The following is a 55,448-nucleotide window of genomic DNA, read 5'->3' as shown; positions in this document are numbered from 1 at the left end:
CCGGTGCCCCGGACAGCGCCCGGTGGCCGACCAGCGGGCCCACGTTCTCCCGCCACCAGCGGCCGTCCAGGCGTACGGCCCGCGTGCGCACCCGGGAGGCCAGCGCCACCCGCTCCACCGGGTCGAGGCGTTCGCTCTCGGCGCCGCTCTGCGCGGGCTCGACGAGCTTGATGCCGGCCGCCTCGGCGACCAGCTTGCAGGCCGCGTGCGTGGCGTCGGCGTCGGCGGCGGTCGTGCGGCGGCCCGAGCGCTTGCCGATGGAGGCCAGCAGCGTCTGGTCGGCCTGGGCGCGCACCGCCTCACCGGCCTTGATCCCGGCGGCCGTGCGCGTCTCGTGGGTGCGCTCCAACTGCTCGATCCAGCGGTCCAGCGCGGTCAGCAGCCGGTACTGCTGGTCGACCATGCTCTGCCACAGCGCCGGGTCCATCAGCAGGTCCGCCGCGGCCTCCGCGCCGTACAGCGAGCCGTAGTGCACGCTGCCCGGCGGCACCTGCATCCAGAACACGTCGTCGTCGGAGGGCGCCGCGGCCCGCTCCTTTGCCATCGGCGCCTGGAAGAGGACGGACAGGCCACGGCCGACGCCGAGGGCGAGGGCGTACTCCAGCGGGCTCGTCGTCGGCGGAACGTACTGCGGGTTGCCGTACTCGTCGTACGACCAGGTCTGGGTCTGGGCGGGCTGGTACAGCTCGCGCAGGTTGATCCGGTGCACCACGCAGTCCCGGACCGGGCGGGCCACCAGGGTGTGCTCGGGTCCGGCGACCGGGCCGAGCAGCAGCGCGCCCGCCTCCAGCCGTCCGAGGTGGTGCCAGTGGCCCTGCTGGGCGGCGTCCACCGCGAACAGGTCCAGGGCACCGGCCGCGACCAGCCACAGCACCTGCGGACCCTCCAGGTCCACCCGGTTGAAGCCCGCGCAGTCGATGCGCGTGCCCATGGCCCCCAGCGCACCGAGAACGAGGTCGCCTTCGCTGACGGTCGTCATCTCACCGCTCCCTGACCAGCGTGGCGTACGCGCCCCCGTGCGCCACCAGTTCCTCGTGCCGGCCGCGCTCGACGACCGTGCCGTGCTGGAGCACGACGATCTCGTCGCTGTCGCGGACCGTGCTCAACCGGTGCGCGATCACCACGCAGGCGCAGCCGCGCCGCCGCAGGTTGTCCATCACCACCAGCTCGGTCTCCGCGTCCAGCGCGCTGGTCACCTCGTCCAGGACGAGGATGCTCGGGCGGCGCACCAACGCCCGGGCGATCTCCAGGCGCTGCCGCTGCCCGCCGGAGAAGTTACGGCCGTCCTGCTCGACCCTGCTGTGGATACCGCCGGGGCGGCGCAGCACCACGTCGTACAGGGCCGCGTCCTTCAGCGCCTCCACCACGGCCTCGTCCGGGATCGACGGGTCCCACAGGGCCACGTTGTCGCGCACCGAGCCCTCGAAGAGGAACACGTCCTGGTCCACGAAGGAGACGGAGGCGGCGAGCGCGCCGCGCGGGAGGTCCTCCAGGCGGCGGCCGTCGATGCGGATCACGCCGTCCCAGGGGGCGTACAGGCCCGAAATCAGCCGGGAGACCGTGGACTTGCCGCTGCCCGAGCCGCCGACCAGGGCCACCTGCTGCCCGGGGCCGACGGTCAGGTCGAAGCCGGTCAGCAGCGGCTGGTCCAGCGGGCTGTAGCCGAACGTGATGTTCTCCAGCTCGACGTGTCCGTGCAGCCGGCGCGTCGAGTCGCCCGCGCCGGGGCGGGCGTAAAGGGGGTCGGCCTGGAAGTTCTCCACGTCCTTCAGCCGGGCCACGTCGGCCGCGAAGTCCTGGATGCGGCCCGCCACGCCGTTGAGCCGGGTGAGCGGGGCCGTGAAGCGGGTGACGAGGGCCTGGAAGGCGACCAGCAGACCGACCGAGATGTGCCCCTCCACGGCCCGCATGCCGCCGATCCACAGGATCAGTGCGCTGTTGAGCGTGGCGAGTGTCGGCGCGACCACGCCCAGCCAGGCGCTCGGCACCCCGAGCCGCTGCTGCTCCTCCAGCGTGGTGGCGTGCTGCCCGGCCCACTTGCGGAAGTAGCCGTCCTCGCCGCCGGTCGCCTTCATCGTCTCGATCAACTGCAGGCCGCTGTACGACGTGTTGGTCAGCCGCGCGGTGTCCGCGCGGAGCTTTGCCGTACGGGTCGCGCGCAGCCGTATCACCAGCCGCATGGCGACCACGTTCAGCAGGGCCACGCCGATGCCGAGGAAGGTCAGCTGCGGGTCGTAGGTGTACAGCAGCACCGCGTACAGCACGACCACGACCGCGTCGACGCCCGCGGCCGCGAGGTCCCGGGCCAGGGTCTCGGCGACCTGGTCGTTGGACTGCAGGCGCTGCACCAGGTCGGCGGGAGAGCGCTGGGCGAAGAACGTCACCGGCAGCCGCAGCAGATGGCGCAGGAAGCGGGCGCTGGAGAGGGTGGAGGAGATGATCCGGCCGTGCAGCAGGTTGGCCTGCTGGAGCCAGGTCAGCACCAGGGTGAGCAGCACACACACGGCCATCGACGTGAACAGCGTGCCCAGCAGCGAGGTCTGGCCGCCGATGAGGAACATGTCGATGTAGGTACGGCTGAGCGCGGGCAGCGCCGCGCCCACCGCGACCAGCAGCAGGCTGGCCAGCACCGCCGCGGGAAGGGTGCCCGCGGTGCCGCGCAGCCGGGCCGGCATCGCACCGAGCACGCCGGCCTTGCGCCCGCCCCTGGTGAAGCCGTCGCCCGGCTCCATGACCAGGACGACGCCGGTGAAGCTGCCGTCGAACTCCTCCATGGGCACGAACCGGCGCCCCTTGGCGGGGTCGTTGATGTACACCCCGCGCCGGCCGAAGCGGCGGCCCATGCCGTCGTAGACGACGTAGTGGTTGAACTCCCAGAAGAGGACGGCCGGTGCCTGCACCTCGGCGAGGGCGGCCAGGTCCATCTGCATGCCCTTGGCGGTCAGGCCGTAACTGCGGGCCGCCTTCAGCAGGTTGCTGGCGCGCGAGCCGTCGCGGGAGACGCCGCAGGCGATGCGCAGTTCCTCCAGCGGCACATGCCGGCCGTAGTGGCCGAGCACCATCGCCAGGGAGGCGGCGCCGCACTCGACGGCCTCCATCTGGAGAACGGTGGGCGTACGGACCGTGCCGCCACGGGATTTGGGCACGGGACGGCGGGCCGGGGCGGCCCGTCTGCGGCCACGGGTTTCCTGGGCGCCCCCAGTCTGAACGGTCACGGGAGCAGCCAATCGAGGGGGTGCTGGTCGGCCAGCCGGACGGAGCCGGAGGCGAGGGTCATGGAGTCGAGCCGGTACGGCGGCCCGTCGGCCGAGGACCACCGGTAACCGCTCTTGGTGCCGGACGACTTGTCGAGCTCGACCAGGACCGCCACCGGGCGGCCCTGCTTCGTGAACTGCTCGCCCAGCTGGCTGTCCCCGAGGAACGCGGCGATCGACTGGGCGGACTGGGCGGTCCGGTCAACGGACTTCACATGCCCGCGCAGCACGCCGTACTGCTGGGTCGGCACCGACGACACGGTGAGGTCCACGGAGGCGTGCGCCGGGATGGCCGCGGCGTTCTCGGCGGGGACGTACACGGTGGCGTACAGCGGGTCGGAGGCGTGGGCGACCTTCTCGACGGCCGCCACGTCGGCGCCGGTCTGGATGATCTGCCCGATGGTGGCGCCGATCGCGGTGACGCGGCCGGCGGCGACCGTGCGGACCACCGAATCGCCCTTGCTCGTCCGCACGTTGAGCACAGGAGCGTTCGCGGGCAGCCGCTCACCCTGTTTGGCGAGGACGGCCGTCACCTGGCCGGCCACGGGGCTCTGGAGCAGATAACTGCCCTGCCCGTGGGTGAGGATGGCCTGCGCGCTCACCGTGGAGGCGACCGAACCGGTCACCGCCCACACGGAGGCCGCCGCCATCACGACGACGGTGACGGACAGCGCGAGCCACCCCTGCGGGCGCGCCAGACGCACCGGAAGGTCCAGCTCTTCCGGCGACTGGAGCTTGGCGAGGGCCTGTTGGCGGAACTGCACGGAACTTCCCTCACCCGAGGAGAGACGACGTCACGGCGAACTTCCGGGCACCCGAGAGCCCCGGAGCCGAGGGGCGGCTCCGGGACCCAGGTGACACCGAGGTGCGATCAGAGACCGGCAACCGTGGCGGTCAGCGGCGCGGTGTTGATGCCGGCAACGCCGGTGACCGTGCCGACAACCGTGTTGACCAGGCCGTTGACGCCCGGGGCAACCTCGTTCACGGTGGCGAGGGTGCTGTTGAGGGTGTTCACGGACAGACCGCCGGAGACGTTGTCCAGCTCGGCGTCCGAGATCTCGACGGTCTCAACCTGGGGGGTGGAGTTCATGGTGGAACTTCCCTTCGTATTGATATTTCACAAGGGGGAGCGCGGGGGCCCGCAGGACCCCGCGGTGCGATGGATCAAAGCACGCAGGCGGGGCGGGCTTCCAATCAATCAGGCCTCTCACCAGGGCACTTGGTGTACAGACCGGCTCAACCGTGCAGGTCTGCGCACGGCATGTCGGCGACTCCTTCACATGCCCCACGGCATCACCGCGCCCGGCCTCTTGCCCGCGGGGCACCGAATCCGGCAGTTCGCGCCAAAGGCACGACAGGGGGGCGCGTGAATGTGCAGAACTCCTGCTGCCGGTGACTTGCTTGGGCGGCCGATGTGCAGATTCCCTGAAGCCGGGATTCCGGTACGTGAGCGAAACCGAACGTCACTGATCGGTGGCTGAGCGTGTCGGTGCAGAACGGTCAGCCGGTAGTGATCAGCCCAGAATCGCGTACACCGTGCTCGCCCTAGCCGCGAGCGCTCCCGACCCGGCGTCGCTCAGCGTGATGTCCGCGAACGCCATCCGCCGGCCCAGCTTCGTCAGCACCGCTTCGATCAGGACATCCGCACACGTCACCGCCCGCTGGAACGACGTCGACTGCTGAACCGTCGTCATCGGCACGAAGCCGCCCCGCGCGGCCGAGACCGCGATCACCGTCGCCGTGTCCGCCGCCGCCATCAGCGCCTGCCCCGACAAGCCGCCGCCTTCTCGGGCCAACCGGTCCGACCAGGGCAGACGCAGCACCGCGCGGTCGTCTCCCACCGCCTCGACGGACAGCCCGAGATCGAGCACCCAGGGGGCGAAGTTGGCGGAGAGGATCTTGTCGGCCTCGGCGGGGGTCATCGTCATGTCGGGGATTGTTCCCGGCCGCACCGCGCGACACGCGCAGCGTGGCCGATTCACCGCCGCGGCACGCCGGTTGGGCGCCGGCAGATGAACGCACCGCGCGCCCGGTCCGTACGTACGGCCATCCAGGCGCCCCGATCGAGCTGCCCGACAGCGGCAGACCCCCGTACCCAGGAGGTCGAGAAGGTTGAGTCACAAGCGAATGCCCAGGCGTAAGGCCGCGATGGCGGTGGGCGGTGTCGCGGCGCTCGGAGCGGCGGCCCTCCTGCTGCCCAATGCCCACGCGTCCCAGGACCAGGACAGCGCGGCCCCGGACGGTGCCGCCACCGCGAAGACCCTGAAGGCCGCGGACGCCTCGGATCTCGCCGCGCGGCTGCAGAAGAGCCTGGGCGACGCGCTCGCCGGGTCCTACTACGACAGCGGCAGGCAACAGCTGGTCGTCAACGTGGTCAGCGGCGACGACAACGTGGTCGTGCAGGCGAAGAAGGCGGGCGCGGCCGTCCGCCGGGTCGACAACAGCACCGCCGAACTCAAGACCGCCGCACGTACGTTGAAGACACATGCGACCATCCCGGGCACCTCCTGGGCCGTCGACCCGCGCACGGACAAGGTCCTGGTCACCGCCGACAGCACCGTCACCGGCGCGCAGTGGAAGCGACTGCAGTCGACCGTGCGGAGCCTCGGCTCCGGCATGGCCACCCTCAAGAAGTCCTCGGGCACCTTCAAGACCTTCGTCTCGGGCGGCGACGCCATCTTCTCCCAGGTGCAGGGCGGCGGCGTCCGCTGCTCCCTCGGCTTCAACGTCACCGCCTCCGACGGCAGCCCCGCCTTCCTGACGGCCGGTCACTGCGGGGTGGCCGCCAAGCAGTGGTCGGACTCGCAGAACGGTCAGCCGATCGCCACGGTGGACCAGGCGACCTTCCCGGGCAACGACTTCTCGCTGGTGAAGTACGACGACCCCAACACCCAGGCGCCGAGCGAGGTCAACACCGGCAACGGCCAGACCGTGCAGATCACGCAGGCCGCGGACGCCACCGTCGGCGAGACCGTGTTCCGGATGGGCTCCACGACCGGTCTGCACGACGGCCAGGTCACCGGCCTCGACGCCACGGTCAACTTCCAGAGCGAGACCGACCCGAACGGCGTCGACACCGTCAACGGGCTCATCCAGACGAACGTCTGCGCCGAGCCCGGCGACAGCGGCGGCTCGCTGTTCACCCAGGACGGCGGCGCGGTCGGCCTCACCTCCGGCGGCAGCGGCGACTGCACCAGCGGCGGCGAGACCTTCTTCCAGCCGGTCACCGCCGCGCTCCAGGCCACGGGAGCGACCCTCGGCGACGGGGGCAAGGCCGGTAACGGGGGCAGTGGCGCGGGCGATCAGTCGGGGGCCGGCGGCGATCAGTCGGGGGCCGGAGGCGATCAGAGCGGCGCCACCGCCGACCCGTCCGCCACGGCGGCCGACCCGAGCGGCACGGGTGACCCGTCCGGTACAGGCGATCCCTCCGGTACGGGCGATCCGTCCGGCACCGGCGCGGAGGGCGACGGCTCGTCCCTCACCGGCACCAACTGACCGACTGACGAGCACCAACTGACCCGCAGCAACTGACCCGCACTCCCCTGAACCCCCTCCGGCCCTTCCCGCGGTTCCGGCCGGCAGGGGTGGGTCCGGCCCTCCGGCGGGAGGGCCGGACCCCGCCGCGGCCCGAGGCGGTGTCAGTCGTCCCGCGCCCGCAGCAGCAGCACCGCCACGTCGTCCACCCGCTCCCGCCCGGCCACGCTGTGCCGGACCAACTCGTCGGCAAGCCGCTCCAGCGGCCGGTCGCCGAACTCGGCGAGCAGCGCGCCCAGCCCGACCAGCGCGTCCTCGATGTCGACGTCGGGGGACTCCACCAGACCGTCGGTGTAGAGGACGAGAACCGAGCCGGGTGAGAAGGGCACCTCGGTCGTCGGGTACGTCGCCGCCGCGTCGATGCCCAGCAGCGGGCCCCCGGCGAGGTCGAGCACCCGCACCCGCCCGTCGGGCCGTCGCAGCAGCGGCGGCGGATGGCCCGCGCGGGCCATCACGACCCGCCCGCCCGCCGGTTCCAGCCGCAGGTACAGGCAACTGGCGAACAGGTCGGCACCGAGGTCGATCAGCAGCCGGTTGGTGCTGCGCATCACCTCCTGCGGCGGCTGCCCCACCGCGGTGTACGCCCGCACCCCGGTGCGGATCTGCCCCATCAGGCCCGCCGCCGTCACGTTGTGCCCCTGGACGTCCCCGATCACCGCCGCCGCCTGCGGCCGGCTCGGTATCAGGTCGTAGAAGTCGCCGCCGATCTCCATCCCGTACGTCGCCGGGAGATAGCGCGCGGCGGCCGTGATGCCGGGCGGCGGCACCAGCGTGTGCGGCAGGAGCGCTTGCTGGAGTCCGTGCGCCAGGCGGTGCTCGGCGTCGTACAGCAGGGCCCGCTCCAACGCCTGCGCGATCAGCCCGCCCAGGCTGTTCAGCACCGCCCGTTCGTCGGCGGGGAAGACGTGCGGTTCGGCGTACGCCAGCACACACGTGCCCACCGGCCGCCCGGACGCGATCAGCGGCAGATATGCCCAGGCCGCGAAGCCGTCCGGCGTCTCCTGGCGGCCTGGATACAGCCGCTCCAACTGCTCCCGCGAGTCGAAGAACCCGGGCACCCCGCTGGTCAGCGCCTGCGTGCCCGGGGTGCGCTCGCTCAGCGGCAGCCCGTCGAACCGCTCCACGCTGTGCGGATTCGGATATCCGCGGTGCCCCAGCACATGCAGCCGCCCGGCCTGCGAGCCGAGGATCACCAGCGCCTGGCAGCCGACGGCCGGGGCGATCTCGTCCCAGACCAGCTGGACGACGTCCTGCACGCTCACCGCCTCGGTCAGCGCGCCGGCCAGGCTGAGCAGCTGGGAGATGGTCACCAGCCGGGACGGTGCCGGCCCGGTCTGCGGCGCGCCGCTCGTCATGTCCGCCACCGCCCGGGCCCGGCTGATGCGCACGCTCAGTCCGTTCGTGCTCGGGTACAGCCGGAACGAGAGCCACTCGCCGGGCGGGCGCAGCGCCACGAACGACGTCATCTGCTGGCTCATCAGCGCCGCCCGGTAACGGTCCTCGTACAACGGGTCGTTCAGCCATGGCACCGACACCCACGGCAGCGTGCCGAGCAGCTCGCGCAAAGGTCTGCCGAGCAGCTCGGCGGCGGCCGTGTTGGCGAAGGCGATCCGGCCGTGCAGGTCCAGGGACACCAGCCCGTACGGCAGCCGGGACACCATCCGCGCCGCCTCGACGGAGCTCAGCGAGCCCGCCATGCCCGTCATGGGTGTCGCCATGACATCGGGCTCGTGGCGGACGGGCCGGTTCTCCGCGGCGGCCAGCTCCAGGCGCGCCGCCAGCCGGTCGCAGGCGCCGGTGAGCTGGTCGCGCTCCGCGTCGGACAGCTCCGTGGGACGGCCGCCCGGCCAGGTGACGAACACTGCGCCGTACACCCTGGTCTCCGTCGCCACGGGCACCGCGGCGAGTGCGAAACGGTACGGCAGCACGACCGCGATCCGCGGGTAGCGGCGGGCCATCTCCTGCTCGCCGCCCACCCAGATCAGGCGCCGTTCGCGCACCGCGTCCGCGACCGGGAGCGGCGCGCTGAGCCCGACCCGCTCCCAGGGCGCCGCGAACGCCCGGGGCATGCCCGCGTGCACCGCCATCTCCAGGACCGGCTCGTCGCGCCTGAGCAGATAGACCGCGCCGGAGTGCGCGTGCACCTCGTCCATCATCGAGGCCAGCGCGATCGACAGCACAGGCCCGTCGGCCGGTCCCCGGGTGACCGGCATCCCCGGCCCCGACCGCGGCCTCGGCCCGGGCTCCGGCCCGTCGGACACGCCGACCACCTCCTCGTACGGCCGCGCATCGCATCCGGTCGCATTCCGTCGCACCCCGTTGTGTCCAGGGCACAAGGCTCCCTCGTGATGCTGCCGCACGCACGGCGAGCCCATCACCCGGGTACCCCGGGAAATCCGCGGGGCGGCCGAGGGCGCGGCGTGTGGTCACAGAGGCTGCGCAGGCGGCCCATAAGCGCTGTAATGGCGAAGTGGCCAGTGAGGGCGCTGCGGTCAGCCGCACGAGGACGGAGCGTGCCGAAGTCGCCCTGGACATGCTCACCGCGGACCCCGGCGCGCCCGATCGGCTGCGCCGTGTCCTCGAACAGGCGCTCGTCTTCACCGGGGCGGCGTTCGCCGGGGTGTACACGCCCGGCGACGACCCGTCCGTCCTGTGCCTGGCCGAGTCCGTCGGCCTGCCGCGCACCCTGTACGGCGTCCGCGACGGCTACCCGGTCGCGGGCTGCTCCGTGGCCGCCGAGGTCCATCGCACCGGACAGCCCCGCTGGCTCGGCCCGGAGGAGCTGGCCGGCTGCCCCGAGGCGCGGCGCACCCCCTCCCCGGACTTCGCCCTGGCCGCCCTGCCGCTCGGCCCGCCGCACGGAGGCTGTCTGCTCGCCGTCACCGAGCACCCCGGCGGTTTCGGCACCGACGACCGCGCCTGCCTGGAGCTGATCGCCCGCGCGGTCGCCGTGCCCGCCCCGGCAGGCCGGGCCGCCGACACCGGCGAGCTGCCCGTCGACGCGTTCAGCCTGGCGGTGGACAGCGGGCGGGTCGAGGTCGGCGACGGGATCCTGAGGCTGTTCGGCATCGGCCGGGACGCCTTCGACGGCCGGGTGGAGACCCTGCTCGCGCACACCGTGCCCGAGGACCTGCCCGCCCTGATGTCCGTGGTCGAGGCCGACCACATGTCCATCGGCGACCGAGAACTGGAGTTCCGCATCCTCCAGCCCTCGGGCCCGCCCAAGTGGCTCCGGCTCCTGGGCCGGCTGGTGCCCGCCGGCAAGGGCCGCCCGGCCCGGCTCGTCGGCACCGTGCAGGACGCCTCCACGCTGCGCTCCGAGGTCACCGACGTGGCCCGGGTGCAGCGCCTGGCCGCGGCCCTCGCCACCGCCGGCTCCGTCAAGGACGTCGGGAAGGCCGTCGTCGCCGCCCTGCGCAAGCCGCTGCAGGCCGACCGGCTCGCGCTGGCCGAACTGGAGAAGGACCGCCTCGTCGTCACCGTCCTGGACCCGCCCGAACCCGAGGCCTGGCCCGAGCTGTGGCGCACCGAGTGGCGCACCGAGTGGCCCGACGCGCCGGTGCGGGTCATGCCCACCCTCGCCGCCGCACTGCGCGAGGGCCGAGCCCAGATCTGGCCCGCCGGCACCCCGGTGGAACCCGCCCTCGCCGACGTCGGTCCCGGCGGTTTCGCCGTCCTGCCGCTGCCCGCGGGCGGCCGTATGGCCGGCGTCTGCCTGATCGGCTGGGACGAGCCGCACGAGTTCGGCCCCGACGAACGCGCCCTGCTCACCGCCTGCGCCGGCCTTGCCGGGGAGGCCCTGCTGCGCGCCCACGCCTTCGACGCCGAGCACGAACTCGTCGGCATGCTCCAGCGCACCCTGCTGCCGCGCCGCCTGCCCCGGCTGCCCGGCGCGGTCGCCGTCGCCCGCTATCTGCCCACCACCGCCGGCCTGGAGGTCGGCGGCGACTGGTACGACGTGATCCCGCTCGCCGAGAACCACGCCGCTCTCGTCATCGGCGACGTCCAGGGCCACAATGCGGGCGCCGCCACCCTGATGGGCCAGATGCGCACCGCGCTGCGCGCCTACGCCGCCGAGGGGCACCCGCCGGACGTGGTCGTTTCGCACGCCAACCGGCTGCTCGTGGAGATGGAGACCGACCTCTTCGCCACCTGCTGCTACGTCGACGTCGACATGGAGCAGGGCACCGCCTGGTGCGTGCGCGCCGGCCATCTGCCGCCCGTGCTGCGCCACCCGGACGGATCCACCGAGATCGCCGAGGCCGAGGGCGGCCCGCCGCTCGGCGTGCTCGGTCAGGCCGAGTTTCCGATGACCCAGCTGCGGCTCCAGCCCGGCACGCTGGTCGCGCTCACCACCGACGGCCTGGTGGAGTCCCCCGGCACCGACATCGACGAGGGCATGGACCGGCTGACCAGCGAGCTGGCCGCCGCCGACCCCGCCCACCTCGGCCTGGTCGCCGACACCCTGCTGACCGGCGCGCACCGCGGCGACGACGTCGCCCTGCTGCTGATGCGCTACGACGGCATGGCCGTCCGCCCGCTGCGCGAGACCTGGACGGTGTGGCGGGTCCCGCAGGCGGTCGGGCACGCCCGCCGTTTCACCCGGCGCACCCTGCGCGCCTGGGGGGTTTCGCCGGACACCCTCGACACCGCCCTGCTCGTCGTCTCCGAACTGGTCACCAACGCGCTCGTGCACACCGGCGGCCAGGTCCGGCTCGACCTCAGCCTGGTCAACCACCGGCTGCGGCTCGCCGTCGCGGACACCTCACCGCGCAGCCCGGTCAAGCCCACCAGCATCGGCTGGGAGGCCACCGGGGGACGGGGCATCCTCCTGGTGGAGGCGGTCTCGGCGGCCTGGGGAACGGTCCCGGTCAGCGGCGGCAAGCTGGTGTGGGCGGACCTCGTACCCGAGCCCTGAGCGGCCACTCGGGTACGGGTGGGTGCCGTGCCCGGCAGGTCGAAGGGGCCCGCCCGCCTCCCGTACTTAGGGTCGGGTGCCGTGGCGCACACCTTCGATGAACTGGTCGAGAAGCAGCGGGCGGCCGACGCGGCCCACGCGCAGGTCCTGGAGCTGCGGGAGGCGTACGGCCCGCCGGCCGAGCAGGGGATGACCGGTGCTCAGGCGGGCACCTACGAGACCGCCCTGCGCGCCTGGCGCGACCTGGACCGGGACGCGCAGACCGCGGTGAGCGAGTACGCCAGGCAGACGGGACGTCCCCGCGGCGAGGTCGAGGCCGAGGTGCAACGGGCGGCCGGCGCGCCGGAGGACAGGTGAGCGGCGGCGCCCGCCGCGCCGAGCGCCTCGCGGACGCCGTCGACGCCCGCCTGCCCGCCTACGAGGCCGGTCCGCTGCTGCGCAAGGCGTTCCCCGACCACTGGTCCTTCCTGCTCGGCGAACTCGCTCTCTACAGCCTCGTCCTGCTCTTCCTGACCGGGATCTGGCTGACCCTGTTCTTCAGCCCGGAGATGAACGAGGTCGTCTACGACGGCCCCTACGCCCCCCTGCGCGGGGTGCGCATGTCGGCCGCCTTCGACTCCACCCTGCACATCAGCTTCGAGGTGCGCGGCGGTCTCCTGATGCGGCAGGCCCACCACTGGGCGGCGCTCGTCTTCGTCGCCGCGATCGGTGTCCACCTGCTGCGGATCTTCTTCACCGGCGCATTCCGCCGGCCCCGCGAGGTGAACTGGGCGATCGGGCTGACCCTGTTCGTGCTCGCGCTCGCCGAGGGCTTCGCCGGCTACTCGCTCCCCGACGACCTGCTTTCCGGCACCGGGCTGCGCATCGCGCAGGGCATCATGACCTCGCTGCCGGTCGTCGGGACGTACGTCGGCTTCTTCGCCTTCGGCGGAGCGTTCCCCGGCCACCAGATCATCACCCGGCTCTACCCGCTGCACATCCTGCTGCTGCCCGGCGCCCTGATCGCGCTCGTCACCGTGCACCTCACGCTGGTCTTCTACCTCAAGCACACGCAGTGGCGCGGCCCGGGCCGCAGCAACCGCAACGCCCTCGGCAAACCTCTCTTCCCGCAGTTCACCGCGTCCTCCGGCGGGCTGTCCCTCATCGTCTGCGGCGTGCTGGTGCTGCTCGGGGGCCTCGCCCAGATCAACCCGGTCTGGAAGTACGGCCCCTATGATCCCGCCGTGGCCTCCACCGGCGCCCAGCCCGACTGGTACGTGGGCTTCCTGGAGGGCGCGCTGCGGCTGATGCCCCCGTGGGAGACGAACGTCGCCGGGCACACCTTCATGTGGAACGTGCTGCTTCCGGCCGTCGTCCTGCCCGGTCTGCTGTTCGCCGTGCTCTACGCCTACCCGTTCGTGGAGCAGCGCCTGACGGGGGAGGGGCGGCGCGAGCAGCACCTGTGCGACCGGCCGCGCGAACGCCCCGTCCGCTCCGGGCTGGGCGTCGCGGGCATCGTCTTCTACGGCGTGCTGCTGCTGGCCGGCGGCAACGACATCGCCGCCCAGACCTTCCGCATCTCCGTCAACGCGCTCACCTGGGTCCTGCGCGTCACCCTCGTCGCGGCGCCCGTCCTCGCCTTCCTGCTGACCCGCTGGCTGTGTCTGGCCCTGACCGAGGCCGAACGCGAGCGGCTCGAACGAGGCGTGTCCACCGGTGAGATCCGGCAGAGCGTCACCGGCGGCTACGACAGCGCCCACCAGCCCGTCGAGACGTTCCGGCCCGGCGCGCCCCGCAGACCGCTCACCGGTCCACGTACTGGAACACAAAGCCGAACACACCACGCGCCAGAACGCCGCAACCGATGATGAACAGCCACAGCCCGAAGACCACCCCGGTCGCCGTCACCGCGAAACCGAACGCGGTGACGATCGGCCACACGCTGTCGGCCGGGAAGAACGCCACCCGACCGGCCCCGGCCGCCACCTCCACACCAGGGCGGTCCTGGGCGCGCGGGCCCCGGCGCCGGTACTGGATGAGACAGAAGAACGCGACCAGCGACGCCATCCCGAACGCCACGACCAGCGCGGTCGTACCGGTCTCGTCCTTCGACCACACCCCGTACAACGCGGCGGACCCGCCGAAGAACAGCGCCACACCGCCGAACAGCAACGCCTCCGTCCTCACCGCAGCCCCTCCTCCTCGGCCTTCCGCACGGCCTCCGGGTGGTGCAGGTCGAAGGCGGGCGACTCCGAGCGGATCCGGGGCAGCGCCACGAAGTTGTGCCGCGGCGGCGGGCAGGTCGTCGCCCACTCCAGGCCGCGCCCCCACCCCCACGGATCGTCCTCGGTGACCTTCGTGCCCTTCACGGTGGTGCGCCAGACGTTGTACAGGAACGGCAGGGTGGAGACGCCGAGCAGGAACGCCCCCGCCGAGGACAGGGTGTTGAGCAGGGTGAAGCCGTCGTTCGGCAGGTAGTCCGCGTACCGGCGGGGCATCCCGGCCTCGCCCAGCCAGTGCTGCACCAGGAACGTCAGCTGGAACGCCGGGAACAGCAGCCAGAAGTGCAGTTTGCCGAGCCGCTCGTCCAGCATCTTCCCGGTCATCTTCGGCCACCAGAAGTAGAACCCGGCGAACATCGCGAACACCACCGTGCCGAACAGCACGTAGTGCAGGTGCGCCACGATGAAGTACGAGTCGGTGAGGTGGAAGTCCAGCGGCGGCGAGGCGATGAGCACCCCGCTCAGCCCGCCGAGCAGGAACGACACCAGGAAGCCCAGCGACCACAGCATCGGTGTCTCGAACGAGATCGAGCCGTGCCACATCGTGCCGATCCAGGCGAAGAACTTGATGCCCGTGGGCACCGCGATCAGGAACGACATCAGGGAGAAGAACGGCAGCAGCACCGCGCCCGTCGCGAACATGTGGTGCGCCCACACCACCGCCGACAGCATGGTGATCGCGATCGTCGCCCCGATCATCGGCACATAGCCGAACAGCGGCTTGCGGGAGAACACCGGCAGGATCTCCGAGACGACCCCGAAGAACGGCAGCGCCACGATGTACACCTCCGGGTGCCCGAAGAACCAGAACAGGTGCTGCCACAGCAGCGCGCCGCCGTTCGTCGCATCGAAGACGTGGGAGCCGAACTTCCGGTCCGACTCCAGCGCCAGGAGGTCCGCGGCCAGCACCGGGAAGGCGGGCAGCACCAGGATCGAGGTGAACAGGATGTTCCAGGTGAAGATCGGCATCCGGAACATCGTCATTCCCGGGGCGCGCAGGCACAGGATGGTGGTGATGAAGTTGACCGCGCCCAGCGTGGTCGACACACCGGTCACCACCAGGCCCATCACCCACAGGTCGCTGCCCGCGCCGGGGGAGTAGTAGGCGCTGTTGAGCGGCGCGTACCCGAACCAGCCGAACGCCGCGGCGCCGCCCGGCACCAGGAACCCGGACACCACCATCAGCCCGCCGAACAGGTACATCCAGTACGACAGCGCGTTGAGCCGCGGGAAGGCCACGTCCGGCGCGCCGATCTGCAGCGGCATCACGGCGTTGGCGAACCCGGCGAACATCGGCGTCGCGAACAGCAGCATCATGATCGTGCCGTGGACCGTGAAGAACTGGTCGTAGCCCTGCTCGCTCAGGAACTGCAGCCCCGGCCGGGCGAGTTCCGCGCGCATCGCGAGCGCGAGCAGCCCGGCGAGGAGGAAGAAGCAGAACGCCGTGACCATGTAGAGGCGGCCGATCACCTTGTGATCGGTCGTGGAGGCCCAGCGCAACAGGGCCCGGCCGGGCCGCGGTGCGGGGGCCGTGTACCGTGCGGTGATCTCCCTGAAGTCTGGCATTTCCGGTAGTTCGGTCATCCCGGGCGACGCTACCGCACCCGCGGCCGCGGAAGCGGCGCAGACACCTCCCCGCCGCCCTCGGCCGGCCTCGGCGTCGTACAGTCGTCATCCTCGGGGGCCCGGCAAGGTGCGGAGGAGAACACGGCAAGGTGCGGATCCGTTCATGAACCTCCTCGTCACCGGCGCCGCCGGGTTCATCGGCTCCACATACGTGCGCGCGCTCCTCGCCGACGACGCCCCCGACGCGCCCCGCATCACCGTGCTGGACAAGCTCACCTACGCCGGCACGCTCACCAACCTCCCCGCCGGCCATGCCCGGCTCGACTTCGTGCACGGCGACATCACCGATGCCGGACTGGTCGACAAGCTGATGGCGGACGCCGACCAGGTGGTGCACTTCGCCGCAGAGTCGCACGTCGACCGGTCCATCGAGGGCGCGGGCGCGTTCGTGCGCACCAACGTCCTCGGCACCCAGACCCTGCTGGACGCCGCCGTGCGCCACGGGGTCGGCCCGTTCGTGCACATCTCCACCGACGAGGTGTACGGCTCCATCGAGACCGGCTCCTGGCCGGAGACGCACCCGCTGGCCCCCACGTCCCCGTACGCGGCCTCCAAGGCCTCCTCCGACCTGCTCGCCCTCGCCTGCCACCGCACCCACGGCCTGGACGTCCGCGTCACCCGCTGCTCCAACAACTACGGCCCGCACCAGTTCCCCGAGAAGGTGATCCCGCTCTTCGTCACCCGCCTCCTCGACGGCCTCGACGTCCCGCTCTACGGCGACGGGCGCAACATCCGCGACTGGCTGCACGTCGAGGACCACTGCCGGGGTATCGAACTCGTCCGTACGAAGGGCCGCCCCGGCGAGGTCTACAACCTCGGCGGCGGTACCGAGCTGAGCAACAGGGAACTCACCGGCCTCCTCCTCGACGCGTGCGGCGCGGGCTGGGACCGGGTGACGTACGTCCCCGACCGCAAGGGCCACGACCTGCGCTACTCGGTCGATTGGAGCAAGGCCCGCGACGAACTCGGCTATCGCCCGCGGCGCGACTTCGCCGCCGGGCTCGCCGGGACGGTCGCCTGGTACCGCGAGAACCGAGCCTGGTGGGAGCCGCTGAAGCAGCGCGGTGCGTGATCACCGGCCCCCACCCTCCGGACTCCGTCAGGCGTGGGTCTTGGCCAGCAGCTCCAGGATCTCCTCGGTCGTGCCGCTCTCGCCGAGGCGCGGGAAGATCCGCTCGACGCTGCCCGCGTGTGCCGCGGGGTCGCTGTCGGCCATGGCGTCCGTGGCCAGGGTGACGTGGTAGCCGTGGGCGTACGCGTCCCGGGCGGTGGACTCGACGCCGATGCTGGTGGCGATGCCGGTCAGCACGATCTGGGTGATGCCGCGGCGGCGCAGCTGGACGTCCAGGTCGGTGCCGTACAGGGCGCTCCAGTTGTGCTTGGTGACCCGGATGTCGCCGGGGTGCCCGGAGAGTTCGTCCACGATCACATCCCAGCCCTCGGGGAAGGCGAGACCGCGCGCCTGGCGCTCGGTCCGGCCGGGGACGACGTCCGCCCAGTCGGGCGCGAAGGCCACCCGGACCAGGACCACGGGGAGGTTGCGGGCCCGGAAGGCCTCGGCGAGCCGCGCCGTGCGGGCCACCACGTCCGAGGCGGCGTACGGCTGGGTGGGCATGCCCACGATGCCGTTCTGGAGGTCGATCGCGACGAGGGCGGTGCGGGGGTCGAGCGTGGTCAGAGCCATGGGTGTTCAGGCCTTTCGAGGGGGCGTTCCGGTGGTGGTACGGGTCAGTGAACGGTCCGGCAGAGTCGACGCCAGCAACAGCACGGAGCCGGCGAGCATGAACAGGGCCAGGCCGTGCAGCCCGGCCGTGTCGGCGCGGTGCGGGTAGAACGCCGCGGTGGCGGCGGACGCGCCCAGCGCGCCGAGGTACATGAAGGTCCGCAGCAGCCCGGCGGCGGAGGCGATCCGCTCGGGATCGGCCTGTCGGTACAGGGCGTTCTGCGTGGCGAGGCCGATGAGCCCCTGCGGCACGCCGATCAGCGCGCCGACCGCGACCAGCAGCCAGAACGGGCTGTCCGCGCCGACCAGGAGCAGCAGGGCGCAGGCCGCCGACTGCAGGACGGAGCCGACGAGCAGCTTGGTGCGCACCGCCTCGCGGCGCCCGGTGAGCGTGGAGACGGTCAGCGCGGTGACCGACAGCGGCAGCAGCGCGAGCCCGGCGCCGGAGGCGCTCAGCCCGCGGCCCTCCTCCAGCCACTGCGTGTATCCGTACATGAAGGCGTACGAGGTGGTGTAGCCGAGGAACTGCCGCAGATACGTGGCGAGCAGCGGGCCGTTGCCGCCTAGCAGGCGCAGGTCGATGAACGGGTCCGGCACCCGCAGCTCGCGCAGCGCGAAGCCGGCGGCAGCCGCGGCGGACAGCACCGGCAGATACCAGCGGTCGGCGCTCGGGCCCATCAGGAACACCATGAGGGCGACCAGCAGCAGGGCGAACAGCGCCATGCCGGGCACGTCCACACCGCCGCGGCGCGTCGCCGTCCGGGGCAGCCGCAGCGCGCCGAGCACCAGACACGCCGCCGACAGCGGCACGTTGACGGTGAACACCGCACGCCAGCCGCCGACGCCGATCAGCAGCCCGCCGAGCGCGGGCCCGACCACGGCCACCGTCTGGTTGGCGACGGCCAGCACGGTCAGCACACCCGCCGGGCTGTCCTGCCCGGTGCGTTCGGCCTCGCTGCGGGTCAGCCGCATGGCCGCCGGGTACGCGGCCGACGTCCCGAACCCCAGCAGCACCCGCGCCGCGATCAGCGCGCCCAGCGAGGGAGCGAGCGCGCCCAGCAGCCCCGCGACACCGACCAGCGCCGTACCGCAGAGGTAGAGCCTGCGCGGGCCGTACATGTCCACCAGCCGGCCGATGACCGGCTGGCCGACGGCCGTGGCCAGATACAGCGCCGAGACCAGCCAGACCGTCTCGGCGGGCGGGGCCCCGAAGGCGACGCCGATCGGCACCAGTGCCACGGCGATCATCGAGGAGTTGACCGGGTTCAGCACCGAGCCGAGCACCATCGGCGCGATCAGCCGGCGGTCGAACCCGGCGGGGGAGGGGCGGGCCGTTCGCCGGTCACGGCGGGCGAGCTTCGGTATCACCGTCGCATCACGGCTGCGAGAGCCGTTCCAGCAGCTCCATCGCCTTGAGGATCGTCTGCCGCTCGTCCTCGGTGTAGCGGTCCTCGAAGGCGCGGGCCAGCCACTCCTCGCGCAGCTGCCTGTTGCCCTCGACGCGGGCCCGGCCGGCCTCGGTGAGGGTGACCAGCTGGCGGCGGCCGTCGTCGGGGTCGGGGGCGCGGCGGATCAGGCCGTGCTGGTCGAGGGCGGCCAGGGTGGTCGCCATCGACTGCGGCCGTACGCCCTCCGCGGCGGCCAGGGCGCTGGCCGTGGCCGCGCCGTGCTTGCCGACCAGGGAGAGCGCCGACTCCTGCGACGGGGTCAGGTCGGCGTCCTGCGCGACCTCGCGGATACGGCGCCGCAGCCGGCTGAAGACCACGCGCAGGTCGCGCGCGGTGCGGGCGGCGGAATCGGACATGTGAGCCATGGCGTCAGCCTAGATTTGTCAGGCAAGACTGTCCAGTTCAGGCTGTTCAGTTTTACCTGAAGATTATCGATGCGGATAGGTTGGTGGGGTGCGTCTCCTGCTGATGTCCGACACCCATCTCCCGAAGCGCGCCAAGCGGCTCCCGGAGCAGCTGCTCGCCGAACTGCCGCACGCGGACGTCGTCTTCCACGCCGGCGACTGGGTCGACACCGCCACCCTCGACCTGCTGGAGAACAGCTGCCGCCGCCTCATCGGCGTGTACGGCAACAACGACGGCCCCGCGCTGCGCGCCCGGCTCCCCGAGGTGGCGTACGCCGAACTCGACGGGCTGCGCTTCGGTGTCGTGCACGAGACCGGGCCCGCCCAGGGCCGCGAGGCGCGCTGTGCCGCCCGCTTCCCTGGCCTCGACGTCCTCGTCTTCGGCCACAGCCACATCCCCTGGGACACCACCGCCCCCGGCGGCCTGCGCCTGCTCAACCCCGGCTCCCCGACCGACCGCCGTCGGCAGCCGCACTGCACGTACCTCACCGCGACCCTCGCCGCAGGCACGCTCACCGAGGTCACCCTGCACCGGCTGCCGAGCGCGACAGCCACGGCATAAATCACTTCCGCCGCCGTGTGTCAGCCGGGCAGGATGCCGAGATGATCTCTGAAGCAGGCATCCCCGCAGACGTCGTTCCCGCAGGTCGCATGGCTGAGAGCGAGCAGCCCGTGCTCGCACTGCCCAGCGGGCTGGAGCTGCGGCCGTGGCGGGTCGACGAAGGCGACGCCGAGGCCCTGACGGCCGCCGGGCAGGACCCCGCGATCCGCCTGTGGAACCGGTTCGCCGTCGGCAGCCCCGAGGAGGCGCGCCGCAGGATCGAGCGCATGCACCAGCGCTGGCGGGCCGAGACCGCCGCCGTGTGGGCCATCGCCAGGCCGGGCGGCGCAGCCATCGGGCTCGGCGCCTGGGGCGACATCGACCTCGCCGACGGCACCGCCGAGATCGTCTACTGGGTCCTGCCCGAGGCCCGCGGCGCCGGCATCGTGGCCGAGGCGACCCGGCGGCTCACCCAGTGGGCCCTGGACGACCTGGGCCTGCACCGCCTGCGCCTGTGCCACTCGGTCGCCAACCCCGCTTCGTGCCGGGTGGCGGAGAAGGCCGGCTACGCCTTGGAGGGCACCCAGCGCAGCGCCCTGCTGCACGCGGACGGCTGGCACGACCAGCACCTGCACGCGCGCGTGGCCACAGACGCCTGAGCGCGGGGGCGCCGCGGATCAGGCCATGCCCCTTGGATGGATCGCCCCGCTCGTCGCGCTCAGCGGCAGCCCGGTGCCGCCCCAGCGCAGGGCGACGATCTCCGCCGCCACCGACACCGCGACCTCCTCCGGTGTACGGGCGCCGAGGTCGAGCCCGACGGGGGAGCGCAGACGGGCCAGTTCCTCGTCCGTGACGCCCGACCCGGCCAGGCGATGCAGCCGGTCCTCGTGGGTGCGGCGGCTGCCCATCGCCCCGATGTACGCCGCCGGACGCCGCAGCGCCTCCCGCAGCAGGGGCACGTCGAACTTGGGATCGTGGGTGAGGACGCAGACCACCGTCCGCTCGTCGGTGTGCGTGCCGCGCAGGTAGCGGTGCGGCCAGTCCGCGACGACCTCCACACCCTCCGGGAACCGGCTGGGCGTGGCGAACACCGGGCGGGCGTCGCACACGGTCACCCGGTAGCCGAGGAAGTCCCCGATCCGGGCCACCGCGGCGGCGTAGTCGATGGCGCCGAACACCAGCATTCTCGGCGGCGGCGCGAAGGACTGCAGGAACACCGTGACGGCGTCCTCGCGTCGCTCCCCGTGCGGCCCGTAGTGCCTCAGGCCCGTCGCGCCGAGGGCCAGTTCGCCGCGCGCGTCCGCGGCCACCGCCGCGTCGAGGCCCGTCGTGCCCAGCCCGCCGGCGGCCGTGCCGTGCCACACGGCGAGCGTCGCCCCGCGCGGAGCGGGCCCGTCGACCACGGTGGCCACGGTGACCGGCTCGCCGCCCGCGACCGACGCCATGACCGCCCCGAAGGAGGGGTCCCGGACGGGGGTGACCGGCCGTACCAGGACGGTGATCTCGCCGCCGCAGGTCAGCCCGACCGCGAACGCGTCCTCGTCGCTGTACCCGTACTTCTCCAGCCGTGCCTCGCCGCTCTCGGTGACCTCCTGGGCCAGCTCGAACACCGCGCCCTCCACGCAGCCCCCGGACACGCTGCCGACGACCTCCCCGTCCGGGCCGACCGCCATCGCGGCGCCGGGCTCGCGCGGCGCGCTGCGGCTGACCGCGACGACCGTGGCGAGCCCGAAGGGCACATGGGCGGCGTACCACCGCTCCAGCACGGTGAGAATCTCGCGCATGGTCCGCTCCTAGGCCCCCTGTCACAGCCCGTAGTCGAACGTTAATCCGCTGGCGCGGTCCGCGCACCTCGCCGCCGCTGCGCTGTGACGGTGTGACGGCGAGACGGCCTCCGGAGTGAGTGGGGGCACCTCGGAGGCCGTCGTCCATGGAGGGTCAACTGCCGGACGGACCGGTCCAGTCGGACTGCACATGGCCCAGCCGGACCCGCTGCGGATGGTCGCCGACGGGGACCGACGTCACCTTGCGGCCCGTGGCGAAGTCGATCGCGGTGACCTGGTCGGCGCCGCTCTCGGAGATGATGCAGTCCAAGCCGTCGCCGCTGACCGTGGCCCAGTACGGCTTGGAGGCGGTGACCAGCGGGCCCTCCTGGAGGGTGGCGCGGTCGACCACCGTGGCGTAGTCGTCCATGGTGCCCGCGACACACAGCTTCGTGCCCGCGGGGTTCATCGAAATGCCGTGGTGGCGCGAGTCGTTGACCCACGTGGTGCGGTCCTGGCTGGTCGCCGGGTTCTTCGGCAGCGTCTTCACCCTGGTGATCTTGTCGGCCGCGACGTCGTACTCCAGGAAGCCGTTGAAGAACGACACCTGGAAGTACAGCTTGGACTCGTCGGGGGAGAACACGGCCGGACGCACGGCGTCGGAGAAGTCCTTCAGCCCGATCGCGTCCAGCCGCTGCCGCATGTCGATGACCCTGACCTGCTTGTACGTCGTCGCGTCCACGATCGTGATGTGCCGGTCGCCCTTGGTCCAGTCCCAGGCCGGGTCGTCGAGCGCGGTGTCGACGTTGCCGATGGACATGTTCCAGATGTACTTGCCGTCCTTGGTGAAGATGTTCTCGTGCGGCTTGTCGCCGGTCGCGAACGAGCCGAGCTGCCTACCGGTGTTGATGTCCAGCACGTGCACGGTGTTCGCGGTCGAGGCCGACACCGCCACCCGGGTGCCGTCGGGCGAGACCGCCATGTGGTCGGCGCGGTAACCGGCCACCGGGAAACGCCAGTTGATCCGACCGGTGGCCAGGTCGATCGAGACGACGTCCGCGAAGCTCGGCCGGGAGACCACGACCGACCTGCCGTCGGGTGTGGAGTACATGTCGTCGGCGAACTGGTCGTGGCCCTCGCCGACGCTGTTGCGGATCGCCATGAAGTAGATCCACTTGACCGGGTCGGCGTTGATCTCCGCCATCCGCTGGTCCTTGTCCGGGATGACGTTGACCCTGCCTATCTTCGCGAAGTCACCGGAGGACCTGATGACATCGGCGGTGCCGTCCCAGTTGTTGCCGACGAACAGCACCTCGCGCAGATCCGAGGCGGCGGAAGAGGTGATGGATCCTGCGGCGGAGGCGGCCGTCGCGGGGCCCGCGACGGTCAGGACGAGGGCGGCGGCTACGGAGCAAAGGTGCCTGGTTCTGGAGGCAGGCATGACTGCTCTCTTTCCTCGGGGGAATCTGAACACGGGCGCATTCACAGTGGACTTACTGAAAAGTAAGGAGAGGGCGCCCTTCTCGACAAGATGTGTGCACGACAAGATTGGGCTCACCGGTGGGAGACGGCCGGTGGGTGACGGAGGGGGAAGCGTGTCGGGGAGGCTCAAGGCGCCGACGGGCCGCTACGGCGGCAGGTCCGCCGAGGAACGGAAGGCGGAGCGCCGCCGCCGGTTCCTGGACGCGGCGCTCCGGCTGTTCGGCGACAGCCCGGGCTACCGGGGGACCACGGTCGCCGCGCTGAGCCAGGCCGCGGGCCTGTCCACGCGCCAGTTCTACGAGGAGTTCCACACCCTGGAGGACGTCCTCGCAGCGCTGCATCTGGAGGTCAACGCCTGGGCGGAGCGGGCGGTGCTGGACGCGCTCGCCACGGCCGAGGGGCTGCCGCTGGCCGAGCGGGTCGCCGTACTGTTCCACGCCTACGCCCGCGACGTCACCTCCGACCCGTGCCGCATCCGCATCGCCTTCGTGGAGATCATCGGGGTCAGCGCCCGGCTGGAGGAACAGCGCCTGTCCCGTCGCGCACGCTGGGTCGACCTGATCCGCGCCGAGGCCGACGCGGCCGTGGCACGCGGCGAGGCGGCGCCCCGGGACTACCACCTTGCGGCCACGGCCTTCATCGGCAGCGTCAACGGTCTGCTCCACGACTGGAGTGCCGGCTGGGTGGCCGCGAGCCTCGACGAGGTCGTCGACGAACTCGTCCGCCAGCTGCTCGGCATCCTGCGGCCGGCGGGGTGGCGTCCCGCGTCCGTCTGACCTCCGGCCCGGTCTCCAGGGTCCGTACGGTTCGACGCGCGCGATCGCCCCGGAGCTGGTCTGCTGGATCGGGGGGCATCGGGGTCAACGGGGGGCCGTCGGGAGGCTTGCATACGCGTTCCCGCTTTCCCGGAGACGTGCATGAGTACCTGGAGAAACGCATGAGTACCTATCGAGTTGCGCAGGTGACCGCCCCGAACGGCACGTTCGAGCTGGTCGAGCGAGAGGTGCCGCAGCCCGGTCCCGGCGAGGTGCGGATCGCGGTGGAGGCGTGCGGGATCTGCCACAGCGATGCGATGTTCGTGGGCGCCGCCCTGCCCGGCGTGACGTTCCCGGAGGTCCCCGGGCACGAGATCGCCGGGCGCATCGAGGAGCTGGGCCAGGACACGCACGAGCGCGGGTGGCGGGTCGGCGACCGGGTGGCCGTCGGCTGGTTCGGCGGCAGCTGCGGTCACTGCGGGCCCTGCCGCGAGGGCGACTTCATCGTGTGCCCGAACCTGAAGGTCCCGGGGTGGGCCTACGACGGGGGCTTCGGCGAGAAGGTCGTCGCGCCCGTCGACGCCCTGGCCCGGATCCCCGACGCGCTGGCGGCGAGCGACGCCGGGCCCTTGGCCTGCGCGGGCGTGACCACGTACAACGGGCTGCGCCGCAGCCCCGCGCGGGCCGGGGACCTGGTCGCCGTGCTCGGCATCGGCGGCCTGGGGCACCTCGGGGTGCAGTACGCGGTCGCGATGGGCTTCGAGACCGTGGCCATCGCCCGCGGCCCCGAGAAGGCCGACTTCGCCAAGCAGCTCGGCGCCCACCACTACGTCGACAGCACCGCCGGCACTCCGGTCGGCGAGGCGCTGCAGTCCCTCGGCGGCGCCAAGGTCGTCCTGGCCACCGCGGGGAACTCCGAGGCCATCACGGCCACCGTGGACGGCCTGGCACACCGCGGGGAGCTGGTGGTCATCGGAGCGGACGTGGAGCCGCTGGGCATCAGCCCGGTCCAGCTGCTCATGGCCGGCCGTGTCGTGCGGGGCCACCCGTCCGGCACCTCCCAGGACGTGGAGGACACCATGGCGTTCAGCGCCCTGAACGGCATCCGCCCGATGACCGAGACGGTACCGCTGGACCGTGCGGAGGAGGCCTACCAGAAGATGCTCGCCGGGAAGGCCCGCTTCCGGATGGTGCTGAGCATGGGCTGAGGGCCGACGGGCCCGAGGCTCAGCCGGCCAGCGCGTTCACGGCGTCCAGGACCGGCGTCACCCCGTCCTCCGCCCGGATGCGCTCGCCGAGGCCCCGGGCCCGGGTGCCGTACGACGGTTCGCGTATCGCTCGCCGCAGCGCCGCGGACAGGGTCCCGACGGTCAGCCGGCGCAGCGGTACGGCGGCCGGGGCCACGCCCAGCGACACCAGCCGGGCCGCCCAGAACCCCTCGTCGAACTGGACCGGCACCGGCACCGCCGGCACCCCGGCGCGCAGCCCCGCCGCCGTCGTGCCCGCGCCGGCGTGGTGGACCACGGCGGCCATGCGTGGAAACAGCGCCGAGTGCGCCACCTCGCCGATGGTCAGCATGTCGTCGCCGTCCGCCGCGAGGCCGCCCCAGCCGCGCTGGATCACCCCGCGCAGCCCGGCCCGCCGCAGCGCCGCCACGACCTGGGCGCTGAGCCGGGCCGCGTCCGGCACGGTGGCGCTGCCCAGACCGACGAACACCGGTGGCGGCCCGGAGTCGAGGAAGTCCCGTACGGATCGGGGGAGTTGGGTTTCGGTGTCGTACGGCCACCAGTAGCCGCACACCTCAAGACCCGGTCGCCAGTCCCGGGGGCGGGGCACCACCAGCGGGCTGAAGCCGTGCTGCACCGGCCAGTGCCGCTGCTCTCGCGTCCGCATCGCGGCACCGGTGCGCTGCCGGGGCAGCCCCAGCCGGGTGCGCATGCCGGGCACGGACGCCGCGAAGACCTGCTCCGCGGCGCGGTTCACCCCGTGCCCCGCGGTCTGGTTGACCACCGCTCCCCAGGTGCCTCGGCCGAGGACGGGCGGGGCGAACTCGCGTGTGGTGGCGAGGGGTTGCAGATACACCCCCATGCTCGGCAGTCGCAGACCTTCGCCGATCGCATGCCCGATAGGCGCCAGCGAGGCCGACAGGAGCAGGAGATCGCTCTGCCGCGCCGCGGCCAGCAGGTCCTCCGCCATCTCCCCGACCAGCCGACGCGCCAGGTCGGCCAGGCGCAGCAGTTTCCCGACTCCGCTGGTGCTGCGGTGCAGCCCTCGGCCGCGCGGGGACTCCAACTCGGCCCGCGGGTCCACCGGCAGCGCGTGGAACCCGACCCCGGACCCCGCGACCAGCGGCTCGAAGCAGCCGTGGGTGACGAGGGTGACCTCGTGTCCGGCCTGGACGAGCTGGTGTCCGAGTCCGGTGTAGGGAGCCACGTCGCCCCGGGATCCCGCCGTCATGATGGCAATCCGCACGAGGGCCAGTATGGCGTAATGCACTGATGCACTGATGCACTGAGGCATCGAGTCAGAGTGTCCAGAACCGGACGAAGTGTATCGAGAGCGTCCTCACGTACACTGACCAGGTGCCGAAGCTGTGGAACGAGACCATCGAGGAGCACCGACGCGCCGTCCGGGACGCGGTGCTGGAGACCACGGCGAAGCTCGTCGGCGAGCAGGGGCTGCGGGGCGTGACGATGTCGCGGATCGCCGAGGAGAGCGGCATTGGCCGGGCCACGCTCTACAAGTACTTCCCGGACGTCGAATCCATCATGACGGCCTGGCACGAACGCCGGATCACCGGTCACCTCGACCAGCTCGCCGAACTGCGTGACCGCCCCGGGACCCCCGGCGAACGGCTGGCCGCCGTCCTGGAGGCCTACGCGTTCATCCAGCAGCAACGGCACGGCCATGGGGGAGAGTTGTCGGCGCTCCTGCACCGGGGCGACCACGTGGCGCACGCCGAGCAGCACCTGCGCGGGTTCATCCGGGGCCTGCTGGCCGAGGGGGTGGAGACGGGCGACGTACGGGACGACGTCACGCCCGACGAACTGGCCGGGTACTGCCTCCACGCCCTCGCCGGGGCGGGCGGCCTGACCTCCAAGGCCGCGGTCAAGCGGCTCGTCGCGGTCACCCTGTCCGGACTGCGCCACCAGGCCTGACCGGTCAACTCCCGCCGGGTGTGCGCCGGGCCAGGAAGGCCTTGCCCCGGCCGAGACCCGCGCGGCCCAGGACGACGTGCCCGGCCATGAAGACGACCTTCAGCGCGACGAGTGCCAGGACGCCGCCCGCGGCCCAGTCCGTCCACGAGGGGGCGGCCGTCACTGCTCCGGCGACACCGAGGTGCAGGGCGACGACGAGGACGCCGACCGCGACAAGACCCGCCGGTCCGGCCAGCCCTCGGAGTCTCCCCTTGCCGCCCCCGGCGGGCAGGGGAGCGGGCGTCGGGGGGTGCTGCCAGGTCACCGTCAGGCCGTCACGCCGGCCGATCTTTTCGAGGCGTCCGGTGATGCCGTTCCGGAGCTTTCGCAGGGCCTCCTCGTCATCGGCCTCGACGCGCAGCGTCAGCGCCTCCGCGGTGGCGTCGAGGGTCCACCGGCCCTCGGCGAAGCGGACGGTCCCGTGGGTGCCGGACCACTCGACGTGCTCGACGGCGGGCATCCGGCGGCCCCCATGGGCGGCGGGCGCCCGGTGGCGCATGCCGCGCATCGAGTCCGTGTGGCGGCAGAGTTGGACGAGGTACCGGCTCGCGCGGTCGGTCGCGATCCGGGTTTCGCAGGCAGGCATGGGTTCCTCGTTTCGTGCGGCTGTCCCGCGGAGTTCAGACTCTGGAGACGACGGCCAGCCAGGCCCGGATGCCGTCCGGGTCGGTGGTGACGTCGATCGTGGCCGGTTCGATGGAGTCGACGCGGCAACCGTCGGCGAACGATGACGCGATCTCGTCCCGCGTCACCCGCCTCGGGCCCTGGTCGCCGGGCTGCCGGTCGCTGAAGCAGAGCATGAAGTAGCGGCCACCCGGCGTCAGTACGGCGCGCAGGCTGTCGACGAAGGCGGCGCGGTCCTCGTCGCCGAAGATGTGGAACAGCCCGCAGTCGAGCACGGTGTCGAAGGACTCTCCGAGTTCGGCCAGACTGCGGGCGTCGTGGTGCAGGAACCGCGCGGTGAGTCCCCGGTCGCGCGCCTTCTGCCGCGCGGCCTCCAGGGCTCGGGAGGCGAGGTCGACGCCGGTGGCGTCCAGGCCCAGGCTCGCGCACATGAGCACGTGCTCGCCGGTACCGCAGCCGACGTCCAGCACCCGGCCGCGGATCTCTCCCGCGTCGGCCGGCGCGCGGAATTCCGGCTGCGGCCGGCCGATGTCCCACGGGGGAGGACTGGCGTACATGTCGTCGGGCCGGTGCCACATACGGATGCTCCTTCGCCGGCGACCGTCCGGAGCGTCGTCCGGCTTGCCTGGCGTCCAGATTTATCGAGACAGAGTGTCTATGTCAAGTCTCGATGTCGCACTCAAGCGGAGCATCCCGGCAGAACGGGGCGCTGATCAGGCTCCGAGCTGCCGGCCGGCGGCCTCGACGGTCTGCTCCAGCAGCGTGGCGATCGTCATCGGACCGACCCCGCCCGGCACCGGCGTGATCAGCGAGGCCCGCTCCGCGGCCGAGTCGAAGTCGACGTCGCCGACGTTGCCCGGGTTGTAGCCGGCGTCGATCACGACCGCGCCCGGCTTGATGTCCTGCCCGCGGATCAGCTTCGGCCGGCCGACGGCGGCGACGACGATGTCGGCCTCGCGGACCGCAGCCGACAGGTCCCGGGTGCGCGAGTGGCAGTACGTCACGGTCGCGTCGCGGGCCAGGAGCAGCATGCCCACCGGCTTGCCGAGGATCGCGCTGCGGCCCACGACCACGGCCCGCTTCCCGGCCGGGTCGACGCCGTACGCGTCGAGCAGGCGCAGGATGCCGCCCGGCGTGCAGGACACGAAGCCCGGCAGGCCGAAGCTCATCGTCGCGAACGACGCGAAGGTGACTCCGTCGACGTCCTTCTCGGGCGCGATCGCCTCGAACGCGGCCCGCTCGTCGATGTGGTCGCCCATCGGGTGCTGGAGCAGAATGCCGTGCACGGCCGGGTCTGCGGACAACTCCCGCAGGGTGCCCATCAGTTCGGCGGTCGTCGTGCTCGCGGGCAGCGCCACGTGCCGGGACGCGATACCGGCCGTGCGGCAGCGGTTCTGCTTCATGCGGACGTAGGTGACGGACGCCGGGTCCTCGCCGACCAGCACCGTGGCCAGACAGGGCTGGGTGCCTGTCCGCTCGGTGAGGTCGGCGGCCCGCTTCGCGGTGTCCTCGACGATACGGCGGGCGAGGGCGGTTCCGTCCATGAGCCGGGCCTGGGTCATGCTGCACACTCCTGAGCTGGTTGAGACTCCTCGCCCAGGCGCGCGGCATCGACCACGGGCCGCTCCCCGGTGGTGCTCCACCTCAGCGCCAGTCACGGCCCGCACACAGCGTAACCGAAAGCCCGTACATCGGTCAGGCCGCGTCCTCGTCCCCCTCCGCGGGCGGCCCTGCCGTCGGGTCCGCCCCCGCCAGGAACGCCGACGTCTGCGCGGCCAGCCGGTCGGCGCCGATGGCCTCCGCCCAGCGGACGATCTCCGCCGCGAGCGCCCTGGCGCCCGCCTCGTCGCCGCTGTCGCGGGCCAGCACCGCCAGCAGGAGCTGCTGGGAGAGCGTGCCGGGTACGGTGCCCGCGCCGGCGCCCAGCGCGGTGGCCCGGCGCCAGCGTTCCCCGGCCCGCTCGTGCTCGCCGGTGTCGTGGTCGTGGTCGCCCAGGTGCCGCAGGGCCTCGCGGGCCAGCAGAGGGTCGGGGCCGTCCTCCCCGGCCCGCAGGGCTGCCGCGTACCAGCCGGCGGCACTCTCCTGGTCGGCGAAGTGGTTGTCCGTGATCAGCCCGAGGTGCATCGCCGCCCAGCCCCGGCGCACCTCGTCCGGGGCGGTGTCGTGCAGCTCCCGCGCCCGCTCGAGGAGCGCCGCGAGGGCCTGCGGGTCCTTGCCCCGGGGGCCGAAGCGCAGGGTGCCGTCGACCAGGAGCAGCCCGGCATAGGTGAGCCGGAGCCGGAGGACGTCCGTGTCCCAGTCGCCGTCCGGGAACGCCTTCTCCGCCTCGGCGATGCGCTCGGCCGCGGTGTCCGTCCCGGCGAACCAGTCCCGCTCCAGGGCGACTTCGGCGGCGGCCCGGGTGATCCGGGCGCGGGCCGCGGGCTGGTGGACCGTGGCCGCGCCGAGCAGGGCGGCGGCCCGCTCCCAGCGGCCCGCGATCCGCAACTCCCGTACGGCTGCAAGGAGTTCGTCGAGCTCCACGGTGGTGTCGAGGTGTGTCTTCGAGGAAATTGCCATGCGCGGAACGGTAGTTAGATGAAAAATCATCCACAAGAAAACTACTGTGGGAGGCAGCGGTGCAGGACTCGGTGGACCGGCATGTGGCCGTCTGGGCACGTGAACTGGACTGGCTGGACCCGGTGAAGGAGGCGATCATCGCCCGGCTGGCGATCCTGGCCCGGCACACCGCGACGGTCCGCCGGGCGGTGCTGGACGACGCGGGCCTGAAGTACTGGCAGTACAAGGTGCTGCTGATGCTCCGCAGGTCCGGGCCGCCCTACGAGTCCAGCCCCTCGCGCCTCGCCGACCACCTCGGGCTCAGCCGGGGCGCGCTGTCCGCACGGCTCGCGCCCATCGAGGAAGCGGGGCTGATCACCCGTACGCACGAGAGCGGCGACCGGCGGCGGGTGCGGGTACGGCTCACCGAGGCCGGGCACGCCGCGTTCGAGGCGCATGCGGCAGCCGAGGGCGAGGGCGAGGGCGCGTTGCTCGCAGCGCTGAGCGAAGAAGAACAGCGGACGCTTGCCGACCTGCTGCGGACGCTGGTGCTGGCCGTCGAGGGCGTCCCGGCCGCGCCCGCCCCAGCGCCGCCGGCGCCGAGAAGGTCCAGGTCGGCCGGGAGGTGACCTGGACCCTCGCGAACCTTGTGCCTACTCGTCCCATGCCTGGATGAGGATCTGTTCGGCGATCTTGCCGTTCCGCAACGTGACCATCGATTCGGCGAGGACGCGGTTTCCGTCCCCGTACTGGCAGGACTCGCTGAAGGCGGCCCGGTCGCCCTGAATGATGCACTGGTCCAGCTTGTGTGTCATGTCACGGCGGTAGATGTCGTCCAGCAGCTCGGCGATCTCGCTCCGGCCGTGCACGATCTTGGGGTGGCTGGGCTGGCTGTTGTGGTCGATGATGCGGATCTCCGCGTCGTCCGCGTAGAGCGCCAGAAGGGAGTTCCCGGTGGTCCCTTCTATGGCTCGGCGCAGTGTCTCGGTGGTGAAGGCAGAGCCTGTCGCGGTGCCCATGGTGACCTCCTTCAGGCGCCCGTGCCCGGGTGTGGAGCCGGCCGCACCGGCTCCACCTTCGAGATTCCTCCGCCCCGGCGGACACGGCAAGCGCAGGCGGCCCGCTCCGCCTCACGGGTGAGCGCGGCCCGCCGCCCGTGTCCGGCAGGGGCCCGCCACCGTTGCGCAGGACATGATCTCAACACGACGTATCGTCGCCGCAGTCGGTCTGGCCGTCGGCGTCACGGGCCTCGCGGCACCGCTCGCGAACGCGGCCGACGCGGGCGCCGCGGACACCGGGCAGATCAAGCCCATGGCCGTCCTCGACTCGGTCACCGACAGTGCCGTCCCCGAGCAGCACAAGGCCCAGATCCCGCGCGTCTCCGAGCAGATGCGCGGGCTGAACCAGCTCAGCGAGCTGAACAAGCTGAACGAACTGCACCAGGTGACCGACCTCGTCGCGCCCGTGACCAACCTGCTCCCCGCCGTCCAGTGATCCCGGCCCGGCTGCTTTCCGGGCCGGGCTGCTTCCTCAGCACGGCTGCTTCCGCGCCATGATGGACGAGCCGGGTCCCGAAGAGCCCCGATGACGATCGGTCGCGCGTAGGGTCGGTGGGGAAGACAGTCGAGGGAAGGGGCCAGGCTATGGCGCAGGAAGTACGCGGCGTAATCGCACCGGGTAAGGACGAGCCCGTACGGGTCGAGACGATCGTGGTCCCGGACCCGGGGCCCGGCGAAGCCGTCGTACGCGTCCAGGCCTGCGGGGTCTGCCACACCGACCTGCACTACAAACAGGGCGGAATCAGCGACGAGTTCCCCTTCCTGCTCGGCCACGAGGCCGCCGGCGTCGTGGAGTCGGTCGGTGCGGGTGTCACAGACGTGGCGCCCGGTGACTTCGTCGTCCTCAACTGGCGTGCGGTGTGCGGAAACTGCCGGGCCTGTCTGCGCGGCCGGTCCTCGTACTGCTTCAACACGCACAACGCGAAGCAGCGGATGACCCTCACCGACGGCACCGAGCTGTCCCCGGCGCTCGGTATCGGCGCGTTCGCCGAGAAGACCCTCGTCGCCGCCGGGCAGTGCACCAAGGTCGACCCGGCCGTCTCCCCGGCCGTCGCCGGTCTGCTCGGCTGCGGCGTGATGGCCGGCATCGGCGCCGCGATCAACACCGGCGGCGTCGGCCGCGGCGACTCCGTCGCCGTCATCGGCTGCGGCGGCGTCGGCGGAGCGGCCGTCGTCGGAGCGAACCTCGCCGGCGCCGCGAAGATCATCGCCGTGGACATCGACGACCGGAAACTGGAGCTGGCCCGCACCCTCGGCGCCACCCACACCGTCAACTCGAAGCACGCCGACCCCGTCGAGGCCGTCCGCGAACTGACCGGGGGCTTCGGCGCCGACGTCGTCATCGAGGCGGTCGGCCGCCCGGAGACGTACCGCCAGGCCTTCTACGCCCGCGACCTCGCCGGCACCGTCGTCCTCGTCGGCGTCCCCACCCCCGACATGAAGCTCGAACTGCCCCTGCTCGACGTGTTCGGCCGCGGTGGTGCCCTGAAGTCCTCCTGGTACGGCGACTGCCTGCCCACCCGAGACTTCCCCATGCTCATCGACCTGCACCTCCAAGGCCGCCTGCCGCTGGACAAGTTCGTCACCGAGACCATCCAACTGGACAAGGTGGAGAAGGCGTTCGAGCGGATGCACCAAGGCGACGTGCTGCGCTCGGCGGTGGTGCTGTGATGACCGCCCGCATCGAACGCCTCGTCACCTCGGGCCAGTTCACCCTCGACGGCGGCACCTGGGACGTGGAGAACAACGTCTGGCTCGTCGGCGACGACCACGAGGTGATCGTCATCGACGCCGCCCATGACGCCGAGGCCATCGCCCGCGCCGTCGGCGACCGCCGGATCACCGCCATCGTGTGCACCCACGCCCACAACGACCACATCGACGCGGCCCCCGCCCTCGCCGACCGCACCGGCGCCACCATCTGGCTGCACCCCGCCGACCTGCCGCTGTGGAAGCAGACCCACCCCGACCGCGAGCCCGACGCCCATCTCGTCGACGGGCAGGTCATCGAGGCGGCCGGCGCCGACCTCACCGTCCTGCACACCCCCGGCCACGCCCTCGGCGCCGTCTGCCTGTACGACCCCGCACTCGGCGTCGTCTTCACCGGCGACACCCTCTTCAAGGGCGGACCGGGCGCCACCGGACGCTCCTACTCCCACTTTCCGACGATCATCGACTCCATCCGCGACCGGCTCCTCACCCTCCCCCCGGAGACCAAGGTCCTCACCGGTCACGGGGACTCCACGACCATCGGCGCCGAAGCACCTCACCTGGAGGAATGGATCGCCCGGGGGCACTGACAGCCGCCGGATATTCGCGGGCGCCGGCGGCCGGGCCGCTCCTAGGATCGCGCCCATGACCACACAGACGATCGACACCCGCCACGGCGTCCGCGTCCTCGCCTGCGCCCCCGAGGGCCCGGCCCTCGACGGCGAGAGCGCGGCGCTCGACCTGATCGGCGACGCGTTCGGCCAGGAGGCGCACCTGGTCGCGGTGCCCGTGGAGCGTATCGCGGAGGACTTCTTCCGGCTGCGGTCCGGCGTCGCGGGCGCCGTCGTCCAGAAGTTCGCGAACTACCGGCTGCGACTCGCCGTCCTCGGTGACATCTCCGGCCATGTCGCGCAGAGCGACGCCCTGCGCGACTTCGTGTACGAGTGCAACCAGGGCGACCAGCTGTGGTTCCTCGCGGACCTCGCGGAGCTGGACGAGCGACTCGCCCGTTAATCCCGACAGAAGATGTCCGGCTTTCCCGGGACAGTGGACGGCGACAGCAGTCGTACCGCAACGGGAGGCCGGACATGTCGGAGTCGCTGCAGGGCAAGGTCGCACTGGTCGCCGGGGCGACCCGGGGCGCCGGACGGGGCATCGCCGTGGAACTCGGCGCGGCCGGCGCCACCGTCTACGTGACCGGCCGCAGCACCCGCGCCCGCCGCTCGGAGTACGACCGCCCCGAGACGATCGAGGACACCGCCGACCTCGTCACGGCGGCGGGCGGACGGGGCATCGCCGTCCCCACCGACCACCTCGACCCGTCCGCCGTACGGGACCTGGTGGACCGCATCGCTGACGAACAGGGCCGCCTGGACGTCCTCGTCAACGACATCTGGGGCGGCGAGAAGCTCTTCGCCTGGGACACCCCCGTCTGGGAGCACGACCTCGACAACGGGCTCAGGCTGCTGCGTCTCGCCGTCGAGACACACCTCGTCACCAGCCACGCCGCCCTGCCCCTGCTGCTGCGCCGGCCCGGCGGCCTGGTCGTCGAGGTCACCGACGGCACCGCCGACTACAACCGCGACGCCTACCGGGTGAACCTCTTCTACGACCTCGCCAAGGCGTCCGTGCTGCGCATGGCCTTCGCCCTCGGCCACGAACTGGGCCCGCGCGGCGCCACCGCCGTCGCCCTCACCCCCGGCTGGATGCGCTCGGAGATCATGCTCGACACCTTCGGCGTACGCGAGGACAACTGGCGCGACGCCCTCGACCGCATCCCGCACTTCGCCATCTCCGAGACCCCGCGCTTCACCGGTCGCGCCGTCGCAGCCCTGGCCGCCGACCCCGACGTGGCCCGGTTCAACGGACAGTCCCTCTCCAGCGGCGGCCTCGCCCGGGAGTACGGCTTCACCGACCTCGACGGCAGCCGCCCCGACGCCTGGCGGTACCTGGTGGAGGTGCAGGACGCGGGGAAACCGGCGGACGTGACCGGGTACCGGTGACCCGGCCGCCCCCTGCACCAACTCCGAGGGCTCAGACCGCGGTTGCCGCAAGCGCGTCCAGCACCCGGCGGGTATCGGCCTCCGTCGTACGCCAGTTGCTGAACGCCGCGCGCAGTGCGGGCACTCCGTCGTACACCGTCGGTGTCAGGTACGCCTCCCCGGACTCGGCGACCGCGCGTGCCAGGGCCTCGACGCGCTCCTGGGAGGGGTTCTCGGCAAGGGTGAAGCAAACGACGTTGAGGCGTACCGGTGCCAGCAGGTGCAGGCCCGGGAGGGCGTCGATGCCCTCGCCGAGGAGGCGGGCGAGGGCGACGTTGCGCTCCACGATCTCCCGGTGGCCGGCCCGGCCGTAGGCCACGAGTGAGAACCAGGCAGGCAGGGCGCGCAGACGGCGTGAGTTCTCCGGCGTGAGGTGCAGGAAGTCCGGTTCTCCGACGGGCAGTCCGAGGTACGGCGAGGCGTTGTGGAACACCGCCACCTGGAGGTCGCGGCGGCGGGTGAACTGGACGGCCGCGTCGTACGGCACGTTGAGCCACTTGTGCAGGTCCACGCAGACCGAGTCGGCCGCGTCCAGACCCTCGACCAGGTGGGCGTAGTCGGGGGAGAGCGCGGCGAAACCGCCGAACGCCGCGTCCACATGCAGCCAGAAGTCGTACCGCTCCTTCAGCGCGGCGATCGCCCGCAGGTCGTCGAAGTCCACGGTGTTCACGGTGCCCGCGTTCGCGACGACGATGGCCGGACGGCCGTCCAGCGAGGCCAGCGCCGCCTCCAGCGCGGCCACGTCGACGGCCTCCCGGTTGCCGGGCAGCAGCGGCACCTGCCGCAGCCGGTGCCGGCCGAGGCCGAGCACGGACATCGCCTTGGTCACGCTGGAATGCGGGCTGCCCGAGAGCACGTCGACCGGGCCGAGCGCCGCCGCGCCCTCGCGGGAGACGTCCACCCCGAGCCGCTCGCCGAGCCACTCGCGGGCGATCGCCAGCCCGACCGTGTTCGACACGGTCGCCCCCGTCACGAACGCCCCGCTGTGCGCCTCGCCCAGCCCGAACAGCTCCCGCAGCCAGGCCACCGTCTCCCGCTCCAGCTCCTGCGCCCACGAACCGCCCGCCCCGGACAGATTCTGGTCGAACGCGGAGGTCAGCCAGTCGCCGGCGACCGACGCGGGCGTCGCGCCACCGGTGACGAATCCCAGGTAGCGCGGTCCGGCGGAGCCGGAGAAGCCGGGCGCCCACCGCTCGGCGAACCGCGCGAGGGCACCCTCGCCGCCCGCGCCCTCGACCGGGAGCGAGGCGCGCTCGGGAGCCCGCCCGGGTGCGGCGACCGGCCGCTGGGCCAGCTCCGCCGCCTCACGGGCGGCGAAGTCGCGGGCGCACTGCAGGAGTTCGGGGAGCCGGGAGAGATCGTCGGCGAGTGTGGGGTGCATGCGCCGCAGCGTAGACCGGCGGCCGGGCGGAAGCCTGGTCCACTTCGCGGAAACTGGACCAGGGGAAACTGGTCCGATGGACTCAGGATTCGTCGCCGCGCTCGGCGCCTGGCGCAACCGGCCCGGCACCCTCGCCGGCTCCCTGGCCGCGGCGGTGCGCGAGGCGGTGGTCGACGGCGGGCTGCCGGCCGGCACCCGGCTGCCCTCGGAACGCGACCTCGCTCGCACCCTGCACCTCAGCCGCGGCACGGTCGTCACCGCACTCGCCCTGCTGCGCGACGACGGCTGGCTCGCCACCCGGCACGGCAGCGGCAGCGTCGTACGGCTGCCCGCCCGCCTCACCGAACGCACCACCCCCTGGTCACTGGACCGGGGCGGCGTTCCCGGTGCGGGCATCGACCTCACCCTCGCCGTCACCGCCGCCCCGCACGAGGCCTATCTCGCCGCCCTCGCCCGCGCCACCGAACGCAGCGCGCCGCTGCTCGTCGACTCCGGCGTCGCCACCGCCGGCCTGCCCCGCCTGCGCGAGCTGCTCGCCGACCGCTACACCCGCGCAGGCCTCGCCACCCGCCCCGAGCAGATCCTCGTCACCTCCGGCGCGCAGGCAGCGCTCACCCTGCTCCTGGAACACGTGCACACAGACCGCCGGGCACCGGTGATCGTGGAGAACCCCACCTACCCGGGCGCCCTCGCGCTCCTGCGCGCCCGCCGGGCCCGCCTGCTGCCCGTGCCGGTCTCGGGGCAGGGCGGCTGGGACATCGACCGGCTCACCGCCGCCGTACGCCGCCACGCGCCCCAACTCGCCTACCTCGTCCCCGACTTCCACAACCCCACCGGCGCCCACATGGACGCGCCGACCCGGCGCGCGGTCGCCGCCCTCGCCGAACGGGACGGCGTGACCGTCCTCGCCGACGAGACGATGCGCGACCTGGACCTGCGTACGCCGCCCGGAACCGAACCCCACCTCGCCGGCGCCCGGGTGATCCAGATCGGCTCGGCGAGCAAGACCCTGTGGAGCGGGCTCCGGGTCGGCTGGATCCGGGCGAGCGCGGATCTCGTACGTCACCTGCGGCGCAGCCCGCTCCAGGCCCAGCTCTCGCCGCCACCGCTGGAACAGCTCATCGCCGCCGAACTCCTCGGTGACCCGCTCGCCGGCCTCCTCGCCGACCGCCGGGCCCGGCTGCGCGCCCAGCGCGACCACCTCACCGCCCTGCTCGCCGGGACCGGTTGGACGTGCACCGTCCCGGACGGCGGCCTGACCGTGTGGCTGCGCCTGGGAGAGGACACCAGCGCGACCGCCCTCGCCGAACGCGCCGCGGCCCGCGGCCTCGCCGTGACCCCGGGCCCGCACTTCGCCGCCGACCGGGCCACCCTGACCCACCGCCTGCGCCTGCCGTTCACGGCGACCCCGGAGACGCTGACGCGGGTGGTGGAGGTGTTGCAGGAGTGCGGGGGAGTGAAGGAGGGCGCTGCAAGGAAGTTCACCGTTTCGTCACAGCGTGGCCGGAACCACAACCCTGGGACCATCCGGCAGGTCTAGTAGTCGAACACCGGGGGAATCGCGCACGGGAGTACCCGGGCAAGGACCCGGGACCAGGGGAGAAGGGGAAGCCCGATATGGGGGACATGAGCAAACGAGGCTTTGTCGCACTGGGTGTCACGGGACTGGTGGCACCGCTCACGCTGGCCTTCACGGCCGCACCGGCCCAGGCCTCGAGCTGCACCACGCAGGCCGGGCCGTACCAGAAGCAGGTGGAGAAGTTCCTCGGCCGGCCGGTCGACGGCAGGCAGTCCACCGGCGACTGCCTGGCCATCCAGGCCTTCCAGAACAAGCACGGCATCACGCCCGCCATCGGCTACGCCGGGCCCATCACCTGGGGCGTGATGGACCTCATGCTCAAGCAGCGGGCCGTGGGGAGCAACCCCAACAAGGACGGCAAGTGCCCGGTGAACAGGGGCCGTATCGCCTGCGTGAACCTCTCGCTCCAGCTCAGCTGGGTCCAGGACGGCTCACGGCTGGTGTACGGGCCCGTGCCGGTGCGCACCGGACGCGACGGCTTCGAGACCCGCACCGGCTCGTACAAGGTCTACTGGCGGGACATCGACCACGTCTCGAACCTGTACGACGTGCCGATGCCGTACAGCCAGTTCTTCGACGGCGGCCAGGCCTTCCACTCGGTCGACAAGAGCATGTGGAACCCGCCGGGCTCGCACGGCTGCGTGAACATGACCACGACCGCCGCCAAGAAGTACTGGTCGCTGCTGAGGACGGGCGACGACGTCTTCGTCTACGGCCGTAAGCCGGGCACCTGACCTGCCCAGCAGCGGAACTCCCGCCTCCGGTTGACACTTTGACGTGATGAGCAACACGGTCCGAAATGTCCGTATCGCGGGTACTTACTCACGGCGTCTTCACCTCCAGCGGCATATGCTTCACAGCATGTCCACCACTGTTGAAGCCGCCTCCGAGCGATCGGCCGCGGAGGTCAACGAGGAGATACGGGCCCTGTGGCTCCGGTCGGGCGGGACACTGACCAGCGCGCAGCGCGCCGAGTACCAGCGCCTCGTGATGGAGTGGGCCTCCGCGGCCCCGGAACCGCGCCGGGCGGCCTGAACACGCCCGGCGCGCACCGCGCCGCACGGTCCCGGCGTAGCACCGCCCCGCCGGGGCCGCCCCCGCGTCAGCCCCACGTCGCCGAGTAGTACCGCCGGTAGGCCCTGCGGTCCTGCTCGGTACGGATGTACCGGGTCGCGACCAGCGCGATCAGACTCCCCGCGATGACCAGCAGCCCGGGACCGAGGTTCCGGGCGTCCGTCAGCCTCGCCAGCAGCGCCGTGCCCTGCGCGGACCCCGTGACCGGCGCCGCGGAGCCCGGCGACGCCGCACTCGGCGCGACCGCCCCCTGCCCGGCCGGCGTCGACGCGATCAGCCTGACACCCAGCGCCGCCATCGCCTTGGTCACCGGCTGGAAGAACGTCGTCCCGCCCGTGGTGCAGTCACCGTTGCCGCCCGAGGTGACGCCCAGCGCGACGCCCGCGGAGAACAGCGGGCCGCCGCTGTCGCCCGGCTCGGCGCACACGTTCGTCTCGATGAGCCCGGTGACGCTGCCCTCGGGATAGTTCACGGTCGCGTCGAGCGCGGTCACCCGGCCGTCGTGCAGACCGCTGGTGCTGCCACTGCGGAACACCCGCTCCCCGACCACCGCATCGGCCGCCCCGGTGATCCGCACCCCCTTGCCGCCGCCGATCGTGACGACGTCCGCCCCGTCCCCGGCCCGACCGGAGTCGTACCGGACGAGTGAGAAGTCGCCGCTGCCCGGGAAGCTGCTGTTCACCGTCGTGCCCAGCTGCCGGTTGCCCTGGTTGTCGGCGAACCAGACCGAGCCCGCGGGCCCGCAGTGCCCCGCCGTGAGGATGAAGTCGCGCTGCCCGTCGGTCACGTTGAAGCCCGCCGAGCAGCGACCGCCCGTCGACAGGATCGGCTGCGCCCCGTTCAGCCGCGTCGTGAACGTACCCTTCGTGCGCTCCATGTGCACGAAACCGCCGATCCCCGCGGCGACTTGGCTCATCCGGGACCAGTCGGCCGCCGACACCGTGCTGTCGGCCCGCACCACGACCCGGTTGTCGCGGTAGTCCACCGCCCACGCGGTGCCCGCGACCCGGGGTGCCGAACGCAGTGTGGCGGTGGCCGACTTGAGCTGGTTCATGCTGTGCCCGACGACCTTCGCCGCCGCGCCCGCGCGCCGTACCTCCTGTGCGGCGCGCGCGTCGGTCACGGCCACCACCGGCCGCCCGTCGGCGCCGATCCAGCTGCCCGCCGTCCGCGCGGTGCCGAGCCGGGCCACCAGGGCGGCGCTCTTGTCTGCGGCGGTTGCCGCAGAGGTGAACGGCCTGGCGGAGGCGGGCGCCCGGGAAGGCTCGCTCGCCATGGCCGCCTGTGTGACCATCGCGCCTCCCAGGAGGAGTCCGCCGACCGCCGCCAGCCGTGTCACCCGCCGGACGACCCGTAGCCGTCGTCGTGCGTGCCTCATGCATGGCTCCCGAACCCCGAACGCGCGGTGCCTTCCGCAGGCACCGCGGGGTCCTCCGGTCGTCGAGGTACCCAGGGGTGAGTACGTGGCCGGGAACCATGCCGTTCACCGACGGCGGTCGGCCGCTCCGGTTTCTCCGGCCGGAGTCAGCTCTTGCGTGCCACCCCGCCGAACATGGCGACTTCCTCCGGCTCGGGCCCCTCGGCGTCCTCCGGCCGCCAGCGCGAGCAGGACACCACGCCGGGCTCCAGCAGCTCCAGGCCGTCGAAGAACCGGGCGACGTCCTCGGGGGTGCGCTGGGTCAGCTTCGGGGTGCCGTGCTCGTTCCAGAACCGCACCGCGTCGTCCACGTCGGGCATCGCCGGGCTGGTGATGGTGTGCGACAGCACCAGGTGGCTTCCGGACGGCAGCCGGTCCGTCAACTGCCGCACCAGACCGTACGGGTCCTCGTCCTCGCCGATGAAGATGACCACGCCGAGCAGTATCAGCGCCACCGGCTCGCTGAAGTCCAGTGTCTTCGCCGCGTGTTCGAGGATCGCGTCGACGTTGCGCAGGTCCTCGTCCAGGTAGTCGGTACGGCCCTCGGGCGTGCTGGTCAGCAGGGCTCGCGCGTGCGCGAGGACCAGCGGGTCGTTGTCGACGTACACGATCCGCGCGTCCGGCGCGATGCGCTGGGCGACCTCGTGCGTGTTGTCGGCGGTGGGCAGCCCGGTGCCGATGTCCAGGAACTGGCGGATGCCGACGTCCTGGACCAGGTGCTGCACGGCCCGGCCCAGGAACAGCCGGTCGGCGCGCGCGTACTCCCCGATGCCCGGGTGGAGCTGGCGGATCTGGTCGCCGGCCGCGCGGTCGACCTCGTAGTTGTCCTTGCCACCGAGCCAGTAGTTCCAGATCCGGGCCGTGTGCGGCTGACTGGTGTTGATGCGGGCGCGCAGTGACGCGGCCACGTCGTTGGTGGCTGCCGAGTTGTCGGTCACGGGTCAGCTCCTGGGTGCCTGATGAGAGTACAGCGTCAAGGCGCAATCTAGACGCCAGAGTTGATCTCCGCTGCCCGACCCGGGTTTTCCCCGGCCTGCTGCGCGGCGGACGGCCGCCTAGACTGCCGGGCATGAACGACACGCGCCTGGACCGGCTCGGCGCCGGAAAGTACCTGCTGGTCACCAGCTACCGGAAGGACGGCACCCCGGTCGCCACCCCGGTCTGGGTGGTGCGCGACGGTGAGACCCTCGGTGTCTGGACCGCCGCCGACAGCTGGAAGGTCAAGCGGATCCGGCGCCGCGCCGACATCCTCGCCGGCCCCTGCGACCTGCGCGGCAACCCCACCGGCGAGCAGTTTCCCGGCACCGCAGAGATCGTGGACGCGGCCACCACCGCCCGCTATCGGACCCTCATCGCGCGCAAGTACGGCATCGTCGGCCGGCTCACGCTGCTCGGCAGCCGGCTGCGCCGCGGCCTCGACGGCACCGTCGGCATCCGGGTGACCCTCACACCGTGAGAGCCACCCGGGGTGCACAGCCTGGTGCAGGCGCCGGCCTCGCGTCCTATGACGCGTTCAGCACCGTCCCGGACAGGGCCAGACCGCCCGGCAGCGGCTGACCGGTCTTCGGGTCCAGCTGCTCGAACCGCACCGATTCCGCCGGTTCGGCGACCCGGTCCCTGACCGTGGGCACGGCGATCTCGGCGCTCGTCCGGCCCGCCGGGATGTCCACCCACAGCGCGAGCCCGTCCACCTTGGACAGCGGGCGCTCGGGATCGGGCGACGCGCCGGCGGTGTCGCGCAGCCAGCGCGCCGGGACGTCCTTGGTGGACAGCGCCGGCCCGGTGACCGGAACGACGCCGAAGAACGCGTCCATGTCCACGTCGACGGCCTCGGACAGGGACAGCCGCCAGGTCAGCGGCTTCCCCTCGGTGACCCGGCCGGCGACGGGCGTGACGGTCATCACCGGGGCCGGGTCGTCGTCGTGGACGGTGATACCACCCCGGTACGAGCCGACCACCGCACCGTGCACCGCCTTGACGAGGACGTCGTACGACACGTCGCTGCCGTAGCGCGTGTTGCCCTTCACCTCGACGGGCACGTCGATGTCGTGGCCGCCCGGACGCACCGTCACCAGCCGGTCCTTCGCCTGCCCGGTGGCCGGATCCATGACGTACACCCGGACCTGCCCGCTGCCCTGCCCGGACACCCGGACCGGAACCCGGTAGGTGCGTACGCCCGAGTCGCCCTCGTCGACGGTCGTCCGGCCGAGGTCGACGCGGGGCAGCGCCGCCGCCCGCACCTCGGCCGTTCCGGGCCGCCAGCCCCACGCGTCCATGAGCCAGGCCCGCCCGGACGCCGAACGCGGCGTCAACTCAAGGGACTTGACGGACCCCAGCTTCAGCCCCGCCCGGCCGGCCGCCGTGAGCGGGACCCGTATCTCGCGCGCCCAGTACGAGGCGGTCCGCTCGCTGCCGGGCAGTCCGTCGGCACGCACCCGGCCCAGCTTCGCCGTTCTTCCGGCAGTGTCGGTGAGGGACACGTCCAGTTCGGTGCCCCGGGAGTTCGGCGGCACGAACAGCCGCAGCGCCAGCGCCTTCGCACCGGACAGCGACACCGGCTGCTTGCCGCTCACCCGCACCGGGCTTCCCGGGCGCGTCCAGCGCAGCGCGATGGCGTGCCGGCCGGCCTCCCGGCCGGTCTCCCACTGCGCGAAGTGCGGGGAGGCCCCCTGAGCGCCCCGCCCCAGGCAGGTCTGGGCCGGGTCGGAACCCACGGCGTCGCACAGCCGGCCGCCCGTCACCGACACCCCGCCGTCCGGCAGGAACCCGGCACCCCGGCGCCCGCCCACCGCATGGCTGAGGACCCGCGCCGGATCCGCCGACGGCGCCCGCCTGCCCGAACCGTCCAGCAGCGGTCGCACCCGGTCGTCCCCGGTCAGGAACAGCCGCGCGGCGGCGGCGATGTACGTCGAACCGGCCCGGTGCTGCTGGTCGGCGGTCAGCCGGGTCGCCGTGCCCTTGGCGCACACCGGGTCGTGGCCGTGCGGGTCGTCCGAGAAGTCGTCCTCGGAGGGGGCCGCCGACTGCCCGGGTGTCCACTCGGAGTTGAAGAAGTTGTGGTTGGCGCCGATCACGTACACGGCGCTGTGCAGCGCGCTTCCGGCGCTGACCGCGCGCGTTCCGTCGACGTACACCTCGCCCTCGAGGTCGGAGACGTCACCGTCGCAGCCCGGCAGGATCGTGACCGACGGCACGTCCGGAACCGGGTTCTGCCCGAAGACGGTGGGTCCGATCAGGACCGTGCCGCGGATGGTCCAGCGCACCGGGCCGTGGTAGCCGTCCTGGTCGGCCGGCGGCGGGTAAAGACTGTCCATTGCGGCCCGGTTGACGCCCTCGCCGCCGCGCGAGTGCCCCACCAGCAGCACCCGGGACAGATCGGCGCGCGGTGCCTCGCGCACGATCGCCGGCGCGGTCTCGGGATGGTCGCCCCAGCGGGCCCAGTGGGCCAGGTGCAGCCGCACCAGCGACGAACGTGCCTGCGCGCCGCCGTCCTCGGCGGCCCAGTCCTGCCCGTTGATGCCGTTGGCCGCGATCGACACGGTCATGTAGCCCTGTGAGGCAAGGAGTTGCTGGTCGCGAAGATAGCCGCGGTGGCTCGGCACCGGATTCGTCCCGGCCGGGCAGGGCCAGTTCCCGCCGATGTCACCGTGCGGCTTGTAGCACGTGTAGTGGCGGCCGTGCAGGAACAGCGCGAGCGGCCGGCGGCCGGGGGCGCCGACGGGGGCGACGACCACCGCGCGCATCTCCACGGGCGCGGAAAACCCGGGCAGGCGGACCGACTTGAGCCGGTACTCGCCGGTCCTGGTGCGATAGGAGCCTGGCTTGCCCGGGTCGACGTCGCCCGCGGGCAGGGGCGCGGGCGGTTGGGCCGGAGCCGTACGCCCGGCCTGCTGCCGCTCGTCCAACCGCCGCCCGCCGGACCAGACTTCCAGCCCGCTCAGCTCACCAGCCTGCCCCGCACCGAGCCCGAGCCGGAACGTGCGCCCGTCCGCACCCGGCCGGGGCACTCCCAACAGCCGCCCGTGCGCGCGGAATTCGACACGCGCGTCACCCATCGGCACCGGACGGCCGGACCGCCACACCAGCTGCGGTGCCGAGTGCCCGCCGGCGATCCGCCAGCCCTGCGGCAGCGTCCCGTCGGCGTGGCCTCCGGCTGGGACGTCGGCGTCGGCGTTGGCCGAGGCCGCCAATACTCCTGTCTTTGCTGGTGGTTGAGCCTGCGCTACTGCCGCCCCTGGGGATGCTCCCGCCACCGCGAGCAGTGCGGCGGCGGTGATCCACATGCGCCGGGCACGGACCACTGTTCCTCCTCGAACCCCGACCTCGGGCGCCCCGGCCGTCCCGGGGCACCCCTCGCCCCCGGAGGACGGAACGAGGAGTCTGTGGGTTGCCCGTGAAGAGCAGGTGGTGGATCACACGGCGTGGGCCAACGCCTCAGGTCAGGTCCAGGGTCAGGTCCAGGCGCGGAACGGCTCGTCGAGCAACTGGAAGACCGGCTCGCCGCGCACGGGGTCCTTCGTCGTCGACAGCCGGACGCGGTCCCCGCTGTGAATGCCGATCGGCGGTCCCATCACCCGGCCCCGGACGACGAATCCCTCGGCCATCTCGATGAGGGACACGTTGCGCGCCGCGGGGGTGTTGCGGTGCACCACGGTCGAGTGGCGGACCGTCCCGGTTCCCTCGCTGCGCTCCGTGCGCAGTTCGCTGCCCTGGCACACGGGACACAGCAGACGGTGGTACATCGCGGTGCCGCACCAGGTGCAGCGCTGGAAGAGGATGGCGTCCTTGGACTCCGCGGAGCCGGCGGGGTCGAGAACACCCGCCGCGGACCCGCCCGCCGCATGCGAGGCGCTTGCTGAGTGGTGGTACACGCTGGTCAACTCCCTGCGCTCGGCCGGAATCCCACGTGCCGGCGCGAGCCGCACACGCGTGTGCGCGGTTGACGTGCCACCGTGCACGTCGACAGAGTATGGCACTGAGTGTCACTCGTAAAGGTACTGCGTACCCCCAATCTGCCGGAGAGCCTCCGCAGCAGGTCAGGCGCGGCCGAGCGCGACCTCCAGCTCCTGGATCACCCGCCACAGCGGGGCGTCACGCCGGGAGACGAGTACGACGACGTCACTGTCACGCTCGTCCCGTACCTCGGCGAAGGCGGGCCCGGGGCCTGCGGGAGCCGCGCCGGGGGTGCCAGGAGCGCCGGGGCTCGGCAGGGCCGGTGCGGAGTGGCCGAACGCCTCCTGCACGTACTTCAGGGCGTGGTCCACTGCCGCGCCCGGGTCGCCCTCGCCGTCCGAACGCAGCCAGGCGCGCAGGGCGTTGTTGTGCGCGGCGACCACGGCCGCCGCGATGACGTCGGCCTGGAGGATGCCGTCGGGCCGCCCGGCGAACCGCCGGCGCAGGTACTCGGCGAGCGCGCGCTCGTAGCGCCACACCACCGACAGCTCATAGGCGCGCAGTCCCGGCACCTGGCGGGTCAGGCGGTAGCGCTGGACCGAGAAGGCCGGGTTCTCGGCGTACATCTTCAGCACCATCCGGGCCGCGCCGCACACCCGCCGGACCGGCTCGTGCTCCTCTTCGCTCGCCGCCAGGAAGGCTGTCATGTCGGCCAGACAGCGCTCGTGGTCGGGGAAGACCACGTCCTCCTTCGAGGGGAAGTAACGGAAGAACGAGCGCCGGCCCACCCCGGCCAGCGCCACGATGTCGTCCACGGTGGTCTGCTCGTACCCGCGTTCCACGAAAAGCTGGAAGGCCGCCGCGACCAGGGCCTCCCGCATCGGCGGCTTCGCGGTCTGCGCCGCGCTGATGGAGCTCATGAACGGGAACGTAGCATCCGGACCAGATTCATGGCACTCAGTGCAGTGAGACTGTCGTGGTGAGGGAACTGAGTGCTTTTGGGAGATGATTTCCGGCCGTTTCGTCATGGGACGAGATCGCCGTCGACGGCCCGCCGAAAACCCCCCGCCACCCTGCGGCGTAACCTTTCCGCACCGCCGCCACCGGCGGCGCCGCCGCGCCGAGACAGCGCCACCCCTGCCCGAGGAGTTCCCGCATGCCCGTCGCCCGCCCCCGGCTGCTCTACGTCACCGACCTGGCGTACCCGGCCCGCGGGCGCCGCTACTGCGACGAGGACATACTCCTCACCGCCCGGCTCCGCGCCCACTTCGACCTGGCCCTGTGTCACCCGCTGGACGCGGTCGCGCTGATGGACGCCTACGACGCCGTCGTGGTCCGCAACAGCGGGCCCGTCCTCGGCTACCAGAAGGAGTACGACGCCTTCCGCGCGCGTGCCCTGAGCGGCGGGGCGCGGGTGTACAACCCGCTCACCGGCAAGGCGGACATGGCCGGCAAGCAGTACCTGCTCGACCTGTGCGCCGCCGGCTTCCCGGTCATCCCCACCGTCGACCGGGCCGCGGACCTGGACCGGCTGCCGCAGGCCGAACGCTACGTGGTCAAGCCCAAGGCGGGCGCGGACTCCCTCGGCCTGCGGATCGTCCCCGCGAGCCGGGTCGCCGAACGTGCCGTCGGCGACGTCCTGATCCAGCCGTGCGTCGACTTCGCCTACGAGGTGTCCTTCTACTTCGTCGACGACGACTTCCAGTACGCCCTCTACGCCCCCGACCCGCGCCGCCGCTGGGAGCTGAAGCCCTACGCGGCCACCGCCGCCGACCTGGAGTTCGCCCGGCGTTTCATCGACTGGAACGGCCTCTCCCACGGCATCCAGCGCGTCGACGCCTGCCGTGCCCCCGACGGCGGGCTGCTGCTGGTCGAACTGGAGGACCTCAACCCCTATCTGTCCCTGGACGCCCTCACGGAAGAGGCCAGGGACGCCTTCGTCACCGCGCTGACGGCGTCGCTGAGCCGGTTCGTGCACGGAGCGCCGAGCCCGGCCTGACGGCGATCCGCCGCGTGGCGCCGCCCGCCGTGCCCGGGGTCACTGTCGCGTCAGCGAGCGGGTGCCGTGCCCGGCCAGCGCCTCGCTGACGGCGCGGACGCTGCGCGCGATGTGCTGGAGCTGGAGCACCTCGGCCGCGTACAGCTTGATCGTGTGCTCGATGACCGACTCGGGCACCCCCAGCATGGGCAGCTCGGCCCGCGCGGTCTGCAGTGCCGTGCGCGCCACCCGGATCTCCTGCTGGACCTGGAGCTGTGCGTGCCGGGCGAGCAGCACGGGGTGCCGGATCAGGGCCGGGTAGCTGGCGTAGCGCGCCGGAATCAGTTCGCGCAGCCACTTGGCCGCGGAGCGCTCCCAGTCGTAGCTGCCCGGCGTCTTGACCTGGCAGGGCCAGTCGGGGCTGATGCGCGTGCTGGTCAGGGTCATGATCATCGCTTCCGGTGTGCGGCGCCGTAAAGGGTGTCCGACGGTTGGGGCGGCCCCGGTCTAGGGGAGAACCGGGGCCGCCAGGGGCGCGGCGAGCAGGCGCCGCGCCGGAGAACACCCCGGGCGCCGAATGGGTAGGGGACGGCGGTTGGGGTGTTCGTGCGGGGCGCCCCGGGCAGCCGGAACCTGCGCGGCGGGAATGCTTGCGTGCGCATGGGCGGTCCGTCGGCTTCCTCGGGGCGGTGTGCGAACGGTGAGATCGCGGGGGCGGAACGCATCCGGAGTGGGCCGGACGCGATCCGTGAGCAGTATTTATATATGCCGACCGCTTTGCAAGACGTATGAAAACATTCATGTGCGATGTGCGCCGAATGATCCCCGTTGGCGAATGAATCTGACAGCGAGGCCGGTGATATCGGCAGCGGGGCTGAGCGGGCGCTCAGTCCCTGAGGAAGAACTGGTGCTGGTCGGACAGCTGCTCGTACTTCTCCAGGCGGGCCTGGGTGCGCTCCGGGTCGGCGTCGGTCATCGCCTGCAGCAGCGCGGCGGCCATCACGCCGGGCGCCGCGTACGAGTCGAAGACCAGCCGCGAGCCGGTGCCGGTGGCGAAGGTGACGTCGGCCTCGTCGGCCAGCGGCCCGAGCGCCAGGTCCGTCACCAGGGCGACCTTCAGACCGGCGCCCCGCGCCACGCGGACGGCGTGCAGGGTCTCCTGCGAGTGCCGGGGCATGGCGAACGCCAGCACCCAGGTGCCGCCCGCCTCGCGCGCCTGGAGCAGCGCGTCGTACGCCACGCTGCCGCCCCTGGTCACCAGCCGGACGTCGGGATGGATACGGCGGGCGGCATAGCCGAAGTACTCGGCGAGGGACACCGAGATCCGCAGGCCAAGCACGGTGAGCGGGGTGGAGTGGGACAGCTCGCGGCCGATGCGGATCACCCGGTCCGGGTCGGCGAAGTCGCGCCGCAGGTTCTCCAGGTTCTGGATCTCGCCATCGACCGCCGCCTGCAGTTCGTTGGCGCGGTTCTCCATGCCGGGCCCGCCGGCGAGCGTGCGCAGCGCGATCGTCTGGAGCCGCTCCCGCAGCGCCGGGTAGCCGCTGAAGCCGACGGCCGAGGCGAAGCGGGTGACGGACGGCTGGCTGACCCCCACCCGGTCCGCCAGCTCGGTGATCGACAGGAACGCCGCCTCGGTGATGTGCTCGATCAGGTACTGGGCGATGCGGCGCTGCCCGGGGGAGAGGTGCGGGCGGTCGAACAGCTCGCGCAGCTGGGATGTCGGTGAGGCCTCGCCCTCCGGCGCGGTCCTGCCCGAGGTGATCGCTGATGCCTGGGCGCGTGCCTGCTGCGGCGAGGGCACCGGTCCGTCTCCTTTGTCTCCCACGACCACTCAACATAGCTCACCGAGCGCGGCGACCAGGGGCGGTGACTTGGGGAGGCTCATCGCCAGTACAAAGTGATCGAATAGCCGACTTGGTCGATCGTCCGACTGCTCTCGATCAATTCGGCCAGTTTCCCGCGCGCCTTGGCGACCGAGGAGTCCGACACCACCAGCAGACCGTGCACTTGGCCCGGCGCAACCGTACGCGGATCGGCCGCGTGGATGCCGTACGACGAGGGCACACCGCTGCCCTTGTACACCAGCCAGATCCGCTCGCCCCGGTACCGCGTGCGCAGCCGGCCGGCGAGGCGGCCCAGGTCCTGACCCCAGTCCACATTGGAGTCGTGCAGCAGCCGGTGGGTGCGCGCCGGGCCGCCGAACGCCTCGTTGGCGTACGGCAGGTAGTACGGGAACGTCCGCAGCGAACTCACCGCCACGAACGTCACCAGCGCCACGGTCACCCCGGCCGCCCACTGCCATCGCCACTGCCATTGCGGTCGTAGCCGCAGCACGCAGGGCGCCGCCACCGCCAGGAACATCGGCACGAACAGCGCGTACCGGGTCCCGAAGTCCCGCGAGCCCGTCATCGCCGCCGCCAGCAGCACCGCGGGCGGCAGCAGCAGATACGGCGCCGCGGGCCGCAGCCGCCGTACGGCGATCAGGGCGACGGCCCCGGCCGTGCCCAGCGCGAGCAGCCCGAGCGGCGTCTTCACCAGCAGGGCGGCCGGCAGGTAGTACCAGAGCGAGCCGGTGTACAGCCGCCCGAACAGATAGCCCTGCCAGGGCTGGTCCTCCAGGCCGAACTGCATCCGCATGCCGTCCCGGTAGGCCCGGGGCAGCGGCAGCAGGCCGGTCAGCCGCCCGCGCAGCCCGTGGACGGCCGGCACCGGCTCGGCCGGAGTGAAGTGCAGGCCGGGATCGACGGCCAGATACGCGGCCCACACCACCGCGACCGCCACCAGCGCCACGACCGCCGCGCCCGCGAGCCCGCCGAGCACCCTGCGCGAGCGGTGGGCACCGCGCCGGGCGGTCGCCACGGACACCGCCGCGAGGACCATCAGCACCGGTACGGCAGGCAGCGCGCTCATCTTGGTCGCAATCGCCGCCCCGAGGGCCGCCCCGGCGAGCGCCAGACACGGCAGGGGCCGGCGCCGCGCCCGCCACACCAGCCAGGCCGACGTCAGCACGAAACCTGCCGCCGGCACGTCCAGCGTGGCCAGCGCGCCGTGCGCGATCACGTCGGGGTCGAAGGCGTACAGCACCAGCGCCACCAGCCCGCCCGCGGTGCCGGTCACGTCCCGGGCGAAGGCGAACACCACCAGCCCGAACAGCAGGGTCAGCGCGATCACCGGCAGCCGCGCCCACAGCATCAGCCGCCAGGGGTCGTTGCCCGACTCGTACAGCAGATGCCGGCCCACCTCGCCCTGGGTGCCGGCGTACGACGGGTCGTAGCGGGGATCGGCCACCGCGACACCGGCGGCGATCAGCAGCTTGCCGAGCGGCGGATGCTCGGGGTTGTAGCGCAGCCGGTGCTCGCGCAGGTAGTCGGTGGCCGTCGCGACGTACACGGGCTCGTCGATCGTGGGCGTCTGCTGTACGGCCGTGGTGACCATGGCGGTGGCCATCTGGGCCAGCAGCAGCGCCACCAGGAGCGGGGTCAGCCAACGGCGGTGCAGGCGTACTCGGGCGCGCAGGCGAGCGGGGGCCTCGGGTGCCGGGACCGCGGGCCTTGTCTGCCCCGGCTGGACCGTTTGCTGTGCGCGCGCCATCATCCGCCCCACTGTCGCACCGCGCCCGCCGCCACAGGCGTCACCGCCGCACGAGTCGTACCGGCAGACCTTCCGCCGTGTCCACGGATACGGCCCGCGACCGGCCGGAGTTCATCCCGACGCGGGCAGCGCGGCGGCCGGGACCACCAGGTCCGCCCGCCCCCGGGTCGTCGCGACCAGGTCGGCATTGCGCTGGTCGGTGCCCCGCACCCACGCCACCGCCGCCGCGTGGTCCTTGCCGAACTCCTCGTGCCGGGCGACCAGTCGGCGGATCCGCTCCTCCTCGGGGAGCTCGCAGAACCACACCTCGTCCAGACAGGGCTGTACCCGGTGCCACGAACCCTCCCGCAGCAGAAGGTAGTTGCCCTCGGTCACCACCAGCCGGGCGGTCGGCGGCACCGGGATCGCCCCCGCCAGCGGCTGCTCCAGGACCCGTTCGAACCCGGGCGCGTACACCACGTCGTCCGTGTCCTCGCGCAGCCGCCGCAGCAGGGCCGCGTACCCGGCCGCGTCGAAGGTGTCGGGCGCGCCCTTGCGGTCCCGGCGGCCGAGCCGGTCCAGTTCCACGTCCGCCAGATGGAAGCCGTCCATCGGCACCTGCGCCGCCCAGGGCGGGCCCTCGGCGTTCAGGGCGCGCACCAGGTGCTCGGCGAGTGTCGACTTGCCCGCGCCGGGGCTGCCCGCGATGCCGAGGAGGGCACGCCGGCCGCCCTGGGCGAGGGCGCGGGCACGGTCCAGGAGGTCGTCGAAGGTCAGCGGCACACAGCAGAGTGTGTCACCCGGCCGGAGGGCCGGAGTGCGGCTTGCATACGGCCGGAACGTGGCTGGGGGACGGCCGTCAGGGCAGCACGCCGGAGAGCAGGCCGAGCAGGTCGTCCGTGGCGTCGACGGCGAGCAGCGCCGGCAGTGCGCCCAGCACGAGTACGGCAGCCGCGGCGGACCACAGCCGCGGGGGTGGACTCGTCTGCAGGGCCGCGATGCGGCGGGTGACGGCGCGGTCGGCGAAGTTCAGGGCGCAGGCCGTACGGGTCCGGCCCGCCGACAGCGCCGCCCGCGCCAGCGCCCGGGCGGTGGCCCGCCGGTCCCCGACCTGGGCCGCGGCCTGCTCGTCGGCCCAGCGCTCCACGAGGAAGGAGACGGCCGAACTCAACGGGGCGAGCAGCGGATTGGCCGCCGCCGCGAGCGTGGCCGCCGTCACCAGCGGCCCGTGCCGGTGGGCCAGATGCGCCCGCTCGTGCGCGAGCAGCACCCGCCGCTCGCCCGGCCGCAGCGCGCTCAGCATCGCTGAGGTGACCAGGATCCGGCCCGGCCGCCCCGGGATCGCGAACGCCCTGGGCACCTCGGACGCCGCGACGATCAGCTCCGTGTCCGCCGGGTGGCCCGCGCACAGCCGCCGCAGCGCCCGGCGCGTGCGCCGCTCGGCGCGCACCGCCCGCTGTACGCGCCACGCGACGACCGCGAGCGCCGCACACGCGGCGAACCCGATCACCTCCGGCACCGGATCCGCGAGCGTCCGCCCGTCCTCGTGGGCCTCGCGCACCACCGGCGGCGCGTCCCCGAGCAGCGCCGCCGTGAGCAGCACCAGCGACCAGGTGGTGGCCGCGGCCGTCAGTACGGCCGCCGAGGTCAGCACCCGCGCGGCGAGCGCCGGGGCGACCCGCCGGCCGACCAGCGGACCGACCGCGGCCAGCAGCAGCGAGAGCACCAGCGGGGTGTACACGTCGAACTTCATGCGCCGCCTCCGGCGAGCAGCTCGCGCAGCGCGCGCTCCTCCTCGGGACTCAGGCCGGTCACGAACTGCTGCAGCGCGGCGATCGGATCCGGACCCCGGTCCAGGGCCTCGTGCATCGCCTCGGCGGTCAGCTCGGCCGCGTTCTTCGCCGGCCGGTAGGCGCCGCGCCGCCCGTCGGCGTCCCGCAGCACCAACCCTTTGTCGTACAGGCGTTTGAGAATCGTGTGGACGGTGTTGTACGCGAGTCCGCCGCCGATGTCGGCCTGGATCTCCGCCGGTGTCAGCGGACCCTCGGTGGCCCAGAGGGCGGCCAGTACCTCGCTCTCCAGCGCCCCGGCGCTGCGCCGCTCCGCTCTGCCGCGGGACCCTGTGCCAGCCATGCCCCAACCTTACAGCGCGTAGTGCCGTCGGCCGGATGGCCCTGCCTGACCGGCAAGCACCAGCGAAACACGCTAGTTTGGCCGTGTTTTCCCCGACTCGCGGTTCTTTTCCGACCCTCTCCCTCGGTCCTACAGGCTGTAGGGTAACCGGGCAACCCTACAGACTGTAGGGGCAGAGGGGTGATCATGGCCGGCAACGCGCACACCACACTCGTCGCGACCCGGCGCGAGCGTGCGCGCCGCCCGTCCGTCGACGGCCCCGGGGTGCGCGCCCGCGCCCCGCTCGCGCTCGTCGCCCTGGCCTTCACCCTGGCCCAACTCCTCCTCGTCCGGCCCGGCCTGGGCCTCGGCTGGGACGAGACCGTGTACGTCAGCCAGGTCAGCGGGCACGCGCCCGCGGCCTTCTTCAGCGCCCCCCGCGCGCGGGGCGTTCCGCTGCTCGTCGCGCCCATCGCCTCGTGGTCGTCCTCGACGGCTCTGCTCAGGGTCTACCTGGCCGTCCTGTCCGGCCTCGCGCTGTACCTGGCGCTGCGCGCCTGGCGCGGGCTCTTCCCCGTCCGCGTGCTCACTCTCGCCGGCGCCCTGTTCGCCTCCCTGTGGGTGACCCTCTTCTACGGCCCGCAGGCCATGCCCAACTACTGGGTCGCCATCGGCGCCCTCACCGCCGTCGCGTGCTTCCTGCGTGCCGGCGCCGACCGATCTGCCGGCGCCGGCCTGTCCGGCCTGTCCGGCCTTTCCGGCCGGGCCGCGCTGTGGGGCCTCGCCGCGAGCGCCGCGCTCATGGCCTGGATGCGGCCCATGGACGCGGTCTGGGCGGCCCTGCCGCTCCTCGCCCTCGCCCTGGTGCGCCGCAGCGGGCGGCTGCTGCTCGTCCTCCTCGCCGGGCTCGCGGCCGGGGCCGTGGAGTGGGTGGTCGAGGCGTACGTCGGCTACGGCGGCCTCGCGCAGCGGCTGCACGACGCCTCGGCGATCCAGGGCGGCCTCGGCTTCCACGTGGCCGTCGTGGACCAGCTGCGCAGCCTGGGCGGACGGACGCTGTGCCGCCCCTGCACCGGTGCACTGCCCGCCACGGTGCTCACCCTCTGGTGGTTCGTGCTGCCCCTGCTCGCCGCGCTCGGCCTGGCCGTCGCCGTCCGCGCCCGGCGTACGGCACCGACCGCTCTGTCGCTCGCCTGCGCGGCCACGGCGGCCTTCCCCTACCTCTTCATGATCGGCTACGCAGCGCCCCGCTTCCTGCTGCCCGCCTACGCCCTGCTGGCGATCCCGGCCGCCGAAGCGATCTGGTACGTCGTCAAGGTGCCGAGCCGGACCTGGCGGCCGGTCGCCGTGACCCTGGTGTCCTTCGCGCTCGCAGCCCACCTCGCCGTGCAACTGACCGTCCTTGTGCACACCGTGCACGTCACCACCGCCGCCCACCGCACCTGGTCCCGCACCGCTGCCACCCTGCACCGCATCGGCGTCCGCCCGCCCTGCCTCCTCACCGGGCACGACGCCCTGCCGGTCGCCTTCTACGCCGGCTGCTCCTCGGCGGCGACCTCCGGGCACGACGCCAACGCGACGGCGGCCGGCATCGCCCGCACCGCCCGGCGGATCCCTACGGCCGCGATGGTGGCGGCGGGTTCCCGCCCGCCCGGGTACGCCCGCGACTGGCCGTCCACCCCGCTCGGCGAGCTGCGGCTGTACCACTCCGTACCGGGGGCGGGCTCATGACCTGCCGCGCGGAGGCGGCCGTCGCCCGGACGGGGTGTGCCGGGGGCCGGCCGGCTGCGCCCTGCGAGCCCTCCGGGTGCCGCCCATGACGGCCCCGGCGGAGGTGACCTCCTCGGTCGGCCGGCGGCGGGCGTACTGGCACACCGGCGTGTGCCTCGCCGTACTGCTCGGCGCCCTGTGGCTGGCGCGGCGGCACTGGGCGACGGTCGAGACCGGGGCCGGGCGGCTGGCCGTCGCCGACCACGGCTGGCTGCTGGTGGGCGCGGCGGCGGCCACGGGCACCTGGGTGGCCTCGGCCTTCGCCCTGCAGGGCGCCGTCGTGCGGCGGCTCCCCGCACGGCGGCTGGTCGCCGCCCAGTTCGCCGCCTGCGCCGCCAACCACCTGCTGCCCGCGGGACTCGGCGCCGGCGCGCTGAACCTGCGCTTCCTGATGCGCTGCGGACTGCCCGCGGCCCGCTCGGCCAGCGCGCTCGCCGTCAAGGCGACCGCCGGCGCCGCCGCCCGCCTGGCCCTCATCGCCGTACTCGCCCCGGCCTGGCCCGGACTGCTGTGCCTGCCGCACCTGTCCCCCTCCGCGCTCGCACTGGCGCTGGGCCTCGCCGGCCTGCTCGCATTCCTGCTGGCCGGTCCGCTGTGGCCGCGCTGCCGGCGGGCGGGCGCCGCCGTGCTCGCCGACGTCCGTGCGGCGCACGCCTGCCCCGCCCGCGCGGCGGCCCTGTGGGGCGGCTCGCTGGCCTTCGCCACGCTGCACGCAACGGTGCTCATCGCCGTGACCCGGGCCGTCGCCCTGCCCCTGCCTCCGCTCCAGGTCGCCCTGCTGTACCTCGCCGCC

General features: G+C 72.8%; 54 protein-coding genes and 1 riboswitch (2 of these 55 only partly in view). Of the genes, 23 read left to right on the top strand and 31 right to left on the bottom strand.

The genetic code is table 11. The features are described from left to right. The 5 genes from ACWD3E_RS09640 to ACWD3E_RS09620 form a co-directional block, all read right to left on the bottom strand. Positions 1-979: the 5' portion of an NHLP bacteriocin export ABC transporter permease/ATPase subunit gene (locus tag ACWD3E_RS09640; protein ID WP_451386982.1), read on the bottom strand. 1,838 nt of this gene lie to the left of the window's left edge; 979 of the gene's 2,817 nt are visible here — the first part of the coding sequence; its start codon is at positions 977-979; its stop codon lies beyond the left edge, outside the window. Position 980: 1 nt separating this feature from the next. Further along, positions 981-3,215: an NHLP family bacteriocin export ABC transporter peptidase/permease/ATPase subunit gene (locus tag ACWD3E_RS09635; RefSeq protein ID WP_451386981.1), complete on the bottom strand. Its 2,235-nt coding sequence runs from the start codon at positions 3,213-3,215 to the stop codon at positions 981-983. Further along, entirely contained in the window at positions 3,212-4,018 is an 807-nt protein-coding gene (locus tag ACWD3E_RS09630; RefSeq protein ID WP_451386980.1) for an HlyD family efflux transporter periplasmic adaptor subunit, read from the bottom strand. The genes ACWD3E_RS09635 and ACWD3E_RS09630 overlap by 4 nt, the downstream gene beginning before the upstream one ends. 107 nt (positions 4,019-4,125) lie before the next feature. Continuing rightward, a complete protein-coding gene (locus ACWD3E_RS09625) occupies positions 4,126-4,344 on the bottom strand; it encodes a type A2 lantipeptide (RefSeq protein WP_451386979.1) in 219 nt (72 codons plus the stop codon). A gap of 424 nt (positions 4,345-4,768) precedes the next feature. Continuing rightward, a complete protein-coding gene (locus tag ACWD3E_RS09620; protein ID WP_451354259.1) occupies positions 4,769-5,182 on the bottom strand; it encodes a PaaI family thioesterase in 414 nt (137 codons plus the stop codon). Positions 5,183-5,381: 199 nt separating this feature from the next. Between ACWD3E_RS09620 and ACWD3E_RS09615 the strand changes: the two genes are divergently transcribed. After that, the gene (locus ACWD3E_RS09615) at positions 5,382-6,749 is read left to right on the top strand and encodes a S1 family peptidase (RefSeq protein ID WP_451386978.1); all 1,368 of its coding nucleotides are present in this window, start codon (positions 5,382-5,384) and stop codon (positions 6,747-6,749) included. A 143-nt stretch (positions 6,750-6,892) separates the two neighbouring features. Here ACWD3E_RS09615 and ACWD3E_RS09610 read toward each other — a convergent pair whose 3' ends face one another. After that, positions 6,893-9,058 (bottom strand): SpoIIE family protein phosphatase, encoded by a 2,166-nt coding sequence (locus ACWD3E_RS09610; RefSeq protein ID WP_451387125.1) that lies wholly within the window; start codon positions 9,056-9,058, stop codon positions 6,893-6,895. Positions 9,059-9,258: 200 nt separating this feature from the next. On the opposite strand from ACWD3E_RS09610, the gene ACWD3E_RS09605 reads away from it, so the two are divergent. The 3 genes from ACWD3E_RS09605 to qcrB all read left to right on the top strand — a co-directional run bounded on the left by ACWD3E_RS09605 (position 9,259) and on the right by qcrB (position 13,553). Further along, positions 9,259-11,706 (top strand): SpoIIE family protein phosphatase, encoded by a 2,448-nt coding sequence (locus ACWD3E_RS09605; protein ID WP_451386977.1) that lies wholly within the window; start codon positions 9,259-9,261, stop codon positions 11,704-11,706. An 81-nt stretch (positions 11,707-11,787) separates the two neighbouring features. Further along, on the top strand, positions 11,788-12,063 hold the full coding sequence (locus ACWD3E_RS09600; RefSeq protein WP_451386976.1) for a hypothetical protein: 276 nt from the start codon (positions 11,788-11,790) through the stop codon (positions 12,061-12,063). Further along, entirely contained in the window at positions 12,060-13,553 is a 1,494-nt protein-coding gene (gene qcrB, locus ACWD3E_RS09595; RefSeq protein ID WP_451386975.1) for a cytochrome bc1 complex cytochrome b subunit, read from the top strand. Before ACWD3E_RS09600 ends, qcrB begins: the two co-directional genes overlap by 4 nt. Here the strand turns inward: qcrB and ctaF are convergent. Together ctaF and ctaD are read right to left on the bottom strand one after the other, a co-directional pair. After that, complete coding sequence (gene ctaF, locus ACWD3E_RS09590) at positions 13,489-13,872, bottom strand: aa3-type cytochrome oxidase subunit IV (RefSeq protein WP_451386974.1); 384 nt, start codon at positions 13,870-13,872, stop codon at positions 13,489-13,491. The two genes, qcrB and ctaF, sit on opposite strands and share 65 nt — an antisense overlap. Beyond that, on the bottom strand, positions 13,869-15,533 hold the full coding sequence (gene ctaD, locus ACWD3E_RS09585; protein WP_451386973.1) for an aa3-type cytochrome oxidase subunit I: 1,665 nt from the start codon (positions 15,531-15,533) through the stop codon (positions 13,869-13,871). The genes ctaF and ctaD overlap by 4 nt, the downstream gene beginning before the upstream one ends. 163 nt (positions 15,534-15,696) lie before the next feature. On the opposite strand from ctaD, the gene rfbB reads away from it, so the two are divergent. Next, positions 15,697-16,665 (top strand): dTDP-glucose 4,6-dehydratase, encoded by a 969-nt coding sequence (gene rfbB, locus ACWD3E_RS09580; RefSeq protein WP_451386972.1) that lies wholly within the window; start codon positions 15,697-15,699, stop codon positions 16,663-16,665. Between the two features lie 27 nt (positions 16,666-16,692). On the opposite strand, the gene ACWD3E_RS09575 is transcribed toward rfbB, so the two are convergent. From ACWD3E_RS09575 to ACWD3E_RS09565, 3 genes are read right to left on the bottom strand one after another with little or no spacing between them, the layout of a single operon-like run. After that, complete coding sequence (locus tag ACWD3E_RS09575; protein ID WP_451386971.1) at positions 16,693-17,277, bottom strand: hydrolase; 585 nt, start codon at positions 17,275-17,277, stop codon at positions 16,693-16,695. Between the two features lie 6 nt (positions 17,278-17,283). Further along, entirely contained in the window at positions 17,284-18,684 is a 1,401-nt protein-coding gene (locus ACWD3E_RS09570; protein ID WP_451386970.1) for an MFS transporter, read from the bottom strand. A gap of 7 nt (positions 18,685-18,691) precedes the next feature. Beyond that, positions 18,692-19,129 carry a MarR family winged helix-turn-helix transcriptional regulator gene (locus ACWD3E_RS09565; RefSeq protein WP_451386969.1) on the bottom strand — a complete coding sequence of 146 codons (438 nt, stop codon included), beginning with the start codon at positions 19,127-19,129 and terminating at the stop codon, positions 18,692-18,694. Positions 19,130-19,217: 88 nt separating this feature from the next. On the opposite strand from ACWD3E_RS09565, the gene ACWD3E_RS09560 reads away from it, so the two are divergent. Then, positions 19,218-19,730 carry a metallophosphoesterase family protein gene (locus ACWD3E_RS09560; RefSeq protein WP_451386968.1) on the top strand — a complete coding sequence of 171 codons (513 nt, stop codon included), beginning with the start codon at positions 19,218-19,220 and terminating at the stop codon, positions 19,728-19,730. A gap of 41 nt (positions 19,731-19,771) precedes the next feature. After that, complete coding sequence (locus ACWD3E_RS09555) at positions 19,772-20,368, top strand: GNAT family N-acetyltransferase (RefSeq protein WP_451386967.1); 597 nt, start codon at positions 19,772-19,774, stop codon at positions 20,366-20,368. Between the two features lie 18 nt (positions 20,369-20,386). On the opposite strand, the gene ACWD3E_RS09550 is transcribed toward ACWD3E_RS09555, so the two are convergent. Both ACWD3E_RS09550 and ACWD3E_RS09545 read right to left on the bottom strand, forming a co-directional pair. Further along, a complete protein-coding gene (locus tag ACWD3E_RS09550) occupies positions 20,387-21,493 on the bottom strand; it encodes an XdhC family protein (RefSeq protein ID WP_451386966.1) in 1,107 nt (368 codons plus the stop codon). 154 nt (positions 21,494-21,647) lie between these two features. Beyond that, the gene (locus tag ACWD3E_RS09545) at positions 21,648-22,913 is read right to left on the bottom strand and encodes a YncE family protein (protein ID WP_451386965.1); all 1,266 of its coding nucleotides are present in this window, start codon (positions 22,911-22,913) and stop codon (positions 21,648-21,650) included. Between the two features lie 154 nt (positions 22,914-23,067). Here ACWD3E_RS09545 and ACWD3E_RS09540 point away from each other — a divergent pair, with 154 nt between their 5' ends. Both ACWD3E_RS09540 and ACWD3E_RS09535 read left to right on the top strand, forming a co-directional pair. Beyond that, positions 23,068-23,730 (top strand): TetR/AcrR family transcriptional regulator, encoded by a 663-nt coding sequence (locus tag ACWD3E_RS09540; protein WP_451386964.1) that lies wholly within the window; start codon positions 23,068-23,070, stop codon positions 23,728-23,730. Between the two features lie 161 nt (positions 23,731-23,891). Continuing rightward, on the top strand, positions 23,892-24,917 hold the full coding sequence (locus ACWD3E_RS09535; RefSeq protein ID WP_451386963.1) for an alcohol dehydrogenase: 1,026 nt from the start codon (positions 23,892-23,894) through the stop codon (positions 24,915-24,917). A gap of 19 nt (positions 24,918-24,936) precedes the next feature. Here ACWD3E_RS09535 and ACWD3E_RS09530 read toward each other — a convergent pair whose 3' ends face one another. Next, the gene (locus tag ACWD3E_RS09530) at positions 24,937-26,166 is read right to left on the bottom strand and encodes a glycosyltransferase (RefSeq protein WP_451387124.1); all 1,230 of its coding nucleotides are present in this window, start codon (positions 26,164-26,166) and stop codon (positions 24,937-24,939) included. Between the two features lie 125 nt (positions 26,167-26,291). Between ACWD3E_RS09530 and ACWD3E_RS09525 the strand changes: the two genes are divergently transcribed. Further along, a complete protein-coding gene (locus ACWD3E_RS09525) occupies positions 26,292-26,867 on the top strand; it encodes a TetR/AcrR family transcriptional regulator (RefSeq protein WP_451386962.1) in 576 nt (191 codons plus the stop codon). 4 nt (positions 26,868-26,871) lie between these two features. On the opposite strand, the gene ACWD3E_RS09520 is transcribed toward ACWD3E_RS09525, so the two are convergent. The 4 genes from ACWD3E_RS09520 to ACWD3E_RS09505 all read right to left on the bottom strand — a co-directional run bounded on the left by ACWD3E_RS09520 (position 26,872) and on the right by ACWD3E_RS09505 (position 30,089). After that, the gene (locus ACWD3E_RS09520; protein ID WP_451386961.1) at positions 26,872-27,492 is read right to left on the bottom strand and encodes a DUF2218 domain-containing protein; all 621 of its coding nucleotides are present in this window, start codon (positions 27,490-27,492) and stop codon (positions 26,872-26,874) included. 34 nt (positions 27,493-27,526) lie between these two features. Continuing rightward, positions 27,527-28,108 (bottom strand): class I SAM-dependent methyltransferase, encoded by a 582-nt coding sequence (locus ACWD3E_RS09515; protein WP_451386960.1) that lies wholly within the window; start codon positions 28,106-28,108, stop codon positions 27,527-27,529. Between the two features lie 135 nt (positions 28,109-28,243). Beyond that, positions 28,244-29,092 carry a bifunctional 5,10-methylenetetrahydrofolate dehydrogenase/5,10-methenyltetrahydrofolate cyclohydrolase gene (locus ACWD3E_RS09510; RefSeq protein ID WP_451386959.1) on the bottom strand — a complete coding sequence of 283 codons (849 nt, stop codon included), beginning with the start codon at positions 29,090-29,092 and terminating at the stop codon, positions 28,244-28,246. Positions 29,093-29,117: 25 nt separating this feature from the next. Then, a riboswitch (ZMP/ZTP riboswitch) is annotated at positions 29,118-29,198 on the bottom strand. A 27-nt stretch (positions 29,199-29,225) separates the two neighbouring features. Next, positions 29,226-30,089 (bottom strand): hypothetical protein, encoded by an 864-nt coding sequence (locus tag ACWD3E_RS09505; protein WP_451386958.1) that lies wholly within the window; start codon positions 30,087-30,089, stop codon positions 29,226-29,228. Between the two features lie 59 nt (positions 30,090-30,148). Here ACWD3E_RS09505 and ACWD3E_RS09500 point away from each other — a divergent pair, with 59 nt between their 5' ends. Next, complete coding sequence (locus tag ACWD3E_RS09500) at positions 30,149-30,697, top strand: MarR family winged helix-turn-helix transcriptional regulator (RefSeq protein ID WP_451386957.1); 549 nt, start codon at positions 30,149-30,151, stop codon at positions 30,695-30,697. Between the two features lie 24 nt (positions 30,698-30,721). On the opposite strand, the gene ACWD3E_RS09495 is transcribed toward ACWD3E_RS09500, so the two are convergent. Beyond that, positions 30,722-31,087, bottom strand: coding sequence for a nuclear transport factor 2 family protein (locus tag ACWD3E_RS09495; RefSeq protein ID WP_451386956.1), 366 nt, complete (start codon positions 31,085-31,087; stop codon positions 30,722-30,724). Between the two features lie 172 nt (positions 31,088-31,259). Between ACWD3E_RS09495 and ACWD3E_RS09490 the strand changes: the two genes are divergently transcribed. From ACWD3E_RS09490 to ACWD3E_RS09470, 5 genes are all read left to right on the top strand, one after another. Then, complete coding sequence (locus tag ACWD3E_RS09490; protein WP_451386955.1) at positions 31,260-31,562, top strand: hypothetical protein; 303 nt, start codon at positions 31,260-31,262, stop codon at positions 31,560-31,562. Between the two features lie 149 nt (positions 31,563-31,711). Beyond that, a complete protein-coding gene (locus tag ACWD3E_RS09485; protein ID WP_451386954.1) occupies positions 31,712-32,797 on the top strand; it encodes an S-(hydroxymethyl)mycothiol dehydrogenase in 1,086 nt (361 codons plus the stop codon). Then, the gene (locus ACWD3E_RS09480; protein WP_451386953.1) at positions 32,797-33,426 is read left to right on the top strand and encodes an MBL fold metallo-hydrolase; all 630 of its coding nucleotides are present in this window, start codon (positions 32,797-32,799) and stop codon (positions 33,424-33,426) included. Before ACWD3E_RS09485 ends, ACWD3E_RS09480 begins: the two co-directional genes overlap by 1 nt. 55 nt (positions 33,427-33,481) lie before the next feature. Then, complete coding sequence (locus ACWD3E_RS09475) at positions 33,482-33,850, top strand: DUF4180 domain-containing protein (protein ID WP_451386952.1); 369 nt, start codon at positions 33,482-33,484, stop codon at positions 33,848-33,850. A gap of 74 nt (positions 33,851-33,924) precedes the next feature. Beyond that, positions 33,925-34,839: an SDR family oxidoreductase gene (locus tag ACWD3E_RS09470; RefSeq protein ID WP_451386951.1), complete on the top strand. Its 915-nt coding sequence runs from the start codon at positions 33,925-33,927 to the stop codon at positions 34,837-34,839. Between the two features lie 31 nt (positions 34,840-34,870). Here the strand turns inward: ACWD3E_RS09470 and ACWD3E_RS09465 are convergent, their stop codons facing one another. Next, positions 34,871-36,259, bottom strand: coding sequence for a pyridoxal phosphate-dependent decarboxylase family protein (locus tag ACWD3E_RS09465; protein ID WP_451386950.1), 1,389 nt, complete (start codon positions 36,257-36,259; stop codon positions 34,871-34,873). A gap of 76 nt (positions 36,260-36,335) precedes the next feature. On the opposite strand from ACWD3E_RS09465, the gene ACWD3E_RS09460 reads away from it, so the two are divergent. From ACWD3E_RS09460 to ACWD3E_RS09450, 3 genes are all read left to right on the top strand, one after another. Continuing rightward, positions 36,336-37,799 carry an aminotransferase-like domain-containing protein gene (locus ACWD3E_RS09460; protein WP_451386949.1) on the top strand — a complete coding sequence of 488 codons (1,464 nt, stop codon included), beginning with the start codon at positions 36,336-36,338 and terminating at the stop codon, positions 37,797-37,799. A gap of 77 nt (positions 37,800-37,876) precedes the next feature. Continuing rightward, positions 37,877-38,572 carry a L,D-transpeptidase gene (locus tag ACWD3E_RS09455; protein WP_451386948.1) on the top strand — a complete coding sequence of 232 codons (696 nt, stop codon included), beginning with the start codon at positions 37,877-37,879 and terminating at the stop codon, positions 38,570-38,572. Between the two features lie 115 nt (positions 38,573-38,687). Continuing rightward, positions 38,688-38,873 (top strand): hypothetical protein, encoded by a 186-nt coding sequence (locus ACWD3E_RS09450; RefSeq protein WP_451354227.1) that lies wholly within the window; start codon positions 38,688-38,690, stop codon positions 38,871-38,873. Positions 38,874-38,940: 67 nt separating this feature from the next. On the opposite strand, the gene ACWD3E_RS09445 is transcribed toward ACWD3E_RS09450, so the two are convergent. After that, positions 38,941-40,290, bottom strand: a complete 1,350-nt coding sequence (locus ACWD3E_RS09445; RefSeq protein ID WP_451386947.1) for a S1 family peptidase — start codon at positions 40,288-40,290, stop codon at positions 38,941-38,943. Positions 40,291-40,436: 146 nt separating this feature from the next. Continuing rightward, a complete protein-coding gene (locus ACWD3E_RS09440) occupies positions 40,437-41,267 on the bottom strand; it encodes an SAM-dependent methyltransferase (RefSeq protein WP_451386946.1) in 831 nt (276 codons plus the stop codon). Positions 41,268-41,398: 131 nt separating this feature from the next. Here ACWD3E_RS09440 and ACWD3E_RS09435 point away from each other — a divergent pair, with 131 nt between their 5' ends. Next, positions 41,399-41,785, top strand: coding sequence for a PPOX class F420-dependent oxidoreductase (locus ACWD3E_RS09435; RefSeq protein ID WP_451386945.1), 387 nt, complete (start codon positions 41,399-41,401; stop codon positions 41,783-41,785). Positions 41,786-41,831: 46 nt separating this feature from the next. Here the strand turns inward: ACWD3E_RS09435 and ACWD3E_RS09430 are convergent, their stop codons facing one another. The 3 genes from ACWD3E_RS09430 to ACWD3E_RS09420 all read right to left on the bottom strand — a co-directional run bounded on the left by ACWD3E_RS09430 (position 41,832) and on the right by ACWD3E_RS09420 (position 46,142). Then, complete coding sequence (locus ACWD3E_RS09430; protein ID WP_451386944.1) at positions 41,832-44,630, bottom strand: hypothetical protein; 2,799 nt, start codon at positions 44,628-44,630, stop codon at positions 41,832-41,834. Positions 44,631-44,780: 150 nt separating this feature from the next. Continuing rightward, entirely contained in the window at positions 44,781-45,200 is a 420-nt protein-coding gene (locus ACWD3E_RS09425) for a Zn-ribbon domain-containing OB-fold protein (RefSeq protein WP_451386943.1), read from the bottom strand. A 165-nt stretch (positions 45,201-45,365) separates the two neighbouring features. Continuing rightward, positions 45,366-46,142, bottom strand: coding sequence for a TetR family transcriptional regulator (locus ACWD3E_RS09420; protein ID WP_451386942.1), 777 nt, complete (start codon positions 46,140-46,142; stop codon positions 45,366-45,368). Between the two features lie 236 nt (positions 46,143-46,378). Between ACWD3E_RS09420 and ACWD3E_RS09415 the strand changes: the two genes are divergently transcribed. Then, positions 46,379-47,221, top strand: a complete 843-nt coding sequence (locus tag ACWD3E_RS09415) for a hypothetical protein (RefSeq protein WP_451386941.1) — start codon at positions 46,379-46,381, stop codon at positions 47,219-47,221. 39 nt (positions 47,222-47,260) lie between these two features. Here ACWD3E_RS09415 and ACWD3E_RS09410 read toward each other — a convergent pair whose 3' ends face one another. From ACWD3E_RS09410 to ACWD3E_RS09385, 6 genes are all read right to left on the bottom strand, one after another. After that, positions 47,261-47,653, bottom strand: coding sequence for a hypothetical protein (locus ACWD3E_RS09410; RefSeq protein ID WP_451386940.1), 393 nt, complete (start codon positions 47,651-47,653; stop codon positions 47,261-47,263). A 433-nt stretch (positions 47,654-48,086) separates the two neighbouring features. Further along, positions 48,087-49,004, bottom strand: coding sequence for a MurR/RpiR family transcriptional regulator (locus ACWD3E_RS09405; RefSeq protein WP_451386939.1), 918 nt, complete (start codon positions 49,002-49,004; stop codon positions 48,087-48,089). An 80-nt stretch (positions 49,005-49,084) separates the two neighbouring features. After that, positions 49,085-50,797 carry a phospholipid carrier-dependent glycosyltransferase gene (locus tag ACWD3E_RS09400; RefSeq protein WP_451386938.1) on the bottom strand — a complete coding sequence of 571 codons (1,713 nt, stop codon included), beginning with the start codon at positions 50,795-50,797 and terminating at the stop codon, positions 49,085-49,087. Positions 50,798-50,905: 108 nt separating this feature from the next. Then, entirely contained in the window at positions 50,906-51,556 is a 651-nt protein-coding gene (locus ACWD3E_RS09395; RefSeq protein WP_451386937.1) for a nucleoside/nucleotide kinase family protein, read from the bottom strand. Between the two features lie 76 nt (positions 51,557-51,632). Further along, on the bottom strand, positions 51,633-52,526 hold the full coding sequence (locus ACWD3E_RS09390; protein WP_451386936.1) for a M48 family metalloprotease: 894 nt from the start codon (positions 52,524-52,526) through the stop codon (positions 51,633-51,635). Further along, positions 52,523-52,906, bottom strand: coding sequence for a BlaI/MecI/CopY family transcriptional regulator (locus ACWD3E_RS09385; protein WP_451386935.1), 384 nt, complete (start codon positions 52,904-52,906; stop codon positions 52,523-52,525). Before ACWD3E_RS09385 ends, ACWD3E_RS09390 begins: the two co-directional genes overlap by 4 nt. Before the next feature lie 186 nt (positions 52,907-53,092). On the opposite strand from ACWD3E_RS09385, the gene ACWD3E_RS09380 reads away from it, so the two are divergent. Both ACWD3E_RS09380 and ACWD3E_RS09375 read left to right on the top strand, forming a co-directional pair. Continuing rightward, positions 53,093-54,616 (top strand): hypothetical protein, encoded by a 1,524-nt coding sequence (locus ACWD3E_RS09380; RefSeq protein WP_451386934.1) that lies wholly within the window; start codon positions 53,093-53,095, stop codon positions 54,614-54,616. Positions 54,617-54,701: 85 nt separating this feature from the next. Beyond that, on the top strand, positions 54,702-55,448 hold the 5' portion of the coding sequence (locus ACWD3E_RS09375; protein ID WP_451386933.1) for a lysylphosphatidylglycerol synthase domain-containing protein. The gene runs 201 nt beyond the window's last position; only the first 747 of its 948 coding nucleotides appear in the window; the start codon lies at positions 54,702-54,704; its stop codon lies off the right edge, out of view.

The sequence above is a fragment of the Streptomyces sp. NPDC002676 genome (assembly GCF_053592455.1).
Note: the sequence above shows the minus strand (reverse complement) of the source record. Positions and strands in the feature narration are given on the sequence as shown.

What these genes read in the sequence shown, in the direction of transcription:
- ACWD3E_RS09575 (WP_451386971.1), bottom strand. Translation starts at nt 17,277, where the DNA reads ATGGCTCTGACCACGCTCGACCCCCGCACCGCCCTCGTCGCGATCGAC.
- ACWD3E_RS09545 (WP_451386965.1), bottom strand. Translation starts at nt 22,913, where the DNA reads ATGCCTGCCTCCAGAACCAGGCACCTTTGCTCCGTAGCCGCCGCCCTC.
- ACWD3E_RS09615 (WP_451386978.1), top strand. Translation starts at nt 5,382, where the DNA reads ATGCCCAGGCGTAAGGCCGCGATGGCGGTGGGCGGTGTCGCGGCGCTC.
- ctaD (WP_451386973.1), bottom strand. Translation starts at nt 15,533, where the DNA reads ATGCCAGACTTCAGGGAGATCACCGCACGGTACACGGCCCCCGCACCG.
- ACWD3E_RS09435 (WP_451386945.1), top strand. Translation starts at nt 41,399, where the DNA reads ATGAACGACACGCGCCTGGACCGGCTCGGCGCCGGAAAGTACCTGCTG.
- ACWD3E_RS09475 (WP_451386952.1), top strand. Translation starts at nt 33,482, where the DNA reads ATGACCACACAGACGATCGACACCCGCCACGGCGTCCGCGTCCTCGCC.
- ACWD3E_RS09625 (WP_451386979.1), bottom strand. Translation starts at nt 4,344, where the DNA reads ATGAACTCCACCCCCCAGGTTGAGACCGTCGAGATCTCGGACGCCGAG.
- ACWD3E_RS09530 (WP_451387124.1), bottom strand. Translation starts at nt 26,166, where the DNA reads ATGACGGCGGGATCCCGGGGCGACGTGGCTCCCTACACCGGACTCGGA.
- ACWD3E_RS09550 (WP_451386966.1), bottom strand. Translation starts at nt 21,493, where the DNA reads ATGCGCGAGATTCTCACCGTGCTGGAGCGGTGGTACGCCGCCCATGTG.
- ACWD3E_RS09520 (WP_451386961.1), bottom strand. Translation starts at nt 27,492, where the DNA reads ATGCCTGCCTGCGAAACCCGGATCGCGACCGACCGCGCGAGCCGGTAC.
- ACWD3E_RS09470 (WP_451386951.1), top strand. Translation starts at nt 33,925, where the DNA reads ATGTCGGAGTCGCTGCAGGGCAAGGTCGCACTGGTCGCCGGGGCGACC.
- ACWD3E_RS09410 (WP_451386940.1), bottom strand. Translation starts at nt 47,653, where the DNA reads ATGATCATGACCCTGACCAGCACGCGCATCAGCCCCGACTGGCCCTGC.
- ACWD3E_RS09450 (WP_451354227.1), top strand. Translation starts at nt 38,688, where the DNA reads ATGCTTCACAGCATGTCCACCACTGTTGAAGCCGCCTCCGAGCGATCG.
- ACWD3E_RS09385 (WP_451386935.1), bottom strand. Translation starts at nt 52,906, where the DNA reads ATGGCTGGCACAGGGTCCCGCGGCAGAGCGGAGCGGCGCAGCGCCGGG.
- ACWD3E_RS09400 (WP_451386938.1), bottom strand. Translation starts at nt 50,797, where the DNA reads ATGATGGCGCGCGCACAGCAAACGGTCCAGCCGGGGCAGACAAGGCCC.
- ACWD3E_RS09565 (WP_451386969.1), bottom strand. Translation starts at nt 19,129, where the DNA reads ATGGCTCACATGTCCGATTCCGCCGCCCGCACCGCGCGCGACCTGCGC.
- ACWD3E_RS09485 (WP_451386954.1), top strand. Translation starts at nt 31,712, where the DNA reads ATGGCGCAGGAAGTACGCGGCGTAATCGCACCGGGTAAGGACGAGCCC.
- ACWD3E_RS09490 (WP_451386955.1), top strand. Translation starts at nt 31,260, where the DNA reads ATGATCTCAACACGACGTATCGTCGCCGCAGTCGGTCTGGCCGTCGGC.
- ACWD3E_RS09380 (WP_451386934.1), top strand. Translation starts at nt 53,093, where the DNA reads ATGGCCGGCAACGCGCACACCACACTCGTCGCGACCCGGCGCGAGCGT.
- ACWD3E_RS09390 (WP_451386936.1), bottom strand. Translation starts at nt 52,526, where the DNA reads ATGAAGTTCGACGTGTACACCCCGCTGGTGCTCTCGCTGCTGCTGGCC.
- ACWD3E_RS09420 (WP_451386942.1), bottom strand. Translation starts at nt 46,142, where the DNA reads ATGAGCTCCATCAGCGCGGCGCAGACCGCGAAGCCGCCGATGCGGGAG.
- ACWD3E_RS09465 (WP_451386950.1), bottom strand. Translation starts at nt 36,259, where the DNA reads ATGCACCCCACACTCGCCGACGATCTCTCCCGGCTCCCCGAACTCCTG.
- ACWD3E_RS09480 (WP_451386953.1), top strand. Translation starts at nt 32,797, where the DNA reads ATGACCGCCCGCATCGAACGCCTCGTCACCTCGGGCCAGTTCACCCTC.
- ACWD3E_RS09510 (WP_451386959.1), bottom strand. Translation starts at nt 29,092, where the DNA reads ATGACCCAGGCCCGGCTCATGGACGGAACCGCCCTCGCCCGCCGTATC.
- ACWD3E_RS09455 (WP_451386948.1), top strand. Translation starts at nt 37,877, where the DNA reads ATGGGGGACATGAGCAAACGAGGCTTTGTCGCACTGGGTGTCACGGGA.
- ACWD3E_RS09415 (WP_451386941.1), top strand. Translation starts at nt 46,379, where the DNA reads ATGCCCGTCGCCCGCCCCCGGCTGCTCTACGTCACCGACCTGGCGTAC.
- ACWD3E_RS09535 (WP_451386963.1), top strand. Translation starts at nt 23,892, where the DNA reads ATGAGTACCTATCGAGTTGCGCAGGTGACCGCCCCGAACGGCACGTTC.
- rfbB (WP_451386972.1), top strand. Translation starts at nt 15,697, where the DNA reads ATGAACCTCCTCGTCACCGGCGCCGCCGGGTTCATCGGCTCCACATAC.
- ACWD3E_RS09620 (WP_451354259.1), bottom strand. Translation starts at nt 5,182, where the DNA reads ATGACGATGACCCCCGCCGAGGCCGACAAGATCCTCTCCGCCAACTTC.
- ACWD3E_RS09460 (WP_451386949.1), top strand. Translation starts at nt 36,336, where the DNA reads ATGGACTCAGGATTCGTCGCCGCGCTCGGCGCCTGGCGCAACCGGCCC.
- ACWD3E_RS09505 (WP_451386958.1), bottom strand. Translation starts at nt 30,089, where the DNA reads ATGGCAATTTCCTCGAAGACACACCTCGACACCACCGTGGAGCTCGAC.
- ACWD3E_RS09445 (WP_451386947.1), bottom strand. Translation starts at nt 40,290, where the DNA reads ATGAGGCACGCACGACGACGGCTACGGGTCGTCCGGCGGGTGACACGG.
- ACWD3E_RS09555 (WP_451386967.1), top strand. Translation starts at nt 19,772, where the DNA reads ATGATCTCTGAAGCAGGCATCCCCGCAGACGTCGTTCCCGCAGGTCGC.
- ACWD3E_RS09515 (WP_451386960.1), bottom strand. Translation starts at nt 28,108, where the DNA reads ATGTGGCACCGGCCCGACGACATGTACGCCAGTCCTCCCCCGTGGGAC.
- ACWD3E_RS09495 (WP_451386956.1), bottom strand. Translation starts at nt 31,087, where the DNA reads ATGGGCACCGCGACAGGCTCTGCCTTCACCACCGAGACACTGCGCCGA.